The sequence below is a fragment of the Virgibacillus dokdonensis genome, assembly GCF_900166595.1.
Lineage (GTDB): Bacteria > Bacillota > Bacilli > Bacillales > Amphibacillaceae > Virgibacillus > Virgibacillus dokdonensis.
Genome location: NZ_LT745762.1, coordinates 115,343 through 173,013 on the forward strand (window position 1 = coordinate 115,343; position 57,671 = coordinate 173,013).

60 protein-coding genes and 1 pseudogene (2 of these 61 running past the window's edge) are annotated in these 57,671 nt (G+C 33.3%); 16 read left to right on the forward strand and 45 right to left on the reverse strand.

What is annotated here, in order from left to right; translation table 11 throughout:
* The 6 genes from B2C77_RS00925 to B2C77_RS00950 all read right to left on the reverse strand — a co-directional run.
* On the reverse strand, window positions 1-1,500 hold the 5' portion of the coding sequence (locus tag B2C77_RS00925) for a DEAD/DEAH box helicase (RefSeq protein ID WP_077701909.1). The gene continues 1,398 nt to the left of window position 1, outside the view; the window shows 1,500 of its 2,898 coding nt (coding positions 1-1,500); its start codon is at window positions 1,498-1,500; its stop codon lies beyond the left edge, outside the window.
* 29 nt (window positions 1,501-1,529) lie between these two features.
* Window positions 1,530-1,928 carry a (deoxy)nucleoside triphosphate pyrophosphohydrolase gene (locus B2C77_RS00930; protein ID WP_077701910.1) on the reverse strand — a complete coding sequence of 133 codons (399 nt, stop codon included), beginning with the start codon at window positions 1,926-1,928 and terminating at the stop codon, window positions 1,530-1,532.
* Between the two features lie 240 nt (window positions 1,929-2,168).
* Window positions 2,169-2,678, reverse strand: coding sequence for a hypothetical protein (locus B2C77_RS00935; protein WP_077701911.1), 510 nt, complete (start codon window positions 2,676-2,678; stop codon window positions 2,169-2,171).
* A gap of 167 nt (window positions 2,679-2,845) precedes the next feature.
* Window positions 2,846-3,145, reverse strand: coding sequence for a hypothetical protein (locus tag B2C77_RS00940; RefSeq protein WP_077701912.1), 300 nt, complete (start codon window positions 3,143-3,145; stop codon window positions 2,846-2,848).
* Window positions 3,146-3,158: 13 nt separating this feature from the next.
* Entirely contained in the window at window positions 3,159-3,929 is a 771-nt protein-coding gene (locus B2C77_RS00945; protein ID WP_077701913.1) for a hypothetical protein, read from the reverse strand.
* Window positions 3,930-4,094: 165 nt separating this feature from the next.
* Window positions 4,095-4,580, reverse strand: coding sequence for a hypothetical protein (locus tag B2C77_RS00950; RefSeq protein ID WP_077701914.1), 486 nt, complete (start codon window positions 4,578-4,580; stop codon window positions 4,095-4,097).
* Window positions 4,581-4,687: 107 nt separating this feature from the next.
* Here B2C77_RS00950 and B2C77_RS00955 point away from each other — a divergent pair, with 107 nt between their 5' ends.
* Together B2C77_RS00955 and B2C77_RS00960 are read left to right on the forward strand one after the other, a co-directional pair.
* A complete protein-coding gene (locus B2C77_RS00955) occupies window positions 4,688-4,981 on the forward strand; it encodes a DUF1433 domain-containing protein (protein ID WP_164085400.1) in 294 nt (97 codons plus the stop codon).
* A gap of 196 nt (window positions 4,982-5,177) precedes the next feature.
* Window positions 5,178-6,293, forward strand: a complete 1,116-nt coding sequence (locus tag B2C77_RS00960; protein WP_077701916.1) for an IS4 family transposase — start codon at window positions 5,178-5,180, stop codon at window positions 6,291-6,293.
* 310 nt (window positions 6,294-6,603) lie between these two features.
* Here the strand turns inward: B2C77_RS00960 and B2C77_RS00965 are convergent, their stop codons facing one another.
* The 22 genes from B2C77_RS00965 to B2C77_RS01070 form a co-directional block, all read right to left on the reverse strand.
* Window positions 6,604-7,044 (reverse strand): cell wall hydrolase, encoded by a 441-nt coding sequence (locus B2C77_RS00965; protein ID WP_077701917.1) that lies wholly within the window; start codon window positions 7,042-7,044, stop codon window positions 6,604-6,606.
* A gap of 324 nt (window positions 7,045-7,368) precedes the next feature.
* Window positions 7,369-7,662 (reverse strand): hypothetical protein, encoded by a 294-nt coding sequence (locus B2C77_RS00970; RefSeq protein WP_077701918.1) that lies wholly within the window; start codon window positions 7,660-7,662, stop codon window positions 7,369-7,371.
* A gap of 114 nt (window positions 7,663-7,776) precedes the next feature.
* Window positions 7,777-8,178, reverse strand: coding sequence for a cytidine deaminase (locus B2C77_RS00975; protein ID WP_073013478.1), 402 nt, complete (start codon window positions 8,176-8,178; stop codon window positions 7,777-7,779).
* 274 nt (window positions 8,179-8,452) lie between these two features.
* The gene (locus B2C77_RS00980; RefSeq protein ID WP_141130638.1) at window positions 8,453-9,448 is read right to left on the reverse strand and encodes a virulence RhuM family protein; all 996 of its coding nucleotides are present in this window, start codon (window positions 9,446-9,448) and stop codon (window positions 8,453-8,455) included.
* 964 nt (window positions 9,449-10,412) lie between these two features.
* Entirely contained in the window at window positions 10,413-11,003 is a 591-nt protein-coding gene (locus tag B2C77_RS00985) for a hypothetical protein (protein WP_077701920.1), read from the reverse strand.
* Between the two features lie 342 nt (window positions 11,004-11,345).
* Window positions 11,346-11,582 (reverse strand): hypothetical protein, encoded by a 237-nt coding sequence (locus B2C77_RS00990; RefSeq protein ID WP_077701921.1) that lies wholly within the window; start codon window positions 11,580-11,582, stop codon window positions 11,346-11,348.
* 384 nt (window positions 11,583-11,966) lie between these two features.
* Window positions 11,967-12,836, reverse strand: a complete 870-nt coding sequence (locus tag B2C77_RS00995) for a Swt1 family HEPN domain-containing protein (protein ID WP_077701922.1) — start codon at window positions 12,834-12,836, stop codon at window positions 11,967-11,969.
* 348 nt (window positions 12,837-13,184) lie between these two features.
* Window positions 13,185-14,348, reverse strand: a complete 1,164-nt coding sequence (locus B2C77_RS01000) for an AlbA family DNA-binding domain-containing protein (RefSeq protein ID WP_176087250.1) — start codon at window positions 14,346-14,348, stop codon at window positions 13,185-13,187.
* A gap of 80 nt (window positions 14,349-14,428) precedes the next feature.
* The gene (locus B2C77_RS01005; protein WP_254843911.1) at window positions 14,429-15,253 is read right to left on the reverse strand and encodes an abortive infection family protein; all 825 of its coding nucleotides are present in this window, start codon (window positions 15,251-15,253) and stop codon (window positions 14,429-14,431) included.
* 124 nt (window positions 15,254-15,377) lie between these two features.
* Entirely contained in the window at window positions 15,378-16,505 is a 1,128-nt protein-coding gene (locus tag B2C77_RS01010; RefSeq protein ID WP_176087251.1) for an AlbA family DNA-binding domain-containing protein, read from the reverse strand.
* 190 nt (window positions 16,506-16,695) lie between these two features.
* On the reverse strand, window positions 16,696-17,412 hold the full coding sequence (locus B2C77_RS01015; protein ID WP_077701926.1) for a hypothetical protein: 717 nt from the start codon (window positions 17,410-17,412) through the stop codon (window positions 16,696-16,698).
* Between the two features lie 50 nt (window positions 17,413-17,462).
* Complete coding sequence (locus B2C77_RS01020; protein ID WP_254843912.1) at window positions 17,463-18,248, reverse strand: hypothetical protein; 786 nt, start codon at window positions 18,246-18,248, stop codon at window positions 17,463-17,465.
* An 869-nt stretch (window positions 18,249-19,117) separates the two neighbouring features.
* Window positions 19,118-21,832, reverse strand: coding sequence for an ATP-dependent DNA helicase (locus B2C77_RS01025; protein WP_077701928.1), 2,715 nt, complete (start codon window positions 21,830-21,832; stop codon window positions 19,118-19,120).
* A gap of 53 nt (window positions 21,833-21,885) precedes the next feature.
* Entirely contained in the window at window positions 21,886-23,061 is a 1,176-nt protein-coding gene (locus tag B2C77_RS01030) for a protein kinase family protein (protein ID WP_077701929.1), read from the reverse strand.
* A 47-nt stretch (window positions 23,062-23,108) separates the two neighbouring features.
* Window positions 23,109-26,360 carry a type I restriction endonuclease subunit R gene (locus B2C77_RS01035; RefSeq protein ID WP_077701930.1) on the reverse strand — a complete coding sequence of 1,084 codons (3,252 nt, stop codon included), beginning with the start codon at window positions 26,358-26,360 and terminating at the stop codon, window positions 23,109-23,111.
* A gap of 33 nt (window positions 26,361-26,393) precedes the next feature.
* Window positions 26,394-27,671 (reverse strand): restriction endonuclease subunit S, encoded by a 1,278-nt coding sequence (locus B2C77_RS01040; RefSeq protein WP_077701932.1) that lies wholly within the window; start codon window positions 27,669-27,671, stop codon window positions 26,394-26,396.
* A complete protein-coding gene (locus tag B2C77_RS01045) occupies window positions 27,661-29,178 on the reverse strand; it encodes a class I SAM-dependent DNA methyltransferase (RefSeq protein WP_077701935.1) in 1,518 nt (505 codons plus the stop codon). The genes B2C77_RS01040 and B2C77_RS01045 overlap by 11 nt, the downstream gene beginning before the upstream one ends.
* A 16-nt stretch (window positions 29,179-29,194) precedes the next feature.
* On the reverse strand, window positions 29,195-29,788 hold the full coding sequence (locus tag B2C77_RS01050) for a helix-turn-helix domain-containing protein (protein ID WP_077701937.1): 594 nt from the start codon (window positions 29,786-29,788) through the stop codon (window positions 29,195-29,197).
* 233 nt (window positions 29,789-30,021) lie between these two features.
* On the reverse strand, window positions 30,022-30,363 hold the full coding sequence (locus B2C77_RS01055; protein WP_077701939.1) for a recombinase family protein: 342 nt from the start codon (window positions 30,361-30,363) through the stop codon (window positions 30,022-30,024).
* Window positions 30,364-30,504: 141 nt separating this feature from the next.
* Window positions 30,505-30,717, reverse strand: coding sequence for a helix-turn-helix domain-containing protein (locus tag B2C77_RS01060; protein WP_077701941.1), 213 nt, complete (start codon window positions 30,715-30,717; stop codon window positions 30,505-30,507).
* A gap of 210 nt (window positions 30,718-30,927) precedes the next feature.
* Entirely contained in the window at window positions 30,928-31,779 is an 852-nt protein-coding gene (locus B2C77_RS01065) for an ATP-binding protein (protein WP_077701943.1), read from the reverse strand.
* Entirely contained in the window at window positions 31,724-32,635 is a 912-nt protein-coding gene (locus B2C77_RS01070) for a hypothetical protein (RefSeq protein ID WP_077701945.1), read from the reverse strand. Before B2C77_RS01070 ends, B2C77_RS01065 begins: the two co-directional genes overlap by 56 nt.
* Before the next feature lie 574 nt (window positions 32,636-33,209).
* Here B2C77_RS01070 and B2C77_RS01075 point away from each other — a divergent pair.
* Window positions 33,210-34,208, forward strand: a complete 999-nt coding sequence (locus B2C77_RS01075; RefSeq protein ID WP_077701946.1) for a replication-relaxation family protein — start codon at window positions 33,210-33,212, stop codon at window positions 34,206-34,208.
* Between the two features lie 485 nt (window positions 34,209-34,693).
* Here the strand turns inward: B2C77_RS01075 and B2C77_RS01080 are convergent, their stop codons facing one another.
* Window positions 34,694-34,897: a hypothetical protein gene (locus tag B2C77_RS01080; protein WP_077701947.1), complete on the reverse strand. Its 204-nt coding sequence runs from the start codon at window positions 34,895-34,897 to the stop codon at window positions 34,694-34,696.
* Window positions 34,898-35,384: 487 nt separating this feature from the next.
* On the opposite strand from B2C77_RS01080, the gene B2C77_RS01085 reads away from it, so the two are divergent.
* Window positions 35,385-35,927, forward strand: coding sequence for a hypothetical protein (locus B2C77_RS01085; protein ID WP_077701948.1), 543 nt, complete (start codon window positions 35,385-35,387; stop codon window positions 35,925-35,927).
* Window positions 35,928-36,489: 562 nt separating this feature from the next.
* On the opposite strand, the gene B2C77_RS01090 is transcribed toward B2C77_RS01085, so the two are convergent.
* The 4 genes from B2C77_RS01090 to B2C77_RS01105 form a co-directional block, all read right to left on the reverse strand.
* Window positions 36,490-36,705 (reverse strand): DUF7695 domain-containing protein, encoded by a 216-nt coding sequence (locus B2C77_RS01090; protein WP_077701949.1) that lies wholly within the window; start codon window positions 36,703-36,705, stop codon window positions 36,490-36,492.
* A 149-nt stretch (window positions 36,706-36,854) separates the two neighbouring features.
* Window positions 36,855-36,974, reverse strand: a complete 120-nt coding sequence (locus tag B2C77_RS22430; RefSeq protein ID WP_367946627.1) for a hypothetical protein — start codon at window positions 36,972-36,974, stop codon at window positions 36,855-36,857.
* Window positions 36,975-37,184: 210 nt separating this feature from the next.
* Complete coding sequence (locus B2C77_RS21290; RefSeq protein ID WP_141130640.1) at window positions 37,185-37,640, reverse strand: hypothetical protein; 456 nt, start codon at window positions 37,638-37,640, stop codon at window positions 37,185-37,187.
* A 121-nt stretch (window positions 37,641-37,761) separates the two neighbouring features.
* Window positions 37,762-38,343 (reverse strand): HNH endonuclease, encoded by a 582-nt coding sequence (locus B2C77_RS01105; RefSeq protein ID WP_254843913.1) that lies wholly within the window; start codon window positions 38,341-38,343, stop codon window positions 37,762-37,764.
* A gap of 249 nt (window positions 38,344-38,592) precedes the next feature.
* On the opposite strand from B2C77_RS01105, the gene B2C77_RS01110 reads away from it, so the two are divergent.
* Complete coding sequence (locus B2C77_RS01110; protein WP_077701953.1) at window positions 38,593-38,856, forward strand: hypothetical protein; 264 nt, start codon at window positions 38,593-38,595, stop codon at window positions 38,854-38,856.
* A gap of 66 nt (window positions 38,857-38,922) precedes the next feature.
* Here the strand turns inward: B2C77_RS01110 and B2C77_RS01115 are convergent, their stop codons facing one another.
* The 3 genes from B2C77_RS01115 to B2C77_RS01125 are packed head-to-tail and all read right to left on the reverse strand — an operon-like array spanning window position 38,923 to window position 39,977.
* Window positions 38,923-39,345 carry a hypothetical protein gene (locus tag B2C77_RS01115; protein WP_077701954.1) on the reverse strand — a complete coding sequence of 141 codons (423 nt, stop codon included), beginning with the start codon at window positions 39,343-39,345 and terminating at the stop codon, window positions 38,923-38,925.
* Between the two features lie 18 nt (window positions 39,346-39,363).
* Window positions 39,364-39,672 carry a hypothetical protein gene (locus B2C77_RS01120; RefSeq protein ID WP_077701957.1) on the reverse strand — a complete coding sequence of 103 codons (309 nt, stop codon included), beginning with the start codon at window positions 39,670-39,672 and terminating at the stop codon, window positions 39,364-39,366.
* A gap of 14 nt (window positions 39,673-39,686) precedes the next feature.
* Window positions 39,687-39,977 carry a hypothetical protein gene (locus tag B2C77_RS01125; RefSeq protein ID WP_062351146.1) on the reverse strand — a complete coding sequence of 97 codons (291 nt, stop codon included), beginning with the start codon at window positions 39,975-39,977 and terminating at the stop codon, window positions 39,687-39,689.
* 107 nt (window positions 39,978-40,084) lie between these two features.
* On the opposite strand from B2C77_RS01125, the gene B2C77_RS01130 reads away from it, so the two are divergent.
* Window positions 40,085-40,465 carry a helix-turn-helix domain-containing protein gene (locus B2C77_RS01130; RefSeq protein WP_254843914.1) on the forward strand — a complete coding sequence of 127 codons (381 nt, stop codon included), beginning with the start codon at window positions 40,085-40,087 and terminating at the stop codon, window positions 40,463-40,465.
* A 389-nt stretch (window positions 40,466-40,854) separates the two neighbouring features.
* Here B2C77_RS01130 and B2C77_RS01135 read toward each other — a convergent pair whose 3' ends face one another.
* Window positions 40,855-41,832: a DUF4268 domain-containing protein gene (locus B2C77_RS01135; RefSeq protein ID WP_077701962.1), complete on the reverse strand. Its 978-nt coding sequence runs from the start codon at window positions 41,830-41,832 to the stop codon at window positions 40,855-40,857.
* Window positions 41,833-42,185: 353 nt separating this feature from the next.
* On the opposite strand from B2C77_RS01135, the gene B2C77_RS21510 reads away from it, so the two are divergent.
* Window positions 42,186-42,362 (forward strand): hypothetical protein, encoded by a 177-nt coding sequence (locus B2C77_RS21510; protein ID WP_176087252.1) that lies wholly within the window; start codon window positions 42,186-42,188, stop codon window positions 42,360-42,362.
* The gene (locus B2C77_RS01140; protein ID WP_077701965.1) at window positions 42,359-43,894 is read left to right on the forward strand and encodes a recombinase family protein; all 1,536 of its coding nucleotides are present in this window, start codon (window positions 42,359-42,361) and stop codon (window positions 43,892-43,894) included. The genes B2C77_RS21510 and B2C77_RS01140 overlap by 4 nt, the downstream gene beginning before the upstream one ends.
* 94 nt (window positions 43,895-43,988) lie before the next feature.
* Here B2C77_RS01140 and B2C77_RS01145 read toward each other — a convergent pair whose 3' ends face one another.
* The 4 genes from B2C77_RS01145 to B2C77_RS01160 form a co-directional block, all read right to left on the reverse strand.
* Entirely contained in the window at window positions 43,989-44,345 is a 357-nt protein-coding gene (locus B2C77_RS01145) for a nucleotidyltransferase family protein (protein ID WP_367946628.1), read from the reverse strand.
* Window positions 44,346-44,371: 26 nt separating this feature from the next.
* Window positions 44,372-45,145: a hypothetical protein gene (locus B2C77_RS01150; RefSeq protein WP_077701970.1), complete on the reverse strand. Its 774-nt coding sequence runs from the start codon at window positions 45,143-45,145 to the stop codon at window positions 44,372-44,374.
* A 251-nt stretch (window positions 45,146-45,396) separates the two neighbouring features.
* Window positions 45,397-46,710: a hypothetical protein gene (locus B2C77_RS01155; protein ID WP_077701973.1), complete on the reverse strand. Its 1,314-nt coding sequence runs from the start codon at window positions 46,708-46,710 to the stop codon at window positions 45,397-45,399.
* A gap of 195 nt (window positions 46,711-46,905) precedes the next feature.
* Window positions 46,906-47,748 carry a DUF3800 domain-containing protein gene (locus B2C77_RS01160; protein WP_077701975.1) on the reverse strand — a complete coding sequence of 281 codons (843 nt, stop codon included), beginning with the start codon at window positions 47,746-47,748 and terminating at the stop codon, window positions 46,906-46,908.
* A 284-nt stretch (window positions 47,749-48,032) separates the two neighbouring features.
* Between B2C77_RS01160 and B2C77_RS01165 the strand changes: the two genes are divergently transcribed.
* Window positions 48,033-49,784 (forward strand): recombinase family protein, encoded by a 1,752-nt coding sequence (locus tag B2C77_RS01165; RefSeq protein WP_254843915.1) that lies wholly within the window; start codon window positions 48,033-48,035, stop codon window positions 49,782-49,784.
* On the opposite strand, the gene rlmH is transcribed toward B2C77_RS01165, so the two are convergent.
* Both rlmH and B2C77_RS01175 read right to left on the reverse strand, forming a co-directional pair.
* The gene (gene rlmH / locus B2C77_RS01170; RefSeq protein WP_077701978.1) at window positions 49,677-50,156 is read right to left on the reverse strand and encodes a 23S rRNA (pseudouridine(1915)-N(3))-methyltransferase RlmH; all 480 of its coding nucleotides are present in this window, start codon (window positions 50,154-50,156) and stop codon (window positions 49,677-49,679) included. The genes B2C77_RS01165 and rlmH overlap by 108 nt on opposite strands.
* A gap of 81 nt (window positions 50,157-50,237) precedes the next feature.
* Entirely contained in the window at window positions 50,238-50,585 is a 348-nt protein-coding gene (locus B2C77_RS01175) for a hypothetical protein (protein ID WP_077701980.1), read from the reverse strand.
* 144 nt (window positions 50,586-50,729) lie between these two features.
* Between B2C77_RS01175 and B2C77_RS01180 the strand changes: the two genes are divergently transcribed.
* From B2C77_RS01180 to B2C77_RS22440, 6 genes and pseudogenes are all read left to right on the forward strand, one after another.
* The gene (locus B2C77_RS01180) at window positions 50,730-51,272 is read left to right on the forward strand and encodes a PadR family transcriptional regulator (protein ID WP_176087253.1); all 543 of its coding nucleotides are present in this window, start codon (window positions 50,730-50,732) and stop codon (window positions 51,270-51,272) included.
* Window positions 51,273-51,493: 221 nt separating this feature from the next.
* Window positions 51,494-51,649, forward strand: a pseudogene (locus tag B2C77_RS01185) (monooxygenase family protein); the annotation flags it as partial.
* Between the two features lie 140 nt (window positions 51,650-51,789).
* A complete protein-coding gene (locus B2C77_RS01190; RefSeq protein WP_077701984.1) occupies window positions 51,790-52,905 on the forward strand; it encodes an IS4 family transposase in 1,116 nt (371 codons plus the stop codon).
* Between the two features lie 116 nt (window positions 52,906-53,021).
* Window positions 53,022-53,408, forward strand: a complete 387-nt coding sequence (locus tag B2C77_RS01195; RefSeq protein ID WP_303046173.1) for a DUF4188 domain-containing protein — start codon at window positions 53,022-53,024, stop codon at window positions 53,406-53,408.
* Between the two features lie 415 nt (window positions 53,409-53,823).
* On the forward strand, window positions 53,824-54,030 hold the full coding sequence (locus B2C77_RS22435; protein ID WP_367946629.1) for a Rossmann-fold NAD(P)-binding domain-containing protein: 207 nt from the start codon (window positions 53,824-53,826) through the stop codon (window positions 54,028-54,030).
* A gap of 4 nt (window positions 54,031-54,034) precedes the next feature.
* On the forward strand, window positions 54,035-54,529 hold the full coding sequence (locus tag B2C77_RS22440; RefSeq protein ID WP_367946630.1) for an SDR family NAD(P)-dependent oxidoreductase: 495 nt from the start codon (window positions 54,035-54,037) through the stop codon (window positions 54,527-54,529).
* Between the two features lie 372 nt (window positions 54,530-54,901).
* On the opposite strand, the gene B2C77_RS22280 is transcribed toward B2C77_RS22440, so the two are convergent.
* A complete protein-coding gene (locus tag B2C77_RS22280) occupies window positions 54,902-55,030 on the reverse strand; it encodes a hypothetical protein (protein WP_303046172.1) in 129 nt (42 codons plus the stop codon).
* An 11-nt stretch (window positions 55,031-55,041) separates the two neighbouring features.
* Window positions 55,042-56,310 (reverse strand): helix-turn-helix domain-containing protein, encoded by a 1,269-nt coding sequence (locus B2C77_RS01205; RefSeq protein ID WP_077701989.1) that lies wholly within the window; start codon window positions 56,308-56,310, stop codon window positions 55,042-55,044.
* 714 nt (window positions 56,311-57,024) lie between these two features.
* On the opposite strand from B2C77_RS01205, the gene guaC reads away from it, so the two are divergent.
* Window positions 57,025-57,671, forward strand: the 5' portion of a protein-coding gene (guaC, locus tag B2C77_RS01210) for a GMP reductase (protein WP_077701992.1). 340 nt of this gene lie beyond the right edge of the window; 647 of the gene's 987 nt are visible here — the first part of the coding sequence; it begins with the start codon at window positions 57,025-57,027; its stop codon lies beyond the right edge, outside the window.

The window sequence follows — 57,671 nt, forward strand, 5'->3', positions numbered from 1 at the left end:
TTCGAGGCGATTCACTTGATACATGCGTTCTTCCTGCGAGTGATCTCCCGTTAAAGCAACAGTTCGGAAACCTCTTTGATTTAGAGCATCTGATAATTTTGCGGCTTCCTCTTTTCGACTACAGAACATCAACCCTTTTACTGAACTACCTGAGTGCCCATAGTAGTGTAGCTTATCAAGAATATGTTCTACCCTTTCATCTGTGACGAGTTTTGATAGAATTGCTGTATCGTCAATTACCTCTCCATTGTACTCCAAATCTGTAACACCAAAATAATGAAACGGGCAAAGCATATCTTCTTCTAATGCTTCTTGCAACCGAATCTCATAGGCAATATTATAATCAAACAACTCATATATGTTAAAGTCATCCGTACGCTCAGGTGTTGCTGTCATCCCCAATAAGAATGCAGGTTGAAAATAATCCAATACTTTTAAATAAGAATCCGCACCTGCTTTATGAACCTCATCAATTAAAATATAATCAAACTCCTGACAATCAAATTGCTTCAAGGTTTCCGGTTTAGAAATCGTTTGTATCGTTGTGAATAAATACTTTGCATCCATTTGTTTATGCGAGCCAGACAGAATTCCAAAGTCCTTGCTAAGACCTCCCATCACTCGTTGAAAATCTGATTTAGCTTTATGTAAAATTTGCTCTCTATGTACGACAAATAACATTCGTTTTGGGGCAACACGACGTACATCGAACGCAGCCAGGTAAGTTTTCCCTGTTCCTGTTGCTGATATGACAAGCCCTTTATCATGTCCTTCATCTCTTACCCGTTTTATTTCTGCCAATGCCGCGGTCTGCATTTTATTCGGTTTTATATTTGTCGCGGTTTTTAAAGGATTATCCTCATAATCTACGGGAAGTTCTACTACTTTACCAGCAGCTTGATATGCAACAGGTGTATATACCTCTTCATAAGATTTAATCCATTCATTGGTTAAAGGAGTTGCACTATTCCAAACATCCTCAAATTGATTTTTAAAGTGATTAATTATTTCTCCATCTAAATAAGATGTAAGCTTAACATTCCACTCATAATTCACCTTCAACGCTTGAGCAGTAAGATTTGAACTTCCAACAATCAAAGAGAAATACTTATCATGCTCAAATATATAACCCTTAGAATGAAATCCTTCTTTATCGGTTAATCTTACTTCTACGTTCGTTATTTTCATTAATTCCTTAAAAATTTTCGGTTGATTAAAATTCAAAAATGTAGATGTTAAAATTCGACCGTGAATTCCTTTTCTTTTCATATCTAAAAGATGAGATTTTAGCGTTGCCAAGCCACTTTCCGTAATAAAAGCAACGGAGAAAATAAATGAATGACAACTGTTCATCTCCTCGATTATGGAGGACAATACATCTTCATTTTTCTGTGTATTATTCACTAATAACTTTGGTTTATATGTATCTATTTTTCCATAATTTCGATCTATGAATCCCTTATACAAGGAATCTTCTAAATTTCTAAGAAAGTTTTCCATCTTACCACCAACCAAACGAAATGATTACTTTAGATAACTGATTCATTCACCAATTTTTCGACTGCCGGAATATCTGCTGGTGCCCAATCTAACATATGCAGTTCTTGTTTTGGTAACCATTTTATTGTTTTATGTTCAGTTAAAACTGGCTCACTTCCTATAAGCGTACAATAAAACGTAGTCAAGTGTACAATCCCAAATTCGTATTCGTACACCGTGTGATCCAGCTGACTACCAACTTTAATATTGCATTGCATTTCCTCTGCAATTTCTCGTTTTAAGGCATCTTTTGGCGTCTCACTGTTTTCTATCTTACCTCCAGGAAACTCCCATTTGTAAGCCAACGTTTTTGTTGCTCCTCTCTGAGCACATAGAACTTTATTATCATTAATGATGACTGCTCCAACGACATAAATGTTTTTTTTCAACGAATACCTCTCCTATTTGCTATTGTTAGTATCTATTATACTAGAATAACGATCCTTTAAAAGAACTTCAGGTTACGAATACTAGTCAATTTTAGCGAGAGTCCCTGAAACGATAATCTAAACTGTACTTTTAGGATATATTCCCTTGTCTCAAACAGAAAAAATCAGCTTTCCTTGGACTTACTTATGAGTTTTTTCCATGTTAACATTGCCTAAATTGACTGCTTTCTCATGTTTGGGTTAGAATAGACCTTCCAATTGTGTTATCAATCTTTCCCAATTTGATGCATCAAACCATTCAATTTCTTCGGTATGATACCGACCTAATTTTACAGTTATGGGGTTGGATATTTCCTTATGGTATATCCGCCATTCCAAACAGTTGGTATATACAACGGTGTTAAATTTTTTAATATGCTCTTTCAATTGTTCTTGCTCATCAATCGTTTCGCCTAAACCATTTTTAAATGGCAAATATTTAACTTCTACAGTAGCGCAAGGATCTGGCTTATCTTTATGTAAGATGAGCAAATCAGGAAATCCAGCTCCACTAATGTAACGAGGATAATCATCGCCGCTCCATTTTCTTCTACTGGATACATTTATTACATTGTATTCCTCGGAAAGTGTTCCTCGTATCAACAACTCCACTATAAAATAAAGCCCTACTTCTACACTGTTTCTTGCGTTTATAAGCTCCACCTCCGATTGATACTTTGCAAAATCAACTTCATATCTAACTTTCGTCATATGCTTTTCCTCCTAAAGTCTTTGATACAAAAATATTGTAGTTGGTAGTTACCTGTTAGCTGCATAGTCAGCGTGTGTGTAAATGGGGCTTTTATGATATTAAAAACACCTTCAGTAACTTGGAACTTATACGCTTTATTTTTTAACAAACCCATTTAAAAAAATCATTACAACTGAATACTTTCATAAGCAATATTACGTTTAACGTTCATGCTTGATATCCTTAAAGCATTCATTTCAAGGCGTTCTACTAGTGCTCTGTTTGCCTTACCGTCAAATTGTTGAGCTAAAACATCTTTCACTTGGGAATGCTTTTCATAAAGTGACTCATCATAAAAACAATCATCAAAGGATGTTCTAAATTCCTTTGCTTTTTTTTGCAAAACATCTCTTATGTGTGTTCTCAATGCTTCCTTTTGCTTTCGTCTAATTAAGTAATTTTCCCACCATTCTTCCCATTCTTTCAAGCTGCTCACTCCTTTAGTTTTTAATCCCAAACCATTGGGCAAGAATTTGGTCTATACGTTCAAAATCTCGAGCCATCTTTTCCATATGATGGGCTATTTCCCCTGTGTCCTTTTGCAGGTCTTTTAAAGTAGCCAATAAATCCTCAAATTCATCCAAATCAAGCAACATGGGAATGCCGTCTTCCATCTTTACTATTTCGTGAAGCGCATCCTCTACATCTGCAATGGTTAATTTATCATAAGCCCCTAATCCTGCTGTTCCTATAAATGTATTTTTTATTTCGCTCATATCTGCAAAATAATGATCTAAAAATTTTATGAGTGCTTTTCTTGTTATAGCTAGATGTTCTTCACTATTTTTCAGATCCGTAGCTAGTGCATTCATTAGTGCAGATTGTATGACAATCGAAAAATCCTCAACACCGTTATTTTTTAATTCAAGTGGAGATTTGGTTATACCACCCATAGAAAGCGATCCCTGTATGATTTCAACGAATAAATAATCGGAATTAAAATACCCGTCTTTATTGTATAAATCTTTTTCCAAATAATTCTTTATCCCATGAGTAGCAAGTCCAACGCCCTTTGTTTCGACAGGGTCCTTCATATAATATACAGAACCAACGGAATGCTTATAAAAAGTGCCGACGACGTCGTTAGGATACGTATAGGAGATAATATTATCTTTAAACTCGCCATTTAAAGCACGTTCCTGGTCTTCTTTGGATAATAAATGAAACACATCTGCTGCGGCAAAAGTAACCGCATTGGCATCATGTTTCACAGCATAATATTGAGCCAGACCTCCGCCAAGAGAATGGCCTGGCCTGTAAAAACGATGTTGTCCGATCCGTGTTTCTTTACGTATTTTTCTACCACTTGTTCAGCTACTGTAAATTGATTTTTGGTGTCATATGTGAGGGTTTTATCTTTGGAGTCAAACTTAGCTTTACCAGTTAATAAAGCAGCATCTTGAGGGTGTTCCTAAATAAGGTGTTTTTCTATAATCTTTTTTGGTATAATCGGAATCACCAAGAACAATTCCTTGGATGTCTTCTTCCACATCTTTTAGGGTTTCAGAATAGTCTACATCTTTTTGGTTATAAACAATATACCCATTTTTCAATTCTGCTCCACCCCCGGCACCAGCCAACCTAGCATCTTGAGAGGGTGTCCCTAAGTATTTTTCTTTCACTTTGGTTGTGGTTGTTTTAGGAAGTTCCGTTCCCCTAAAACTGATAACGATTTCATCTGTATCATCGTTTTGGAGCACATATCCATGTAAACCTGTATCGGAGTCTTTAATAGTTTCGATGTTTTCCCAAACTTGTATATGATAATCTGTTTCAATGAAAATCTTTCTTGGAATCTGTTTATAAGATTGCCTAGAAATTGTAGAAGCGGTGAGGTCTGTTATATTGTTATAATTTACCAAAATTGCGCCCTCCATACTTTGATAATAGTTAGGAAGTGAAACGAATGAAAAAACTCTTAATTCTAATATTTTTAACTGTTACAATTATACTATTGGGAGGTTGTTTTGTGAAATCAAATGAGGAAGATTTTAATAATAATACAATTCTCAAGGCGGAAAAAACTATAGAAAGTTATTTGAGTAACAATTTTAAAAATATCCATACAATAACTTTTAAAAAGAATGATCATAGTACTCCTATGGGTGGGATGGTAATTAGCGGTACAGTAAATAATAATGAAAAAGCAACTTTCTCCATTGATGTTGATTATGAAAATGATTTTAAAATTATTTCTAGCGCTGTAGGAAAAGAATTCCCTGAGAGAAAAGAGGAGTGCAAAGAAAAAACATGCGATTATTAAATTTGTAAAATTTATTTTTACTAATGTCGCTTTTTTGCACCTATAGTTTATAGTTTTTCACTAGCGTTGCATTAATTAAATCTGATGATTAAAAATACTAAAAATGTTCAAAAATTAGTGTTCATACAACAAAAAAATCCTTTACAATGGAAGTACAGGTGGTTCCTGTCCAAATCCAAAAGTAAAGGATAACTGCATGGACAAGAATACACTAAAATCATCATTTGGTAAATGGGTTTCACCTATAAATACGAAAAAACTATATGAACAAGTAGAAGAAAATAAACAAGATTACTACACAAAAAAACTGACAACGGAAGCGTATATAAAGTTGCTGTTGCTTGCTCAATTACAAGGATTTGAGAGCTTGGAAGAGATGAGCGATGCACTAATAGATGGTGAACTTCAGAAAGTATTGGGGTTTGAATCGATTAGCCCATCGCAACTTTCAAGGAAGAACAATGAAATGAATCCAGCCATCCTTTCCCATTTATTCTTTGATCTTGCATACAAAATCAAAGGTCTCCAATTTAAAAATGGGAAATACATGCCATTAAAAATCATTGATTCTAGCACGCTTCCATTAAACTTAACGAATCATAAGTGGGCGAAATTCCGTAAAACAAAAGCAGGAGTTAAGCTACATTTACGACTTGTATTTATGGATAAGGGCACCGTCTATCCTGAAAAAACTGTGATTACAACAGCCAAAGAACATGACAGAAATCAACTGGAAGTTCTCGTAGATGACAAAGAAGCCATGTATGTGTTTGACCGTGGATATGTTGACTATGAACGATTTGACCGAATGACGGATGAAGGCTACTTTTTCGTGTCCAGACTAAAGAAAAACGCCGTCATTCGTGAAGTAGAATCATTTTCTGTACCTAAAGATGCTACAGCTTTATCCGACAAGATGGTTTACATCGGTTCGACGCAAAATCGCACAGAGAATGTATTCCGTCTACTTGAAGTAGTGGATACAAAGGGGAACATTTTGCGATTAATTACTAACCGTTTCGATCTAAATTCCGAAGAGATTAGTGAAATTTACCGTCAACGGTGGGCCATAGAGCTATTTTTCAAATGGCTCAAACAGCATGTAGAGATCAAACACTTTTATGGTATGAGCGAAACTGCCATTCAAAATCAAATCTTCCTTGCGCTCATTGCTTACTGTTTACATGTACTTATCCAGTTAGCGATGAGGAGTAAGAAGTCCTTACTCCGAATTAGCCGCTGGTTAAATAAAGTGCTGTGGAAACCTGCGTACATCTGGATCCGCAGATTTGACGATAGATCTATTCCGTAAATACATACACTGTCGTTGTTGCTAATAGTTTAATTGTATAATTTTTCCAAATGGACAGCCCACCTTTGCTTAGGTAATGTCTTATTGGCAAAAAATCTTGTGCAAATGATTACTGAATTTTCAAACCAATTTTATGCAACGCTAGTGATAGTTTTTATAACATGATTTTCTCTTATCAAACCTTACAAAAATAGGCCCCGCTCCTCAAAAGGAACAGGGCCATTTCTATGTTTACTAAAAAGAACTCCTTGTATGAGCTCTCGCACAATGCTCATCTTTTCCAAATGTGAACGGCATCCTTTGCCAACACCTAGCCGATATACACACTATCGCATGTATTTGCCTGTGGTTCGTAATAACAATGTAACTTGTATTGACCAGCAAATGGTTGACCGTACCATGTAGACGGGCATGGAGCATATGGATTAAAATACCATAGCGCATACTTGGAAGGATGCTCTCTCCAATGCTCCAATACTCTTCTAGCTAATTTCTTTTCTACACCTCTCGCTCTGTTGTAGAAAACATTACCTTTTTGCACAGCTTCAAAAGAGTAATTGCCTCCCTGTATTTGAAAAATTACGTCGTATATGGATCTTAAATCTTTAAAGTCTAAACAATTAGCAACTAAACGATTTACAATGACGTTACCGACCATCAGCATCCCTAGCTGGCCTTCACCTTCCGCCTCTGCCCGCATCATCCTTGCCACTAAAGCCACATCACTATCTGTATACGCTACCCTTCCCATTTTTATCACCTCTAAAAATTATATGAGGGAATTTGGTAAAAATGATTGCTAATATCATTTTTTACATGGGCTTTGCTTGGTCTACTACATCAAAGTGATTGTATTTATTAGCTCCTTATTGGCATAGTCTTCATTCGGACAATATCAATTTTTCGCGATAGGTTCAGGTTTTCAGACATCTTTGTAAAGCATACGTGTGCATTTCAATATCCGCTACAACCGTCAGCTTCTTGGTATCATACTGGGATATTACCCCACATAAATGGTAGATCGCTTTTTTGTTGTTTATAGAAGCACTTCATCCAACTAACTTAATCATGCAGCTTATTGCTCTTTAATAAAATAAAACCCTAGTCCATTTTCTTGTGATACATACCTTGATAAAGCTAATGAATTCTCTACACTACGTTGTTCTTTTGCTGTGATAACTGTCTCAAGGTCTTTCCCTTCCATACTTTTATTTTCACGTAAATCTTGTCCCTCTACGGTTACAACTCTGGTTTTATCTTCACCACTCACGTCCGTTTGTTCTTTTGCTAATACATTTGTAAATACAATTGATAATACAAGGGCTCCTATTAATCCAAAAACTAAGCCTAATTTTCGTCCTCTAATCAAAAGGATAAAAAAGAAAGAAGGACAATCTCAGAAGATTTTAGACGCACCTTTCCGTAAACCTAGAAGTGAAATTATCAAATACATCGCACAAAACAAACCTGTTTTTCAAGACATTTATTTTTCATAGGCTTTATACCAATGATACGGTTGAATTTCTCCCAACGTTTTATATTCAATTCTTCCATGTGAATTTGTTACTGCCGCTTTTACATCTCTACCCCAATAAAAAAGACGTTCTTGACATACGCCACAAGGAGTTAATATTGTAAATTCAGCATTTTCATCTTCCCTTACCACACAAATTGTATGGGTAACCTTTGTATTACGTTTATGTGCTTCGAGGATAGCTCCCGTTTCTATACATAATTCCGTTGAAGCGTTAATAACATCTGGGGAAACACTGGTTAGTATATTCCCATCCTCCGTTAACATCGCAGCAGCACCTCCCCATCCAGAAGGATATCTATCCTTTATTAACGCAATTGCTGATTGATACAGTTTTTGCTCTATGTTCATATTTACCTCCTTCTATCCATTGAAACATCACTAATATAAGTATTAAAATTACTTAACAAACATGTGTCCATGAAATTATTCTAGCATCACTTTATAATACGAAATATTCTGTGTATTAAAATAAATAACGTCTTTAAACAGTGATACTACATCTAATATTATTACTGCTTGTGGTATTTCCAAAAGTTAATACTTGTTTTACATCAACTTATGATAAGATTCCATTTCGTCACTAAGCAACTCTCCCAGATACATGTAGAACAAAACTGAGGTCTTATCTCTTTAAGTCCTCATTCTCAATAAACTGCTCAAAGTCATCGTGAGTATTTTTATTTAAACGATGCTGGTTAAATGTTTCATACTCTTGAATGGCTAACTTATCAGCTACAGCCTTTGAGATCCTTCCTGCATTTTCAAGAATTTCACGCTCATTAAATTGAAGAAAGGCATTAAGTTTATCAATCCAATCGTTCATATGCATTGGCTGTTGTCTTTCCGCTTGATCTTCGGCATAATCTAAGTACATTGCGACAATACGATTGAGTGATTTAAGTTCCTTTTCCGTTAAGTAATTTTTAGCAACTGTAACATCTGTTTTTCTTACCTTATTCCCTTTCCATGCAGTAAGACCCATATTCTCCTTCTCGGCCTTCGCTCTATCTACTATAAGTTCAGCCGCTGTTTGACCATGAATTGCAAAATGTAGTTTATTTTGAACAGTTGCGAAAAATTCTTGTGTGACTTCTGCTTTTGGATCGTAGTCAATAGACGTCGCATAAATGTCTGTAATTTTTTGATAGAACCTTTTCTCGGAAGCACGGATATCACGAATTCGTTCTAGTAACTCATCGAAATAATCTTGTCCAAAATTACGCATTTCTTTCAAACGGTCATCATCCATTGTAAACCCTTTAACAAGATATTCATTTAACCGCTCTGTTGCCCATTGGCGGAATTGTGTACCTCGGTGAGAACGAACTCGATATCCAATTGCAATAATCATTTCAAGGTTATAGTGTTTTGCTTTTCTTTTCACCTCCCTTGGCCCTTCATTTTGAACTTGTAAGTAATACTTACAAGTTACTTCTTGCTGTAACTCCCCTTCTTCGTAAATATTTTTTACGTGAAGTGTAATATTTTGAGGTGATGTTTGAAACAATTCCGCTATTCCCTTTTGGGTCATCCAAACTGTCTCATTCTCCAATCTAACATCTATTTTTGTGTTACCATCCTCTGTTTGATAGATTAGGATACTAGTTTCCTTTTGCAATGTCATCACTCCTTTTTAAAAGAATCCCCGTTTATTATTTTTTTCTAAACATCTAGTTTGTGTACTATTATACCATTTTAAGTTGGATAACCAAACGAAAAACGAACGCACGTTTTCTTTGTTGTGACTGAATCCAAATGTACAACGCGTTAGTGAGAAATCCATCACTTACACGGATGCTTTCAAGAACAGGTTTATGGATAAGTATCTAAACTCCCACGACATATTTTTATGGAAAGTGGATTTGATGAAGAAGTAATTGAAATAAAACGATCCGGTGGAAGAAAACTTATGAAACGAAAGGGTTAATAGGGCTTACTGATACAAGGAAAACAAAAGCTGGCAGAACCCTGAAACGGGAGCTTAATCCTTCTGAAGTGATCGTGAGGCAAAATGCACGAGGATGAAGTAGATTATAAATCAGCCAAAACATGAAAGGAATTAAAATGAAAAATCAATCATTACATGACTTACTGTAACAATTACCGTTATCAATAGAATCTAAAAAAGATGACCCTATTCCATATAGGAATCATCTTTTATTTGCATAACTCTTTTTTTATAAGTGCCCTTGACACAGATGCCAGTTTAATAGTTACCCACTTAATCTTTCTCAGTAATATTTATTAATTGTTTAAAGAGCTTTACACTCTAATAATTTATGCTCTAGTTCATATTTTATAATTGGCGGGTATGATAGCCTAGGTGGTTGAGCCAGATTTCTTGAACATCTGGCTTCCCGGCTCAGGATCTTGCCCGCAGAAACTCTGAGTCAAGTGACAAAATGCATCTACTAACTTTAAATAGAGAACATACATTTTGTACACTATAACTAAGTTTATGTTCCTTTGAAAATTTGTACAGTTTAGCGTTAACATACCAGATTGCTTGGAATCCTCCAAATACCTTCCCAATTATCAAACTTCAGTTATTCCAATGGTTTACCTCTAATTTATTATTTACTTTATTCTAGCTCTGTATATTTCAAGTATTCTTCTACTAGCTCACGTTCTGCTCCTACAATAAAAATATCTTTCATTATAATGTTTTCAAATCTATTTTTGGTGACATTATTGGCAAGTTTATTAGTTTCTTCCGACTCTAACTGCGCGTAAATTGATGTTAAGCGATCTTTAAATAACTTCAAAAAAGCTAGTTCTGATTGATTGATCTCCTGATCCTCAAAAAACGGCGGAATTTCATGTCCCTCATAGCTTATTCCACGATTCATAACAACTGCAGCGTAACCAATGTAATTTGTTCCTCCTCCCATACCATCGAAATAATAAGGAACTCTTCTCACCATGTAATCCAGATAGTTTAGCCTTTCTACAAGGTAAGAAATCTCACGATAATCAGTCTCTTCGTCTGCGATGATTGATTTTAACGATAATATGGATTCTTGGAGTTCGTTGAAAAAATCTTCAATATAATATACGGTATAATAACTATTTTTTTCTTGGTTCTCGCTATATAGATGATAATTTAAAAAAAGACTAATAAGGAGTAAGCATATTAACGATATATTTAATGCATTTAAATTATTTTTTATCATATTAAAGACTCCCGAGTATGAGGTTTCAATATATCACGCCTAGGTCTAAATAGACCTAGTGTATTTCGCAATTGAAAATTGAGCTATTTCGCAACACAATTTGAGCCACTTGAAATTAACAGATTTCACAAACTTGAGTTAACGATTTTAGTCTAGTGTTGGCTTGACATGGAGCCTCTACGGGCATGACTTCTTTGCGAAAGCAAAGGGATTTCGCAACCCGATCAGGGTATCATGCCCGCCTCTCCATATAAAGCCGATAAAGTTTTGTGTAAGATTAAAATTCACAAAGTAACAATAGCTCAAATTTAAGTTGCTATATACAACCTAGGCGTATAAATACTAATATAAGTTTGATCCTAAATCAGTTTTATAGGCCCCGGTTACTCTTATACTACCATCACCTGAATGAATGTCTCCTTTTAGATTTACGTAAGCTTCTTCATTTCTGATATCGTAATCTTTTAAATTCCCTGAAACTACACGGTATACTTTCCCATGATGGACCTTTTTTTGAGCTTCAAAATCTTTTCCTACAAATTCTTCAGCAGTACCTAAGCCTACGTTTTTAGGAGACATCTTACTTAGCGTATCCCAGACGTTATATACGTTATCCCCATATGGAATTAAACCTGCAACATACTTTATTAAAGGTGAATTACTTCTTTTTGTAAGTCTTTGTCCTTATATAAGTAGATGAAGTAAGCTAGGTGCTCTTAGGGGATTATTGATCTACAGAGTTATTTGGTAGAAAGGACTACGACTTAAAAAATGTATTTCGATAGATTAAGAGATTGAATTTTTTAAAATATTCCGCATCTATTTATGGTAAGGTTCACCATGGTGATTTAAGAGGCAAAAAATGACGAGAGAAAGATGCTCTCGTCATTTTTTATGATGTAAACATTTTACCTCTTCCAAATTGGCATTATAAGGAGGAGACCCAGCTAAGGCCTCTTCTGCTTAATCCTCTAATCCTCTTGTAATTTGCTTTAAGATTACATTATAGTAAGTTTTTATAACACTTCTTTCTGTCTCTTCAACAAGACTGTTATGAGCAATTAAATTTCTACACTCAGCCATTTCATCGATTTTAGGAATTATAAAATCTCTACTTGGAAAGTATTCTTTGAAAATTTCCCAATTGTTATCTATCAATGAACCGAGGTCCTTAAAATCTAAATAAAAGAGCTTAGAATCTCCTCTGATACTTAACCATTTGTTTGCGTTTGCCTTTTCAAGCCTATTAGTTATCGTGTTCCGAAGGGGTTTAGGAACTTTAATTTCATCAAAGTAGTGTTCCCCATGTTCTTTTTTGCAGACTTCTTCAATAAACAGCCTTAAAGAGTTTTCTACTGCATATAGATATGTATAAACTTCCGCCATATAATATCCTTTCTCTTTGATATCATTTGGAAGAATTATGGATAATATTTTACCAGAGATTCTATCTGATTGCTTTTCTAAATCTGTAATAAGGTCATCTTCCATTTCAAAATCTTTTGTTAAATCAATCTCAATTATTACTCTTTTAACATCATATCCGACCTCTGCTGGAATCAGGGTATCTGAAATAGACCTAAGTAGTTCTTTATTTTCTTTAGTATCTAGTCCATCAATATTTACAGGGTTAACATATAAATAGATTGAAGTCGCCATAGCATCTGACCTACCCCAGCCGCCATCATAATAGGAATATCCGCCAGTTTCTATTGATAGACTAGCCCCTCTTAATAACTGAGCTACTTCAATTTCTTTTTTTCTTTTAAGTGTGAAAATAATTCCATCTAATAATTTTTCGTTACTGAATGGCAATCCATATGTAAAAGACATAGATATCCCCCTTTAGATAAATTAATAATCGTTCCACGTTAAATAATCTTTTTATCTTGAATTATATAAACATACTACACATAACCTATTAACATTAATTAAAAAAGTAATTAATATATGACTAAATTCTACAAAATAGTAGTATTGCAAAAGGGAAGTAATTGAATTGATAGAATTTCGAAAAGGCAATAGGGAGCTTCTATTAGATAAGCTTATTTACCCACATCATCCAAACATATCACAAAAACTTTCGAATCTCTGATGAGGTTTACAAGCAGTTCTCAAAGGCCTGCAATGAACAACTCCCACACTTGGAAATCCCAGATATGGGCGGCCTTTAGCTTATTATTAACTTTTAATAACTTTAATAGATAAATTTCCATTAATTACTTCTGGATAATTATCAGCATAAATTTCATATTGAATTGATATATTAGAGTCTATGAATTTTGGAAAAATTACTAATCTTATTTCCTCTTGAAATAACTCTGTTGGTAATTTTTGCTTTATTGTATTGATTTTCTCAGTAATGATGTATAATGATTCTTTTTTCTCAACAATAGGATACCTTGATTGTTGGTAATTATTAATCAATCTAGAATAGTTTTCTGGTTCATCATAAATATCGTTAGCGATATAAAATCCATCTTTTATAGGAATCCTTAATTTGATAGTACAATTTTTTAATGGCTCATTACCCTTATTATGAATGAATAAATTTAAACGATGACCCACTTCTTCAAATAAATAATAATTATTATGATCTCGATATTCTCTGTCTACATTAACCAACATTTGTTGTAATTCATCATCATCTCTAGATGATAGTGGTTTTTCCCGATCTAACCACATCATACTGCTACTCATCAATTGACTAATGTTTCTGTTATAGTATGGCATTTTTCTATGGTGTATTTCATTTTGTATTTCTTTTCTTCTTACTTTGGAGGGAATATTCTTAATTTCCGTCTCACTTAATGCTAGTAATTCAAGTGTAGCATCTATCTTTTCATTAAAACCAACTATAATATCCTTTCGATTTATTTTTTGCCTATTTTGATACATTAAGTCTAATTCTTGTCGTTTTGCGAACCGAGTTGAAGTACCAGTTCTAATGTATATCATGCCTTGCTTTATTTTTCGATAATCTTTCTTAAACATATAAGGTGCATTGTCACAAGGACCTATTTTAAATATAGCTAAGTTTTTATCATTTATCTCTACATACTCAATACTGATTGGTATATTAGGTTCAATATTTTGATCAATAAGCTGTTGATAATTAGCTACATCACCAACATCATCACGTTTTACATCAAAGTATTCTTTGAATCCACTTTGTTCCTTTACTCCTATGATTATATAGCGGTAAGTATCGTTCGATAATGCATTTGCAAGAGCAACGATATCTTTTAAAAACTCATGATTCTTATCTTTATTGTATATTTCTCTCTTGAAATCCAGAGTAACTGATTCATCTTCATTTTCAATACGATATTCAATCGGAATCAAGAACATTATCTCCTCTCAAATATTCCAAAATAAATTTATTTAGGTTGCGGCTTTCATCGTTTTTTATAGTACTCACTTTATTAATTCTCCTGATGTGTTTGCATAAGAAATAAAGCCATTGAACCAGCTAGATTAACAGCTAGCTCTGCATGCCGAGTAGAAGGTCTATAGTACTGTACCTTCCCTTTCCCGTGTGCATCGCCATGTATATTTCTTAGATTACCTAAGCCATTAACAATTGATGAGCATCCACCTAATATTTTTTTGAAAATTTTAACGTCATGTTGTTCGGGAGACAGTTTTAAATCTTCAGCTACCAGTCTATATATTTCATGTAAACTAGCATTACTACTATAATCTATATTTCTTTCATCTAATATATGTTTCAGAACACTTTCCACAAGTGTTCTTGATATAGTTATAGCACCTTCTGGATCATTTTCTTTTCTCTCTAGAGCCTTGTTCCAATAATTAAAAATATGTTCCGAATTAAATATCCGCAAGTTCTCATCAATCGATTCTATTAATGGTACATCTTCCTGATCCTCCAAATAATTTAACAGTTTATTAAAGTCATTCCATATTAATTGCCTTCTTTCAGCATATGTCGGTAACTCATGCTTTATAAATTGCCAAAATTGTTGAAGGTCTCTATATTCTCTTACATAGCTTGGTAATAACTCTTTTATTTTAGTATCTTTTAGGAAGTACCTTCTAAGTTCTACATAATGGTCATTATCAGTTGGCCCATCATTAGTACTCATGTTAATTAATAATCTTTGTAAGTATTCTGCTTTCTCAAAATCACTACCAAAATTATTTAAATTAGGATTGGCGTTTCCCCCTATTAGACCAAATATATCCTTCATTGAATCACCCTTTTTAAATAGTTCATTATTTACCATCGCTATTACAACGTATTAACCAGAATTTTGGGGTCGACCCATTTCCTAATAGTTCTTACTATAGAGCTGATTTAAATTTTAGCTTTTAAAATAAAACTAGCCATTAATTAATACTCTTTTTATATTAAATAGTCCTTTTTGGAATTTCATTTAATCCGGCAGCGTTACACAATAGAAGGATTGTAGATTCCAACTGACTCTCTAAGTTCTCAAAATCATTTATAACAACTTCAGGTAACAGTAAGTCTTCTTTCCTAATCATTCGCCCTCCAAATCCATTGTTATAATAATTAATTTTTATTCCCTTGATGTTTAGTAGCGATATCATTATTACAAAAGGTCCGTTAATTTGTAACTTCTGCATATTTTCTCTAACTCTTTCCAGCACGCCATTTAAATACTTTGATAATAAAACTATGCTTAAACTATTGTCATACGGTATAATTGTAGTATCTATAATTTCCGTTATCCCTTTTCGACTAAGGTGGTGATATCCACCCACTGTTTCTTGGTCTTTATTGTATGTACGGTCATAGCCAGTTACACCATCGATGTCAGTAATTGTTGTAATGCCATTCGATACTAATGCCCATAAACTCAAGTCATCTGGTTTTCCTAAATTATAAAAAGGACTTCCAAAAACTAAGGAATTCATTGGTACAATATGGACACTTATAATCCCTTGATTCTCTACTTTTAAATGACCTTCATTCGCTTTTATTTTAAATATTCGATCCAATCGGTAATCTCTTATTTTATCGCCTAGCTCTGCCAGACCTAAGAATTTTGCTCTTATCTCGTCGATATCTAAGGGATATTTTCCTACAGAGTTTCGCCCGTAAAAACGTCTACCATCAACCACATGAGGACCGTTATATGATTGTGGAACCCGAATTTGAATAATATAATTATTATCGAGTACTGGAATTACTTGTATTTGAAGACCTATTATTCTAGGTGTCACGAGATCTCTAATAGTATTTTCAATTTTTTGCAATAAGTAATCTATATTTTGAACTTCAATACCTACAATACTCTTTATCACACCTTTATCTTCTTTTATACCGAATAAAAGATCACCACCAACTGTATTTGCAAAGGATGTAATGTCTGCAGCTAATTCTTTTCGTGCTGACTTATCATTAATATTGATCTGTTCTTTATAATCAATAGATTTACCCTCTTTCACAGAATTTTGTTGTAATTCTTTGATATCATCAAGGGTAATATCTGTAAATGATTTATTAATCAATGTAAAACTCCCCCTATAATAAACTATTCTTCTTAATAATTTTAACCATAGCTTTGCCTTTTAAAGTACGTCTCATATCATAGATATCTATATTATATCTGAAGACAACTGAAGCCGTTTTACCGAAGAGTGGAGACAGTTCATCTGCATCGCTTAGAGAAGGTATTGCTATAAATCCGTTGCAAGTAATTCACTCCCAAAACCAAATTTCCCTCTTATCTTCTTGATATGGGGAAATAAGATCCCAAAGTGCGATTATTCTATTCCTTTTAGATTTATCTTTCTCATATTGCGCCTGTAAATAATGGAAAACAGTTCTAATTTGCTTAGATGAAACTTCATCTTTATAGTCACTCAAAAACAATAAATGCTCCGGTATAGTATCTTTTTTAAATAGTATATTCATTATATCAACATACTTTTTGTCAGGTGTTGCAAATTCCGTAAATGCCTCCTCAATACCTATTACCCTACAAGCCTTCAATAAATTTCTATATAGTCTTGAACCCACATTATTGGATAGATATTTTTCCCTTTCTATATAATCAGTAATAATTTCGATAGATCGTTTCTCAATTAAAAAAGGGGCGGAAAGCAGGTATTGTTTTCGCTTCGGAAAACTATCGAAGCCAAATGCGAATTTTATATATGCAGCTTCAATTTCTATTATTGAATTAAAAAAACTTAAAGCTACAAACCCTTTTCTTTGGTATTCTTCAATGAGTTCCATGTGGTCTATATAATTTTGGCGATGAGTACCGTCCTTTGCTTCAGATGCTAATTCTTTTATAATATCTATAACTTTCCTTTCCATATATACAGAATTATTAAGCTCGCTATAACGTTCCTCTGGGCTTTTCAAGTTACAAAAGCGAATAACTTGACTCTTTAATTCATAATTGTTCATACTTTATATCCCCTCATCAATACAATGTACTACCTCTTTTGACTAGAAAGTTATAAAAATGCCCCTAGTCTCCATTGATTCCACTGATTTTTCTTTTCTGCTCTTCCGGGCGCAACACAATAGTCCGAAATAACTGTATTCATTCCATCATTAGGTATAGGAAGAGTTTCCTTATTCTGATTTATGTACTTTGCAATCCATCTTCTAGCCTCTTGTATGCCACTTAGATTATTATTGATAATAGTTTTTTTGCCATCACACACGTATTCTACTATATAGGGTTTTACCTTTTGACTTCCAGTGATGACAAAGTGAGGTTCCTTATCTTTATTTATGTGGCTAATAATTTGTTTTGGCATTCCTGAAGATTTCCTTTTTGACTTAAAATTATTAGTCACTAATAGAAATTGCTCCACTAAAAACCTTTCAGTACTATCTGCATTTTTATTAACTTCCTTTAAGGAATTAATAATATCTATCCACCTCAACCGGATTACTTTTTTACAATTCTTCAATAACCTTTTATGAGCAGATATCTGAGCCTCATCCAAAACTCCTCTTATTTTGAATTCGAATAGCAAATTAAAGTTTCCCCCACATATCCAAGCATCAGGGATAGAACCTGAATTATCCTCATATTCATTGTGATTATTTATCGCTTTCTGGTATGGAGATATGCCGATAATATATTCATATTCTTTATGTTCTTGGGGACAATACCTAGTTCTAGTAATTATGTGTAATCCACTATAATCAAACATCTCTACTTCATGGGGTATTAAATTCTCTAGGAAACTTTTTGTTAGACTATAATTATTTAACTCCAGAATTCTCATAAGAATATTTGTATAATGATCTTCTTCTTGACCTTGGTACTGAAAGATATTAATTTTACTCCCCCTCCTCTCCCTTCATCTTTAGCAAAAACACTTTTACTAATCAAAAATGCCAGTCATCCCCAAAAAGTTTCTTCACCAAACTTTTACTAAAAATGACTGACATTCGCTGTTATAATCTATATTCTTTTGTTAGTTCCACTAGTCAATCTATTACTGTATCTGGTGCTTCTATGTTCCAAAGATAATAACTCTTTATCTTTGCCGATATGTATAACTATTTTAAATCCCGATTCTATACTAATAATATCACTTTGAAACTTTTCTTACAAAAAAGCATATCCTATTTAGCTAGTAATATAGTGTATAAATCAAAGTTTAATTTGGCATTGAACTCACCTTTTGTGGGTATAGGTGTTTTGATACTAGAGATTTTAAATCTAAATGCTTCTGAACACGAAATGTAGAATTATTTTTATATTAAGTTTATAATATATTTAATCGTTAATAAGTTGTCTTATGAATTGCGACAACCCAGCATTTCACAATGCTGGATTGTTGCTTTTCCTACACAATAATCCACAATATACCGAGGAAGAGGAAATTGTGAGACTTTTTGTTAAGGCTGCAAAAAAGAGTACAAGAGAAACTGGTGCGATATTCATTGGTATTAGAAAAGCAGATTAATTAAGAATGCACAACAGGACCCTAGATTTGTCAATATTTCTAGGGTCTTATTGTGCCAATTACAATTATTTCATATATAGGAAAAACTATACTATTCTTATTAAAGTACTTATGAACAATACGTATAATTTTAAAGAGAACAGGACTTTTAAGGGAAGTTAATAAGTGTTAAAGTCACAACTTTATACAACTGGCTCACTAATCTTTGATGATAATAGAGAAACATCTCTTTTGCTATTTTTTCTTTCCAGATTACTCAAAACTTTATTCTCCGTTTCTGGTGTCCAGTATATTTTTAATTCTTCCTTAGCACGAGTTATTGCTGTATAGAATATGTTGTGAGTAATCATTTCTTCAATTTCATCTGTTATAACAATTTTAACAGATTTGTATTCCAGCCCCTGTGCTTTGTGAATAGAAACAGCATAGGCAACCTGAAATGGAACCACAGCATCAGATGATAAATCGTCATCTTCATCAGTGCTTCTATACTTATTAACAAAAAAGCGTATAATCGAATTTCCATTATCAGAACTACCTATCAGCTGAAAATCATATCCCGCTGCATCCAACTGATTTATTACTTTATCTAGTTCAATATCGAATTGTATTTTATTATTAAATATTTCTATACCTACTATTTTCCCTTTTAAGTTGTTATAAATTAAAGGAGCAAATCTTTCTGACTCATTAAACAAAATAGGATCATTGACCTTATAGGTCTGGATACCCCAGTAATAAGCATAGTTTTCATTGCTACTTTGCAAAAATCGATTAATATTGTTTATTCCATAAAGACCATCATAATTTAAACATAGTATTATTTCATCTTCTCCAGAATGTTCAAATATCGATTCATTTAGGCTGATAGAATAATTGTTTTTGGTAATGTGTTCCAATAAATCCTCATCCATGTTCCTAACCTTATTCCACAAAGTAAGCAACTTAGAATTACTAGTTCGATAAGGCTTTGTTAACTCAAATACTGATGTCTCAGGAACAAAGGAACGAGCAATCTCAAACCAATTTCCGAAGACTATTGAGTCGATTTGATAAACATCTCCAACTAAAACTAATAATTTGAAGGATGCCTTTCTTATGACTTTAAGCATATCTAAATTACTAACTGTACTACACTCGTCAATAATCAATAAATCAAAATCTGTTTCACAATTCCTTTGTGCTATGAATTTTGCAATAGTTTTAAAAGTACAATTAGCAGCATTAACTCTCCTTTTTAAGTTATCTACTGCTGGATTAGTGTTTGCCAAATAGAGCTTCTTTTTATCATTAAAAAAATTAGAGATATGATTTATCATAGTAGATTTTCCTGTTCCAGCAGAACCGTATATAAAAGCTACTTTGGAGTTCTCAAACATTTTATTTATATAAGATTTCTTCTCATCACAATCAATATCATAGGCGGAAGATTGCAACCAAAATTGAACAGAGTTTGAGTAATTATCTATACCAGATGAAGCTAACCCTTTAAGCTTTTGAATTATACTTTGAGTGTCCTTTTCATAACCATTTATATAAATATAATTTTTGTAATTCTCTAATTTCCTATGTTGATGCTTATAATACAATTTACTGTTATAGGTCTCCATAAAACCTTCGATATTATCAAAACCTATAATATCGTTCTTAGGGGTATATAATAGACCATTTATTTCTGTATTATTTTTGATAAATCTTGCAAAAATTTCATGGCCTCGATTATTTGTATCAATGCAGTCGAGTAAATCCGACAGTTTAGGATTATGATTTTTTAATGATGTATTAAACGGCATTTTATCAAACGGTATACACCTATAATCTAGATTTAGATTTGATAATATTTCGCAATCTCCAGATTCATATTGCTGCTTTATAACTTTGTTATTTAGTCTGTAAAGTAAATATCTAATTACATTACTTCCTAAACTATTATTTTTTGCCAATTCACGGCATTTATCTAGGGTTTCAAAAAAAAGTGCGGCTTTAGATTTTTGAGTTATACGGCTTTTGGTACTCATATATTCAGTTTCTGGGGAGTCAATGACTTCAACTAAATTCAGTCCAGTTTCAGTTAGATATCTCATTAACTCGCGATACTCAGTATGTCCACCTTGTATTTTGGGATTAATTCCAAATATTTTCGCAAAATTATTAAGTTCACAAGGGCGAATTGAAACTTCCCACCCCTCAATAATTAGAATCGGCATTTTTTTTCCTAAAATATTTACAGTATCATCCTTTATTGAAAGTTTAACAGCATAGTTATGTGAAAGATCTAGTTTTGTAAATGCAATAATTCTATCAAACTTACTTGCTTTATCACTTGCAACAGTTAGTGTAACTTCATAATAAACATTATAATCTACGAAAAATGGCTTTATTCTTTGGATATAGTAGCGTTCTTTATAAATGCTATTGGTTTTCTGCAAGGGTGATCGATTTATTTTCTCCGATATTTTTCCATAATACTCTTTAAGATTTGAATCTACATTAATTGGATACTTATCTATGTTAGTTAAAACATCAAGATTGAATTCACTTTTTAGATAGTTTTTTATTTTAAGTAGATACTCATAGTACTTCAACATTAGTCTTTCTGAGTTTTCCTCATTAAGAGTATAATGAGAGGCTGTAATCTGTAAAAGCTTATGAAATTTATTCAAAAACTTTAAATTACCTTTAGATTTAACAAATTTATTTGCCTTCCCTATATTTTCATAGCTGTTCTCAAGATCTTGTCCATTGGCGTATGCTTTTAATGAAATATGTTCAACGAAATTTCTTAGCTGCGATAGAATATTTTGTGATAGTAACCCTCTTTCATACGAGTCAAATCTAGAAATATTTCTGCATATAACTTTATCGATATTTAAGATTTCATAATCAATACTATTCAAAAAAATCCCCCTAATTTATTATCATATATTGTGATAAACTAAAATAGCGATTACTAGAACGGCAAATCATCATCATCAAATGTATAATTTATCTTAACTGTATTTAATCTCGATTTGATATTGTTGATTACAACCTTCCGTTGATAAGGCGTAAACCTACTTAACATTTCAATGAAATCGGTTATAACCTCTACATTAATAGTCGGCCTTATAGAATAATTAAAACTATTATTAACGAAAGACCGTATTAGAGGTGCGTTGTCTTGTATAATATATTCCAAGGCATTTGCTTCAACGATTTTCAAGAGTTCTCTCATTATTTTATCTTCATCATCTACGGGATTAAAATCTGAAGTGAAGTGATTTATAATATTCATCAGATTATCTGCGAATGCATTATAAGTTTGTTTGTCCTCATCTAAAAACATTTCAGTAATTAATTGACTTCCATAAACTTCTCTTAATATGGAACTAAAGTCGTTATATCTCTCTGTCCTAGAAACCTTCATCATGTTCATTATAATAGTCTTATACTTAAAGCTTTCAATCTCATCACCTAATAATTGTTCGAAAAGGCTTCCAATATAAAAAATTTCTGTTTGATGATCGTACTTTGAACCTGTTTGTATTTCTTCAGGGTGAATACTATATGGCCAGTTTAAAACTATACTATTCCCCTCAGTTTCATTAGCCTCTAACTTCTTACCAAAGCCGAAGTCAATCACTTTCACATTATTATTTTCATCTATTAATATATTTGACGATTTTATATCTCGATGTAATACTTTTATCTTTTCCAAATAAGCGAAGGCTTCTACCACTTCCAGAAATATCTTTTCCCAAGGTTTATGAGAACCAACTGGAACATATTCATTAATTGGAATTCCATCAATATATTCCATTTCAATATATCCAGTTTTATGTTCAGGGTATAAATAATAATTATAAATCCTCACAATGTTGGGATGTGAAACTTTAAAAAGTATTTTTATTTCATTAATAAATCTTTCAAATCCATCATCTGTATCATTTTCAAGAACTGGATTATACTTCTTTATAGCAAATAGAGTATCCGTTAATTTCTCTTTAAATAATTCTGTCTGTCCTGTACCCCCTTTTCCTAAGTTTCTTACATATTCCAATGACTTACTTTTATCAAATTCAATCACTTTTCCTTCCTTTAGCAACATAAACTCCACCCTTTCTAATATAAAAATGCCAGCCATCATAAAAGTTCTTTTGCTTAACTTTTATTAGAAATGACTGACATTCGCTGTTATAATCTATATTCACCTTTTGATTCTGCAGCTTGCTGTATATCCCAATCCCTTACTTCCGTATTTTCCGCCATCAATTCTGCTTGATGCATAACAGTATCCAAAGCTTTTTTCGCCTGTTCTGGTGGATAATCATACTTTTTCAAGAGCCTCTTAATAATTCGTCGCATTCCAGCTCGTGCGCTCTTTCGAACATGCCAATCAATAGTCATGTTACGTCTTACTGCCTGTGTAAGTTCGTTTGCTATTTTTAGTAATACTTCATCTTCCATTAACTCTTTTACAATGGATTCAGATGTTAAAGCATCATAGAAGGCAATTTCATCATCGTTTAAGCCTAAGTCTTCTTCCTCTTGTCGTGCCTTTTTCATATCATTTGCCATTTGGATTAATTCTTCCATTACTTCAGCATTTGTAATTGCTTGGTTTTTGTATTTATTTAAGGACTGTTTTAGTTTTTCCGAGTATTTCTTAGATTTAACGAGGTTGCGTTTCTCCATCGTTTTGATGTTGCCTTCTAATAGCTTTTTAAGCATTTCAACTGCTAAGTTTTTATGCTCGTATGTTCGAACCTCTTCTAAGAACTCTTCCGATAAAATGGATACATCTGGATGTTTCAGTCCCATTACTTCAAATACATCTACCGCTTCTTCAGAAATAATAGAGCGCTCCAGTAACTGACTAACTCGTGCTTCTACTTCCTTTTTCGATTTACGTTTCGGTTGTTTTTCTTGAAGTTTATTAAGACTTGCTTTAACTGCTTTAAAATAGCTAACTTCCAGTGCTACAGCTTTACCTTCATCAGTCGCAGCACATAACGAATGGGCCTTGGCTAATTCTGTTGCTGTCTGTTTAAATTCCTTTTGTTCCTTGTCATTCTTACCGAAGATGACGTTCATACCACCAGTAATGGCACGAATTCGTCCTGATTGTGATGTACTCATATAAGCCGAGTAATCATAACCGTGCATCATATTTTGCAAGATTTCCAATTTCTCTTTCATTACAGCAACAGCAGCTGAAGTATCAATACCTGTAGTTTCCTTATCACTGTCTGTATATTCATTTAACGCCTTTTTCAAGCTTTCTAATATTCCTATATAGTCAACAACTACCCCACCAGATTTATCTTTGAATACACGGTTAACCCTTGCAATCGCCTGCATTAAATTGTGGCCTTGCATTGGTTTATCGATATACATCGTATGCATGGAAGGAACATCGAATCCGGTTAGCCACATATCACGAACAATAACGATTTTTAATTCATCACTGTTATCTTTCATTCGTTTAGCTAATAAGTCTCGTCGTTTTTTTCCGCCAATGTGCGCTTGTAAAGCGTCCTCATCTCCTGCGCTACCAGTCATAACTACTTTTATTTTCCCTTTGTCTTCGTCATCAGAATGCCAATCTGGTCGAAGTTTAACAATTTCATCGTATAGTGCAACACAAATACGGCGACTCATACAGACAACCATCGCTTTCCCATCAATCGTTTTAGCTTTTTCTTCGTAATGGTTGACGATATCTTTTGCTAACTTCTGAATTCGACTAGGAGAACCAACAATTGCTTCAAGCCTAGACCATTTAGATTTATATTTTTCACGGGTCGATTCTTCTTGATCTTCCGTAATCTCTTCAAATTCTTCATCAATTCTGGCTAATTCCTCTTCATTGGCTTCTAAACGAATTATCCGATTTTCATAATAAATTCGAACTGTCGCTTCATCTTCCACTGCTCGTGTCATATCATATATATCAATATAATTACCAAAAACAGCTGGTGTTGATTTATCCTCTAGTTCAATCGGTGTTCCAGTAAAACCAATAAAGGAAGCGTTCGGAAGTGCATCACGCAAATATTTTGCATAACCATATTTCACATCGCCTGTTTTTGTATTTGTCTTGGCTGAAAATCCATATTGACTACGGTGGGCCTCATCCGCAATAATAATGACATTTTTACGATCAGTTAGGACAGGCACTTCTCCTTCTTCTTCCGGCTTAAACTTTTGGATAGTCGTAAAAATGATCCCACCTGATTGTCGTTCGTTTAGAAGATCGTACAATCCGTTTATCTCTTTAGATTTTTCATTAGCTTGTTGTTTTTTCTGCTCGTCAGTTAGCTTCCGAATATCTGCTTGTTTCGGAGCTTGTCTTAATATATCCTGTGACTTAGAGAAAGTAGAAAACAGCTGATCATCTAAATCATTTCGGTCTGTAATTACGACAATGGTTGGATTATTTAGTTGATTGATAAGCTGTCCTGTATAGAAAACCATTGAAAAACTTTTACCGGATCCTTGAGTATGCCAAATAACACCGATTTTACGATCTCCATTTTCACTTGTTGCTGTTTTTGTATGTTCCACAGCCTTTTTCACAGCAAAATATTGGTGGTAGGCAGCCATAATTTTTGCAATCGTCTTCTTATCCCCGATTTTCTTCCCATTTTCATCTCGTTCCTCTTCGTGCGATTCTTGGAAAAGAATAAAGTTTTGGATAATATCAATTAATCGTTCTTTTGAGAGCATCCCTCGCAACATGACCTCATATTGCGGAACTTCTAAAGGTTCAATCGTTTCGCCATCCACAGAACGCCAATTCATAAAACGTTCCTGATTAGCTGTAATGGTTCCAGCTTTAGCATTTATCCCATCCGATAAAATGCAAAATGCATTGTAGTAGAATAAGGAAGGGATATCTCGCTTATACGTTTGAATCTGTGCATAGGCATTATCAATACTTACGTTTTCATCAGAAGCGGATTTTAGCTCGATGACAACAAAAGGAATACCATTAATGAATAGGATTAAATCTGGGCGACGCTCTTCTTTTTCAACAATAGTAAATTGATTGACTACAAGAAATTCATTATTAGATGGTTTTTCAAAGTCTATTAAGAAAGCTTTCATTGAGCGATTTTGACCATCTTTGTGGAATGATACATCAATTCCCTCTGTTATCAATTTGTGAAAATAGCGGTTATTTTCTTCTAGGCTTGGACTGTTAAACGCAATAATTTGGCGAAACGCTTCTTCTAAAGCCTCATGTGGTAAATGCCTATTATTTTTAAATAATGCATCTTTAACACGGTTTTCTAAGATAACAGTTCTATAATCTTTCCGTTCCGGTCTTTCCCCATCAGAACTAATTTCGGGTCCAAAGATGTATTCATAGTCAAGCTCTTGAAGAATCTCAATGGCTGCTTCTTCTAGCTTATCTTCCGTAAAATTTTCTAGGAAACTCATTTACCTCACTCCTTTCACAATAAGATAATATTTTTAACTCTTACTTTCTAAAACCTCACCCTCTAATAAGACACGAATTTCCCCAGACATTAATTTTGGAAGAAGAATATCTCTTACTGATGTTAAATGCTTACTTTCTAATATATTGTTATAGATTAATCCTGAGATATTATCAATAAACTTTATAAAGTCTCGTTCTATATTCTTATTTGGCACTAATATTTTATGTTTTTTTACATGGGTGATTTTTATGCTAGGTTGGACAGATCCAATATTATAAGAAACCAATTCATTCTTGATATTTTGCAAATACTGATACAAGTAAAGATAAGAAATATTTTTCGTTCTTAAAGCTACTACATTCTGTGCAATACACCCTATATCTCCATAAAAAAGCTTCAATTCCCCAATGCTACCAACCGTAGACAATAGAATATCCCCTTCTTTTGGATGTCCATTTCTAAACCACGAATCATAGGTCTTCTTATCTACGAATTTAGTACAATTATCATAGTTTACGATTCGATTTTTTCCAGACAAAGCCCTTACATCAATAATAGGGTAACAAGTTACATCTTTGCTTAAAGGTGGCGTTTTACCTCTATTATCAATTACATCCACTAATTCACCTAGTTGACTTACATCCCAATCCTTTGGAATCATCCCTAACTCACTTTTGATCATTTCTCCACCACTGGATTTATATGGCTCACCATTCTCATTCGGAAACTCAAAATCCACAAACCAATGTTTAAATAAAGATTGCGCCATTTCTTCCAACTTTTCGTTGATTTTATTATTTGTTTTTGTTTTTTCGTCTAAGGTTGAGAGAATGTTTGCTATCACTCTTTGTTCTTTATCACTAGGAAAAGGTAACTTAATTGTCTCTAAACCCTTTTTGTTAATAGATGCAAAAACAGTACCTGTTTCTCTACTAGTTATTTCTCCAACATAGCTTTTTAATAAATAGTATAAAAACTCATTATTACCATTAAGCATTTTAAGACTTGCTAATCCACGGCCTATACATAAGTCAGTAGTTGCTACATTCACGTCTCCAACCGGAGCGCGAACACTCATTAAAATATCACCTTTATCGGCAAGCCTCTTTGGATCAGTACACCAAGTATCTATATCATGATATTTATCACCGAATGTTTTTCGTCCCTGCATAAAAGGTATTCCTAAACCTTCATTGTTATATGAATCTGACTTCGGAGATTGTCCCATTGTAATACTGGCTTTTAACTTTAACTCAACCACATCCCAATTTTCAGGGATTAAACCTACCTCAGATTTTTTAAAACTCATAGCCAATCCCCCCTAGATTCTTCTTAATCTCTTCTTCCAATCGGTGGGATTTATCAAATAACTCTCTTAATTCTCCAGTAAGAGTCTCCATTTTTTCTTCAAACGGAATACCATCATCTTCTATATCACCCAATCCAACATAACGGCCGGGAGTCAAAACATATTCATTCTCACGAACATCTGCTAAAGTTGCTGATTTACAGAAACCTTTAATATCCTTATATTTTCCATCTGGTCTTCGCCAATTCCGATAGGTTCCTGCGATTTTTTTAATATCCTCTTCCGTTAATTCACGTAAACGACGGTCAACCATTTGTCCCATGTTCCGAGCATCAATAAATAAAATTTCCTTTTCACGGCTTTGGTACGTAGGATGATTTTTTTTATTGCGGTTCAATATCCATAAAGAAACTGGAATTCCTGTAGAGTAAAATAATTTCTCAGGCAATGCAACAATGGCATCAACTAAATCGGCTTCCAATAAGTTCTTACGTATTTCTCCTTCATTAGATGTATTGGAACTTAACGAACCATTTGCTAAGACAATTCCAGCTGTACCATTTGGGGCAAGGTGATAAATCATATGTTGTAACCATGCATAGTTGGCGTTACCATTTGGTGGTGTTCCATATTTCCATCTCACATCATCAACTAATTCATTTCCTCCCCAGTCACTGATATTGAAAGGAGGATTTGCTAAGATGTAGTCAGCCTTTAGCGTTTTATGCAAGTCATTATGGAATGTATCCGCATGATGTTCACCGATATTCCCTTCAAGGCCACGAATAGCAAGATTCATCTTAGCAAGTTTCCAAGTAGTTGAGTTCAACTCTTGACCATATATAGACAAGTTTTCGATTTTTCCTTGTCGGCGTTCTACGAATTTTTCACTTTGTACAAACATACCGCCACTACCACAGCAAGGGTCATATATACGACCTTCATATGGCTCAATCATTTCAACCAATGTTTTTACAACACTTTGTGGTGTATAGAACTCTCCACCACCTTTACCCTCTGCACTTGCAAATTTACCTAAGAAATATTCATAAATACGACCAAGCAAATCCTTTTCTTCTTTACTGTGTAGTTTAATCGTTGAAATTAAATCAATGAGTTCACCTAAACGACGTTTATCAAGTTCTGGTCGTGCATAGCGCTTATCTAATACCCCTCGTAATGATGGGTTTTCTTTCTCAATTGCAATCATCGCTTCATCAATATATTGTCCAATTTTGGGATCCTTTGCACGGTCTTTAATGAAGTCCCAACGCGCTTCTTTTGGAACCCAGAAGATATTTTCGTATGTATATTCATCACGATCTTCTTCAAAGCCATCTCCTTCTTCAACTAACTCGTTATATTTTGTTTCAAATTTATCTGAAATATATTTCAGGAAAATTAATCCTAATGCAACGTGTTTATACTCAGATGCATCCATACTTCCACGTAATTTATCCGCTGCTTTCCAAAGTGTTTCCTCAAATCCAATCTTTGCTGTTTCCATGTCCTAAAACTCCTTTTTAGTAGTTGTGGTCATCTAATACTTCAAATAATTCACTCTCAAATTCATCCTGTTCAGGGCCTGTGGACACCCAATCAGGTAACACTCCTAAGTAATGCGCCAATCCTTCAATTGTCTTATGGAAAGTTGGTTCATGTTGTGCTTTATCTAAAAGCTCCAGAACTAACTTAAATGTATCTAAATAAGGCTGATGTTCCGTTTTATTTATCATGTTCCGGAACTTTTCAATAAGCTTTGCCCTTTCAATATCATGCTCAATTTGATTTATTTCCTCTCTATCATAAACAGGAACCTCAATGAGATCGTTTTCTTCACCAATTAGAAATTGTTCTTCATGTTTCATTATAACAGGTTGAAGATCTCGTTTTAGCTTCTCCTTTTGGATTTCCAGTTTTTCCAATTCGGATAATTCCTTAGAAAAGTATCTGGCCTCTATACCAAATATAGTTTCTAAAGTAGGTAGATGCTTTTTAGAGATATTCTGCTTTCCTTTAATCCATAGGTTAATATTTTGCTTTTTGATGCCAAGTTTCTCAGCTAATTCGATGTGCTGCATCCCATAAAGGTCTAAGATGTATTCTAAACCTATCAATTGATCACCTACCTTTAAATATTGTCTGAGTCAATATATAGTTATATTGTAATAGGAAATTTGTATACAGTCAAATGTTGAGTAGAACTAAAATCCGTAGTGATTATCTAGCTTTGACTAAATAATTACTACGGACTGTTTATTTTTTTATTCGTCAATTATTTTAAATTAATACTTTAATTCTTTTACTTTACAACTGATATCCCATACTGATTAATCAACCATTAAGTCCTTTAAATTAACCCCCAATTCCCTTCAACAGTATTAATACTGTTATCCAATGTAATAATATCAACTTTATGTTGTCGGCAAAGTTCTTGCAAGTGGGTTACTTGATCATAAAATCTGAAAAATCGAGTAGCTGTAGCGGCAATGATTACATCAATTTTTCCATCTTGAGCTTCTTTTATCACTTCTTTTAGCCCAACATTTAATCCTGACGCTATTTCTTGATATACCTTGCTTAACTGCCAATCTTGATTATCGATATACTCCTCTATCGCTTCCATCTGCATTCCTAAATAATATTCACTATGTTCCTCGTTTGATGTTCTTACATATGCTACACATTTCATAATATAAATCTCTCCTTAAAATTTTATAATGTCGTGTAAATCAAATTCTTTAATCTTGTTAGTAACATTTTTCCTAATAATAAACATCACTAGCTTAATTTCGTATTTTAAATAATCGAGAAATGTCACTCTCCACTCTGTTTATTTTTTAATCTGAAAAACGTCATTAAATTCTAGACCTAATTGCTGTGATATTTTCTTTGCAACTGCTGGACTAGGGTTTTTCTTATGGTTAATAATTTGGTTAAAATAATTTTCACTTAGCCCAGTAAGCCTCGAAAACTCACGTTGAGAATACCCTTCTTCTATTAATATAGCTCTTAGTTCCTCAGAATCTTTAACGATAATTTTCATGTTTTATCATTCACCCCTTTCATTAATACCAAGCAAATAAAAAAGAGAAAACCACCTTTAATAGACCGCAGCTTACACATACATCGCTGTCACTCTATAAATTGGGGTTCTCCCTTTTTAGTCCTATATTCAATTCTTTCTTTTGACTACTACAATAATATTTTAACAAAGTTTTTCTATATTCTAAGAGTTTATACACATTAAACCACTTCATTCGGAAAATATTTTTGCAATCTTTTCGTTTTCCTTCTTAGCCATTATCTCCCTTACACTCTCTTCTGGCATAACAACTGGGAATGTCATTTTTTCGATACGACTTTTTATTCTCCCAGCAGGGTACTTCTTTTGGAGTAACCGTATTGGCATATTCGAAGTAATAATAGTTGGTCTTTTATAACTCATTCGTTCGTCTAAAATTTGTGTTAATACTTCCTCCGACCAATCTGTTGTTTTCTCAACACCTAAATCATCCATTACCAATACTGGAGCTTGCTTAAATGATTCCATTAAATTATAAAAGTTTCTGTTAGGATCTTTCATAGAAAATGAATGCTTCATCTCATTTAGCATATTTACTACCGAAATATACATTGGCTTGATCTGATACTTGATGATGAGTTCGTTGGTGATTGCAATTGACAGAAGCGTTTTACCAGATCCTTTTACATTACTATAAAAGTATAATCCTTTGCCCATGTCCTCCAACTCTGGATATTGTTCTACATAGCGTGTTGCAATTTTCTTAGCATATTGCGCTACTCTACCATTATCGTTTATCTGATAGATTTTTGTATCGAAATCTTGGATTCTTTTATTTAAATATTCATCTGGTATTCTAGCAGTCTTAATTTTACGCAACAGTTCTTTGTATTCTCTGCATTTACACATCATCATATATTCAAATCCATTTTCCTTAATAACATGAATCAGTCCAGATCCATCACATTCTCTGTACATACAATCATCTGTTGCTTTTGTTAATCTACCCGGCATCTTGTATAATGGCTCAGCCGTATCGTTGGAAGTATTCGTCTTGGGCAATATATCCTGTAGCTTGTTCATCCTCTAAAACCTCCTGTTGATATTTATATGCTTGATCAAAAATGTAATTTGCTACATATCGAAATGTCCGAATATTATCTAGCTTGTGTTTCGGTTTAAAGTTATTGAAGCAATCTTTTATCCAACCAATAACTCGATGAGTCTCCCAGTTTTCGTCTACAACATCCTTAATCGCTGTTTGGTCATTAAACGATAACTGCTTGTTTTTGCTAAGACTCAAGTAGGTTTTACTAAATAATTCAAATTGATTTGAATCGTAAATATTAATGTCATCTTCAATCCGTTCATTTGATGAAGAAGACTCTGAATTAATTTTTGGAGTAATCTCTGTAGTAATCTCTGTAGTAATCTCTGGTATTGCAGCGCAATCACTTAGCTTCGAATCACTTTTTTCCACATTCGGAGAAACAGTTTGTTTACTCGAAGTATCATTTTCTTCCATTCGTAATAACTGTTTGTAATCATCTATTGGATATCCTAAATTACCTAAATCTAGGATGACTTTCACTAAGTTCACACGATATTGTAATGTCTTATCCCACTTATACCGAGGGTTATTTCGTCTTTTAACATAATTTTTTTCTACTATTTTACCTAGATACTTTCGAATCGTATTAGCTGATACACCGAGCATTACTTCCTCAGCCAACTCCTCAGCTTTTTTATAAATCCAACCGTGTTTATAAGAATTTGCTGAATCATTTTCTAAGCGCACTCTTTCCTCAAATTTATATTTTTCGGCATCTTTCATACGATCTATCCAGTAAATTAATTGACCTAAGATTACAGCTTCTTCCATACTTCCTGTTAATCCTACCAAGTCTTCTCTGATGACAGCCTTTTTTATTTTCCGCAATTGAATCTCTCACCTCTTACTTAATATGTTTTTAATGTAGGTAGAATTTTATTTCCTGATTATCATCTCCTCGTCTACGTCTGCCAATTGGATAAAAAAGAGAAAAACCCATGACAGACGTAGCAAAATATATACACGCAATTATGTGTATATTTCACTACTTCCTCATGGGTTTTTCCCTTGTTTGTTGAGAAAGTCGATCAATTTATTTATTTGACTATCATTATACAACTATCATTTTATTTTGCAAGTCTTTTTTACATTTGTTTTATAAATAACCACTCAGCATTGAATTTATTTATATTTCCTTACAAGTCTAGAAATATCAAAATTTGAAAGTAAACTGTTTATAGAACACATCCCTTTCACCATTAACCACACTTGTAATAAGGTTAGAGATAAAAATTAGCTGCAACTAAGTTAATTACTCAGGAGAAGTGTATTATTCATGTGGCCCACCCCTGTGTAATTCACTTTTTATAAAGCTGACAATAATAGTGAAAGATAAAAATCCAAAAGTGTTCTGATAAGCAAATACCATTCACCCAAAGAGAAAGGAGAAAGAAGAAAACACATGCAAGATAAAATCATCTTAAAGAAAAATGCGAGACAACGATTAGAACTGAAAAAGGTAGATATAGAGCTATTGGCTTTCTTAGAGCAACAACGACTATTAACCTTGCAGCAATTTTATCAAGCAGCTAAACACCTATTTGAATTGAGAATAGAAGAATATAGTTTTAAGAATCGAATCAGAAAATTTGAGGACTATCACCTAATACGTTCTGAATATTATTCTGAGGGTTTTGATGGAGAACGCTTTAAATATCTTAGTATTGGAAGTAAAGCGGTAGATTTGTTAATAGAAAATGAATTACTAGACCAATCCTACAACAAATCTAAAATCTATAAATTTAACCAGAAGAAGAACTTAATGCATTTTCTAGCAACACAGCAAGCAGTAATTAATATATTAATCAACTTAAATGCTAAATCAATAAGAGATGTAACGACGGATGAAATAAAGTACCCTATTTTATACAATTTGACATCATTCTCTCATTCGCCAGCCGTTTTTCCTTATACTGAGTGGAAAAGGAAGGAAAAAAACTTGAATCGACAAAATAGCGGAGCATACCATGCTAAGATTGCCAAACATATGACTGCTGAAAAGTCCAGTACAGGGCCAAATGGAACAACAATGACGATTGTTAAACCAGACTGGATTATTCAGGTAAAAGGAAGAAGAAAAATAAAGGATGCAATCATTAATATTGAATTGGATATGGCTACTGAACCTATCGAAACATTAGTGCAGAAAGTATTTAAATATGCCCTTCTAGCAGAAAAGAACAAGGATGCAATCCATATTATGGATATTGTTATTGCAGATGATAGCTTCTCAAACCGTTCTACACTTAGTAACGGAATTAAAAGATCGAATAACATAGCTAAACAATTTGAATTAGATTCTGCAGTTGCAAGTAGAGCTAAACTATCTGGTTTGAAAATAATCGTTTCTTCTTTGAAGCAAAACGATAAAATAGTATATGAAGCTTTAAGTAGATACTAATCAATACTACTCACCTCACGCTAGTCATTCATTTCGAATGACTGCATACATACTATTCTACAAAATATTGATTAGAATACATTATTCGTCACCATTAATAGATACCATAATGAAACTCCAAAATATCAACACTTTCCATACTTTAACCTTCATTATTTTTTTAACCTTTTACTATTCGTTACGATTATTAGTAACCATTAGACAAAGTAATGTATTTATACGATAATTATTCACTCTAAATTGCTATTATTATTATATTGGTAACCAATAATAGATACCATACCGAACATTGCCTGTTCCTGTATTTCACTGACTTGTTTGCTCTATTCTTCCACCTAGTATCTATTAATAGTTACCTTTAATCGTTACCATATCTTATTTGACAAGTGTTAAGGGAATAAAATTCATAACAGTGCTGCTGGATGTTTAGGACATTTGTTCCTAGACATATCATTACAATTATTGTTTAGCTTACTACGTAATGTTCAGTCCGACTCTGTTATTAGGATGAAAACGAAAAAGATGACTCCTGTAAATAAGTAACAGAAGCCATCTTTTGCATTTTTCTCCCTCATGACGTACAAGGAAAATGCATCTGCTTTATCGAGTGACATTGCATCAGTCAGTGTAAATTGTTCGTCTTTTCCTGTTGTTCTTTTTATTACATAATATATTTCCATTTGGTTCATCACTTTTCCTCCCTTCCTTGATTTATATAAAAAACATTGATGGATTAATAACGATTGTTATCGCCAAGCACCCTACCGATGAATTCTAACTTATTCCTCGATCCAGAAGGTCTCTTATTTTGTTGTTTGTTGAAACAAAGGTAAATGAAAATATTCTTGCACAATTATTCTATCTTACGTTCAGCCACTTTCTAACCTTTTCATAAAGAATCTTGTTAATAATAACTATCGGACGTTTGATTAGATTTCCCTAATTTCCAAGAAAACTTTACAACTACTACTGTAGTAAATAGAAGCTATGCCTAGCCCTGTTGATGATAACAACAAAGAATTTACTATCTTCTTTCTTCCTCTTCGAATTAGAAACTAGTAAAAGTATAATATTTCAAATTATAAGAAGGGAAGATATATAAATTAACCTAATGCAAATTTGTCATTCACATTAAAACCACTGCATCAAATATACAACTGGAAAGGAAGCTTTGTAATGGAACTAAGTCACAATGAACAAAAGGAACTTTATGAAGAAATGCTCAATGTTAACGAGGAAAATATAGAAGGTGCATTCTTTGTCTCATCAATAGAGGAATTGAAAAGAAAAGCAATCGAGTTCTTGATGATAGAGTTGGAATATGACCAAATGGATCTGGAAGATATAGATTTGGAAATCCGCTGGAAAGGAAAAGGGTTATACTCTTTCTGGGGGCGTTATTTTACCAACAATCATTCATTAGTCCACATTTCTGAAATATTTGAAGATGAAACTGAGGTACTTACATCCATTTTCCTCGGAAACCTTACAGCAATAGAAAGAGAGCGTAGCAAATGGTATGAATATGGTGATTTTATATATGCTATTTGGAACAACTGTTTTGATCTAGTGGAAGTTGTCTATAGCGATGAAGAAGAAAAAATGCTTGAAAGAAGACGTGGTGGCTATCTTATTTCTGAATTACGTGAGTTAGATAACTATGGTTTTTATGATTTTCTAAGACAGTATGCAGAAAAAACAAGGATGGGTGTACTATAACATTACATCACTTGTATTATTTGAACCCACTTCGTGATCAAGAGACAGAGTGGATTGAAACCAAAAGTCTTACAAAAGGAATGCCCATCCCCTAAACATCAACCTATGCTGAATAAAATCACTTTAAGTTTCAGATGGGGTTTTAGTCATAATTAATAAGCATTTACAGGAATAGTAAGGGTTGCTCCTGTTTCTTCTAATAGGAGTAACCCTTTATTTATTTTTTTAAACACCATATGAAGCAATTAATTGGTAAGGGAGAGTCTATTATGTGGCAAATCAGAAAGTCATTAGATTAACCCTCTTCATTCCTTTCTTACGAGTAACAAGACCACTTGATAACCTTTTACATAAGTTTCCGTACTGCTATTACTTTTTACATAAAAGCCGTACCAAGTGCCTGACCTACATAAATCCCGTACCGGTATTACCAATTACATAATACATACCTCTAGAATTAAGATTATAAAAATTCCTCACCTATTGTTAATTACTTGTGCTGCTAAACAAGGTGTTAAGAATCATTTCCAATGGGTGTCAAAAAATTTTCCCAAACCTATCTTCAATTGTCCTCATAAACTGAATAACTAAAATCAATAAAATCCTCTAGTTTTCCATCTCCAGATTGATTCATCCCCCAGCCGTACCGCTGGTAATCCTTCCCTCCGTCTAGAAATATAGCCCCACATTTACATCTTTTAAAATCATAACTATCTTTTGATTCAATAATATCGTCACACTTTTTACAACGAACCTTGTTTACTAATACTCTTTTCACTAAATACCATTCCCTTCTAACCACTGTGTACGTTCGAGTGATAATGTAATTACAATAAAATTTGAAGATACAAAGCGTATTAAAAGGTGTAGGATTTTTGAATAACGATTTTAGGTATTATGATATGCTTTGTAATTTAGTGCATTATTTTATAGTTTAACGGCTTTAGCTAATACATCTTTCTTTATGCTCCAATGAAGGGAATTTTCTGTGACGACATCTACTTTTACACCCAGCAGATCTTCAACCTCATGTTTAAAATGAATCAAATCAAGTAAACTTCATGCCTTTTTCAATTTCGACAAGTAAGTCTAGGTCACTTTTTGGTCCGTCCTCAGATCTTGCTACCGAACTAAATACCCGTATATTACCAATTCCGTGCTTATACCCAATCTTTTTTTTAAGAACATCACACAACACGGTACATCCCTCTGATCCGTATTTTATCTTCTAATGAGAATGGATTAGGATAATGATCACTAATTATCCTTTTTTTGATCATCAACTATCTTTTGCAAGAATGCTTCCCACTCTTTATCTTCTAAGTAGAAAAAGTCCAAATATGAGGATTCAGTTTCATCTCCAGATGACCCCTTTTCTATCATCATTCTTTGACCATATCCTTCGTTTTGCGAAGAATACATATATTGCAAGTTAGAGATTAATTGGTTAAATCGTATGTCCGGTTCCTCTTCCCAAATCCTTTGTATGAGTGACATAATCCTATTTATTCGTTCTATCTCTCGGATTTTTTCACCTCTATTTTCTTCGGTATTAATTCTTTCAATTCTACCATCGTAATGTTCTTTAACCCATCCCTGTTCCGTTCTATATACAATAGCAGTCTTATGGACTTTTGCATCAATCCTTGCGCGTTCACCTGTCATCTTTGCCCACTTATCTACCCATTCAAACTTTCTCTTATTTTCTGTCATAAGATAACTCTATCCCTTCCCACTTTAATCTTAAAACAACTACGTCATATCTCATTTCATTATCGACTTTCCTTATTTGTTAGCAAGCAGAAAGTTAATATTTAACGTTTAAGAAACTGAATTAAACCGTTTCACATTGTTCAACTAATTTCACTTTATTTATATATTCGCCATATCCAATATCACCCTTATATAGATTACACTCAAGACAAGCACAAACACAGTTAAAAGGTGTACTAGCTCCATCTTTTGATTTAGGAACTTTGTGATCAATTGTATCACCGTAAAAACCGCAGTAATGACAAGTATATCTATCCCGTTCTAATACAAATTCCCTTAATGACTTCCAATTGAAGAAATTGTGGATTAATGTACTATGTACTATACCAGCCGCTCCCTCTTCCACTAGTTTCTTTGCTCTGTTATAGTTTATTATATTCTCATATCTATAATTACTTGCACTACGCCCACGTATGGTGATTTCCTTAGACGCATCTAGAATAGATGTATCGAAACTATATTCTAATCTTGGACCTAAAATTACTTCATGCCTACGATCTTTACAATCCCGACAAAATGATTTTCTTTTTGTTGGATTAGCCTTTCTTCCACCCTTAGCTTGAAATTCCTTTACATATTTAGTTTCCCTACATATTTTACATTTCTTATAGATCCTGCAAGCATCACCTACACTGACACCCAATATAAACACCTCCATTAAAGATACAATCAAACGGATATACCAAGATTAACAATTTCTAATGTCTTTAAATTAATCTTTTGACCATTAACTGACCTGATAGTGTATAAATCTTGTAAATTATTAGTTATAATAGTAGTAAATAAAGTTAGAGAAAAATGAACGCATGAGACAAGGACAATAGTTTAGGGAACAATTATAAACGGGGTATTCTATATTTTCGGTATGTAGATAGGAATGGGGACGAAAGTAATGAAAAGACACGTTGTAATTGGCTTTGATGCTAGAGATCATGTTGCTATAGGTATAGTATTTGAGGATTTCAAAGAAGCAAAGGAATATCTTAATTATTTAAACACGGAAAAGATTGGACAAATAATTGGACAGGAAAATCGTCTTCTCGAATACACAGATTTATTCGAAATGGATTATATTCCTTTAAAAAAGAAACTGGAGGATAATAGTAATCTTTCACAACAAGGCTTTTTACATAAATTCCGTACCGATAATATGTAAAAATCCATATACGTACATGAACCATATCTCACAAAAAGAAGCTTCCAGTTGGAAACTTCTATATAACTAATACTTTACAGAGTATTTGCTATTATGTTCATGTTGTTTGATCCATCTTTTGTATCTGTCCATATTAGATAATGTAAAGTTGAAACGCAGGGCAGTGTTACGCGTTCGAAATTCATCCCAATTCCTCGTTATACATTCAAAAACCTTATCCATTTGTATACTTTTATTTTTATTAGTAGAGGCAACATAGTAACACGCAAAAAGAAATGTCAAATCTACAAGAGGCATTGTTCCCTTTTTTGCTTCCACCATAATACTTTGGGGAATTACAAAATACCCATATTGATGAACCAATCTTCTTGGAACTTCTTTGCCATCATCAATCATGTAACGGATTATATATTCACCACGATTGGTGCTTACTTCCTCATCTTCAAATAAAGCTTTTGGTATTTCAATCATTCCTGCTTTTTTAACCATTATTTTCTCAAAAGCCCCTTAGTCAAATTTAATCGTTATTCGATTTGCCTTGTTATAAACTGATTCTGCCCTTCTTATGCATTCCAATCTATTCTTTTCAATTACTTCTAATTCAACGTCATACGCTACGCCCTTATTTTCCAATGTGGCCCCAATCGACTGGGTGATATAGCCTTTTGCACCCAAAAGAGCCATTATTTCATCAAATAATTCTGTTGCAAATCCTTGATGTGCCTGATCCGTCATAACCTTCTCTACATCATTTGTTTCCACAGCTGTTACAAGATCCACAACCAATTTCCCTCTATAAAGATTCTTAGATGACAATAAAAACATCTCCTTTATTTTTTAGGTATTAATAATGTATCTACAAAAAATGAAAATGCATCTTTAAATGCCACGCGATATGTTAACTTACTCTGCTGGAATACCTGTTGAAATATATTTGATTTAAGATCTTCAATAAGATTATTCTTAGCCTCTTCATCAAGATCGTTAATGCTTGACGATAGCTTCTGCTCTAAATCCTGATAAATGCCCTCCATAAACATTTCGTATTCCTCACTAGTAATAATATTTTCCAAACGATTTTCGATTAGTTGATTAACCAATCTTGGGAAACCATCAATCATTTAAACACTCCTCTATTCGTATTATGAATATATTTATATTACGAATATAACATAGTATCTATTGATTGTAAAACCAGAAAATAATACGATTAAGTAAATAGAAGAATGTGAAGGGAAATAAATTAATGGATGATACTCAGGCAGGAAAGTTAATACGTAGATTAAGAAGAGAAAATAAATTAACAATGGTTAATTTTGCAAAGAAAATTGGTCTTTCTCAACCTTCTTTATCGCGGATAGAAAGTGGTAACCAAGAGATCACCTTCTCCTTATTAGAAAAAATATGTAAGGCACTTAAAATATCAATGGGTGATTTTCTGTATGCACTTGAAGGGGAAAGTAAGCTACAAAACATTGAATTAAGTGAAGAAGATGATGTAGATACAGAAGAGGAACTAGATGCTATATTAAGTAAGATGATTTCAGCTTTATCGTTTGAACAGAAGAAAGGGTTATATACGCTGTTGCTTCCATATACTAAGGACTAGTGATGACAGATCTTTATATGACTATAAAAAGGAAGTGCCGTAAAAGTACTTCCTTTTATAGTGCTTCATTATATATCTTAAAGCTTCATTCAAAATAAAGTGCCTTACTAAATTATTAAGCACTCTTATTCTTTACACAATATACTAAAAAAAAGATAGCCATGATCAACCATAAAAATTTCACATGCTACAAACGCGTTTACTTATGGAAGGAAATCAAGGCTTTGAAAATAATAAAGCCTAATTCCTACTCATTTTTACTGAGGAATTAAGCTTCTGCTCATCAGCGTAATATTATCCAATTATTTAGCATTACTTTTTTTATAGTCTGGGAGGGATTAGGCCTCCTATTATTTATCACACTATTTTTACATAGGAAAAACTATTATCTATTCTATTTCTGAATCATATATATCCGTACCAAACTCCATAGTTTTTATACGTTTACTAAAAGCCCTTCTAAATTTCACCGTCATATCTACAAGCCAATCCAAATATTCATTCCATTTATCTTTGTCTTCAATATTGGCACTCCTTTTTAAACTTATTATCTTATCTCTATTTTCAGGGTTTGGATTCCACTGTAACTCTTCTCCAATTTCAGACTCAATATCATCTTTATACATTTTTAATTGGCTTAAAGCACTATCGGCAATTTTATTATTAATATAAACTCTGACTCCTATTTGATTAGATGAAGTAGACGCAATATTTGATAAGTTGATTCCTGATCTACCTAGTGACACATCATACCAATACTGTGGACGAGCAGTTTGAACTGAGGGAATATCTGGATGATTTTTTAATTTCTCCCTAAAATTAGACCAGAACTCCAGCTGCAGTTTTTTTGCTGGCGTTAGACTTTCGGTTGATTTTGAAATTGCTGTCTGTTTAACTATTTCTGTTGGTTGACTTACAACATTAAATCTAACAGCAGGCTTTGAGTCGTCAATTGACCATAATTCTAGTGAAACACCATAAAAGGAAATATTATTTGAAATATGGTCATTTAGCCAATCTAGTGCTTTTTTGTGTTCTTCAGTAAAGTTTGTAGCAATCCATATAATCGCTGAGGCATCTAATACAGAAGCATAAGTAATAGCCTTACCTAAATGATCATGATCAGTTTTTTCTAATTGATTTTCAATAACAATATAATCGTTGCTTCCAGCATCCTTTGCTAATATGTCAGCAGAATATGGTCCTACAGCTACTTCAGTACCCTCTACTTCAAGTTCGAGTCCCAGAGCTTTTCCTAATTCAGCAATATTCTCTTCATTTGCTAACCACGGTGTAAATTCTAAAGCTTCATGTGACCAGATATTTCTAACATTAACCTTTTTTAAATTCCCCAAGTTATCTGACACTCTATCACCTCATAACACAAAATGTTCATTTCCTAAAATTACTTATTATAAAGCTTAATAAATTTAATTATGTTAACGTTTATTATACTTATACAATATGAATTATAAAAGCCATTTTCCTACCAACTAACTTCTTTTGTTCACACCCCTCTCTAAAAATGATGATGTTTAATTCACAATATTTGTCTATTGATATTCATTATGAATTTATTCCAATTTCCAAATAAAATAAAAATATTTCTAATTTCCTCTTAAAATATCATTTTCCCGCGGTTATCATGTTTCAGCAAATGACAAGCCGGCTGTTATTTGTGTCTTAAAATCACAAATAGATAAGGGGAGTTCATTAAATTATGATGAAAAACGAAATTATAGATTACGATAAAGATTTCAGAATTAGACTTGCGACAAATAAAGAGTTAACAAAAATAAAAGGCTATGACTTTCTAAATTACCTAACTGACCTAATGGTTAAATATTCGGATTCTATAGGAGAAGGGCTTCCTATTGATTTGGAGGGTGAAGTATGACAGCGAAGATTGAAATGTCAGAAATGCAAGTTAACATGCCAGTAAAATATATAAGAGCATATGCTTATGTTCGTATTAGTACAAATAAACAATTAGATAACACGTCTATTGAACAACAAATTGAAGCTATTGAAAAATATTGTAAGGAAAATAATATTATTCTTGTGAAAATATTTATAGAGGAACCCGCATCCGGAGAAAGCTTTTCAAATAGACCTGAGTTTAAAGAGATGTTTTATAACGTTTTCCAAAAGGAGAATAACATTGATTCCATCATCGTATTTAAACAAGATCGTATATCTCGTAATTCTTTAGATTCCCAATATATCTTTAGTCGTCTAAAAAAGGCTAACAAGAACTTAATTTCTATCGCTGATAATATCGACACAAATGATCCTAATTCAAAGCTAATCTATCAGATATTAGGTATTATTGCAGAAGTCGAAAAAGATCTAATCGCCTTCCGTACATCACTTGGTATGGAGAAGACATTTGAAAATGGCGACTTTAACGGTGGAATGGTATTTGGGTACAATTTAATAAATAAGAAATTAGTAATTGACGAAGATGAAGCAAGAGTAGTTAAATATATTTTTGATTGTTACTCTAACAAAATGTGGGGTTATCGAAAAATAGCTAGTAGCTTAAATATGCAAGGTATCAAAACCAAAAAGGATAACCATTGGTCTATTACTGCTGTTAGAACTATTCTCAACAATAAAATTTACAATGGTTACGTTAAATGGAAAGGTAAATATAAAAAAGGTAACCATTATCCTATCATCAGTAACGAGCTTTGGGAAAGAACCCAAAAACTTTTATCACTACGTAGTTATACCCAAGATAAAATACACAACGGCTCCTTTCCATTATCAGGTCTATTAAAGTGTCCTACTTGTGGAGGCGCAATGGTACAAGGGAATGCAAACAAAAAATACAAATACTACGTGTGTGGCCGTTTCAAAAACGGTGGTTCCAAAGCATGTAATTCTAATCTTGTAAGAAAGGAATATGCCGAACAACTAGTTTTATCACAAGTTATGAAACACCTTAACAATCTAAACCTCTCTGTACCATTGCAAACAGTTGTTAATAATAATCTTAAAAGTGAACTTGAACCAATTGAAGAAGAACTTAAATTACTAGAAAAAAGTTTAAGAGGACTGAAAAGAGAGAAACAGGAACTCTTGCAACTTTATACGAAGAAAATAATCGATATTGACACACTTAGTGATGAAATGAAGAGAATTCAGAATCAAGAAAGTGAACAAAAGGAATTTATAACAAAACTAACAAGGCAGATAGAACTAAAAAACAACAATGACCTATTACCGGTAATTAACAGCATTGCTAATGATTTTAATTCACTTTTTAACCTATTAGATGACTATGATAAAAAAGAATTACTCCGGTTTCTTATCAAGGAAATTCAAGTAAATAGTGGAGAGAAACCTAAAGATCGAACAATCAAGAATATAGTTTACGAGTTTGATCAAGAGTTATTTGAGGAGATAAGTCGTGAACTTGTTTAACAACTTGTTTGGGATTTTACTGTATATGTGTATTTTTTCTTAGTCTGAAGCTAATTAGCAGTCTATTATTACAAATAGACTGCTAATTTTAATCTCATTGGTTGTCCTCGGTTACATATGTAATGGTTGACAGAATATCTGACTTTAAAGCAGGTTTAATATCATTTAATATGACTAAATCAATTTGCTTTTGAAAAAGATCCTCAAGGATAATTTTTAAGTCCATATAATTATCAAAAGATATATCTGAGGCATTAAATTCTACTAATACATCAATATCGCTTAATTCTTCTTGTTTATCACGATTATACGAACCGAACAAGCCGATTCGCTTAACACCGTATTCCACTCTCCATGTATTTAGGTTCTTAGACAATTCATCAATGATTTCTTGTTTCGATAACATAACATCAGCACCATTTCCCGATATTTCAATTGTTTTGAAGTTCAATGAAAGACAGAAAACGAGTAGGCTTTCTACTCGTTCGACTCTTCTAACAATATAGTAAAAATCAAATCATTTTCTAGTAGTTGTTTCGTTTTAATAATTGAAAGATGTTCGCTAATATCTCCAAGTTCGAGTTGAAGTGGCCCAGATGGATCTCCTCCAAAGGCAACTAAACGATATTCATTCTGATATTTAAAGAAGTTGTCTTTTTCAAAGAAGAGATCCAAACTTCCTTTATTAAAAGCACTAATTCTATCTGAACGGTTAATGGATTGGTCTTCATATCTTACAATATTCGTTACCACATTAACTCCTTTTTTCTTTGCAGCTTCATCTACTCGTTCTAAAAACTCACCCACATTTATGAGTGCCACGTGGTCACCAAAATCTTTTTCTGCTCTTTCTACCATTTCATTTGGTAGAACAAGTTTTACTTTTGCAATCCCTGTTTCTTTATCGAGACTTACTACTTCTAAGACATCAGGTGTAATTGCTGTCGCACAATACAAGTGATTTTGAAGATCATCATCGCTTCTTAATACAGATTCAGAAGCCTTTCCTTGAAGAATGACATTATCGCTCTCCATCGGCGTTAACTTCCAATCAACATCATTTAAAATTAGTGCCAATTCATTCTTATCTCCTTGCCCTTGATTTCCCTCTTTTTCTTCTTGTTCTTTAAAAAATTTAAACTGATTCATGTAAAGCAAGCCATTCGACAAATCCTCTAAATATTTCTTACTTGAAAATTTGAGCAGCCCGATTAATTTATTATCATTAGGAACAAGTTCTCTTAACTTCATAGTATCATTTTCCTTTCTAGTTTAGTTTCATATTTTTTGAATGCCTATAAAATTATCGGCCTAAAAAGAAACGTAGGGATAGTGATTCTGAATCACTTAAAGAAAATGATTCAAGAAAACCCTTCACTTTATTATTATAATGTTCAAAAGACTGCCGACACTAAATCATATAGATGTCATTTTTTAGGTAAATGAATTTTAGGGAATAAATTGACATACTTTTTTAATTAATGGCCAAAAATAATACCAACCTATTTATCAGTAAATAAAATCTTCCACTCACTATCAGAAAGTAATCTTTCTCGATACTTTAATGCATTTGGTATATTTCTATTAATTAAGCATTTATTTTCCAAGCAGTCCAAATATAAGGCTAATTGAACCAAAGCATAAAGCTCAAAATCAGACTCAACACCTTTAAATGAAACATACTTTTCTAGAAATGGACGTAACTCTTGTAATTGAATGTAAGCCCATTGTTTATTATTATAACCTGAGTCATAACCTAAATAACTAATTTTCTCTAAATTATAACTGTATCTTTTTTGTTCATCGCTTCCACTATAAGGTGAATATAATTCACAATATAAAGTTGTTTCTTTATTCTCTTCGTGATATAGCAATCCGTTATTTTCAAACCCACCTTCACTCATATTTTGTATACTATTATGTTCAAATTCAATTGCATATTTAAGTGCATTTAGATATAAATCCATCTTATTTTGATTTTTATTATTTGTTAACTTTAGTTCAAATAAATTTATAATAGGATCAAAGGGATACCAGATTTCTGAACCGTATCGCTCAATTTGTTCAGTGTTTAAATTTCTAAGATAATCAATATAATTACTAAACTCATTTTCTTTCTTTATAATTTTTTGCTTGAAATTAGATATAACCTGTTTTTGATACTCGTCAATTGAATTTATTATTTCTAGAAGAAACTCTAATCTTGTTTTTACGAAAGCAAATATTTGTGAAATGAATATCCTAACCCTTTTGAAATTGTCTTCATCCTTACTTGTATACACTACTGCGTAGATATCACAATCATCATCAATCCATACTCTTCCGTTATTCCATGTTACAAATGGGCTACATTCAAAGTCATTATCCTGATAAGATTTGTGTCTACTTGTTTCTACCGGATGAACAGAACATAAAGAACGCAAGTATGCAAAATATTTCTCATCTGTCCCTGCCCCATCTTTGCCAACTTGATTAAAAATTGCGATTGACTTCTTAATTCTATCATCCGGTACATCAAATATTTTTGCCAGTTCTTTTACACAATCCACAACAACAGACGCATTATTCATAAAATCAAAGAAGTCAAAAGCACTTCTATTGTACTTACCTGTATTTAATTCAAGTCCATTTAAGTAATCGACAGTATCGTCAAGCCTGTCCATAATTGCACAAATTTTATCCCATGCACGGTGGACTTTATCTTTTTTGAAATAAATCTTTTTGTTAAAGGTTATATTTTGCTCCTCGTTCACTTTCTCTCTTAATAATTTTAGAATTTTAGTATCCAGATTTATCTGAAATGTAACCTTTTTCATTTTAAGCTCCCTTCTTTAATTAGTTTTCACGATTTTACTCGTATCTCTTATCTTAAAATAGACTGTTAGTATTTAATTTCAAGTTTTATTTTACTTTTTATCCATTTATCGTTATAATAATAGTAGAATATAAAGAGCTTGACTTTTCTGAAGACTTACGTTCCACGTGAGTTACTAATGTAGGAAAAGTGGGGCTCATTTTTTATTTTTTGCTAAATATTGTTTATTAAGATGTCTGTCAACTGGTGTAAACTTCCAATGCCTATATGGATGATCCCATTTATTTTCAGGGTTACCTTTAATACCTGTACTCTCTCCAACATTAAAATTAGGATATACCTCCCTTATCCTCTTATTAATTAACTTATATAGTTCATGTTTAGCGACTGTTCTCTTTCCTCTTCTTTTTTTCCCATCGGGAATTACCTTATGTTTTTCATTTAATCTAAATTCTATAGAACCCAATACTACGTCTAAACACTGAAGTATTACATGGTTGTGTGACTTAGCTTCAGCTATATCATCTTTACTATGAATAAATAAATTTGCTTCTATAAATTCTTCCTGATATTGGAGATTATAAATAAAGTCCTTAAATTTCTCGTTCTTTTCTTTTGTATCAGGTAATTGATCAAAAAAAGGGTAAATTGAAATTGGATTATTACTCTTATTAGAATATCGAAATCCAAAGGCATGTTTAAAAAATTGATAATAAAGTAAAAAGTACTCATTATCTCTTTGTTCCTTAGAAAGCTGGGCAGGATTAAACATATTATGTGTAAACATAATCCTTATCTTTACCTTATCTTGTTGAATGAAATTAAAAAATTCCTCCATTAACAACATATATTTATCCAAATAATGTGGTGTTACCTTTTGCCATTTTACTTCACCAAATAAATTTAACTCTTGTTTCTTACTTTCCAACTTTGTTCTTACTTCTTGAAAATGTATTGACCTAACTAATGCTCCACCGTAGAAGTTACCGAAGTAGGCACCGTTTTTCTCAGATTCATCACAGTAGACAATATATTGCAAGTTAACGTCCTCCTAATACTCTATCATCGCAATCTTGTGACTATATTATAACACCTTAATCTATCAATATGAATGAACCTAAAAATAGTAGATTAGTTATTCATGAGTTCTTATCAACACTACTCTACGATTTACATTTATGTTATAATAATAGTTTTGCATCCTATTTAGTAATAATTTCCAAGATAAACATTATAAATTAGCTGAATTGTTACTGATTTTTAAAACTTCCATTTCTACTTTCTTTATTTTCATTGTAATATCAACTTATAGGAGGATTAGATATGGAGATATCAAAAGTAGCAATCTACGCTCGCGTAAGTACAGAAGAACAAGCAAAAGAAGGTTTCAGTATAGCCGCACAGCTTCAAACACTACGGCAATATGCACAAATTTATAACTGGGAAGTGATTGATGAATACGTCGATGAAGGAATTAGCGGTAAATCCGTAAAAGGACGTCCGGAAATGAAAAGACTTATAAAAGATGTAGAAAATGAAAGATTCGATGCGGTAATAGTATGGAAAATTTCTCGACTTTCAAGAAATATGTTAGACACACTCACGATTCTAGATAAGTTTGAAAAATACGATGTGAAGTTTATATCTTACTCTGAGAACTTTGATACCAGTAGTCCTATAGGTCGCCTAGTACTTCAAATTATGGCTTCTATTGCTGAAATGGAACGTAATACTTTAGCAGAAAACGTTAAACTAGGAATGAAACAACGAGCATTGGAGGGACGTTGGAACGGTGGCATTGTATTTGGATACGACACTGTAAAAAAGGAACTTGTTATTAATGAAAAGGAAGCAGAAGTAGTACAGCTCATCTATCATATGTACGCAGATGGGAAAGGGCTACGAGCAATTTCTAACCATTTAAATAAATCAGGCTATAAGACGAAACGTAACCGATATTTTTCCATCAATGGTGTAGCCCAAATTCTAGACAATGTTGTATATAACGGTAAAATCAGTTGGCTAAAAGTTGAGAACTGGGACACCAAACGTAGGAAAGGGAAAAATCCCAACCCCATCCTTGTTGAAGGAAAGCATGAGGGTATTATTTCGGATGAATTATGGAACATTGTACAAGCAAGGAGAAAAAGCAAATCATTTAAGCAGCGCCAATCAAATGAGCCATTTTTACTAAGTAAGCTGTTGCGTTGTCCAGATTGTGGCCAAGGGATGGTTCCTTCTATTACAACATACACCCTAAAAGATGGGACAAAACGAAAACATCGCTATTACGTTTGTAGTGATTTTCATAATAAAGGGTCTGCTGCTTGTAAAGCTAATTCCATTAAAGCATATGATGCAGAAGATACGGTTATCAAGAAAATTGAACAATTTAGTTCTAATAAAAAGAGGCTATATAAAACACTCACAGACATTAGTTCTAGTTCTGCCCATTCGATAAGTCAGCTTAATAAGGAACTAGAAGAGATTGAAACGCAACTAAAAGAAATAGAACAATTACAAGCTAAGTATATGGAAGCCTTTGAAAAGAACACACTCCCTGTAGATATTCTACAAGAAAGACTACAAAAAGTTTCCAATGATAAGAGGGGGTTAGAACAAAAGAAAAATGAGGTTATAATACAATTAGGCTCTGTCGATTCCAAAGTAATCCAACCAGAGTTGATCGAAAAACTACTAAAGAAATTCTTATCGGTTTACAAAGAGACGTCTAGGGACAACCAAAAACAATTGCTACAGTTGTTAATTGATAATATTACAATCAAACAAAATGACAAATCAAGATGCATAAATAACGTAGAACTTGAATTTGATTTTTCTGAACTACACATATCGAAAACTTTTACATTAATCCACTTGTTATATCGTGAAACGGATAATGAACTCACCTTTTCAATACCCGCTTCCGATAAAGAATTACCACCTTATCTACAACAATTTTTGCCTCTATTTATGGTACGGTTCTCCCCGATTAATCCGAAATGCCCTATACACCTGCTCCAACAGAATAAACCGCATCACCTGATGTGGAAAAGTCATTTTCGAAAAGGATAGAGCAAAATTACTTCTATGTTGTACCTCTGCACTGATTCCAAGTGATCCGCCAATGACAAAGGCTATTTTGCTTTTCCCATAGGTGGCGAGTTCATCCAATTTGCTGGCAAATTGCTCTGAAGTAAGCATGTTGCCGTTAATTTCTAACGTGACAACAAATGTGTCTGGATGAATATGGCTTAAAATGCGCTCCCCTTCTTTTTGTTTCACATGTAACATTTGCGCTTCACTTAAGTTTTCCGGGGCTTTTTCATCAGCTACTTCCACGGTATCTACTTTTGCGTACGTGCTTAAACGTTTTAAATATTCTTGTATGCCTTGCTTTAAATATTTTTCTTTTAATTTTCCTACTGATACAATGGTAATTTTCATAATGCGTAACGTCCTCATAGATTTTTTCTTTAGTTTACCATAACTGACCGTGCTTTTTGCTAAAATTTCTTCTCTTCACTCCTACAAACTAAAACCCACTGCAATATACAGAGCTATAATAGCAATTACGCTAATGACTACAAGCACTCGGGTTGTTGTTTGAGGCAGCGGCTTTACTCGCTTTCCTTTGAACCATCCAGTGAATTGGAACTTATTTCGGTATAGGACAAAAATAAGGATGGCAATGCCTATGGCTTGTAGCGCTAAAAAGTACATCAAATATGGATATACTTCCGTCAACTGAGCGATCGGCCTGTTCGTGAATATTTCTAAAAAGTAATTACTTATCGCTCCAAATACGAAATAAAGTACTACAAAGATGAACAGCGCACGAACCGCTTCAAGCAATCCTGTAGAAAATAAACGCATGCTAACCCTCCATCCCACACTTTTCTTCCATTATAACAAAGATGCATTCAAACAAATTGTTTTTTCAGAAAACACTTTCCGTTTTTAAGTAATTCGTGTATTATATATCTAAATGATATATATCAAATGGATAGGAAGATTTCTTTGAAAACGTATAACAATAGTACCTATGCGCTGCTTGGAATTTTGACTTTAGATTGTCGCACAGGTTATGAAATCAAACAACGGATGGATCAGAGCTTAAATCATTTTTGGAAAATTAGTTATGGGCAAATTTACCCGAATCTAAAAACGTTAGTTACCGATGGCTTAGCAACCGTTAAGGTCATGTCACAGGATGGGAAACCAGATCGAAAGGAATATTTCCTTACTACCAAGGGGGAAGAGGTGTTAAAGAACTGGTTGAAAGAACCATTGCAGCATATTGCTAATGAGCGTAACGAAGTGCTTTTGAAATTGTTTTTTAGTAGACATCAGCCTGCAGACCAGACGCAATCGTTGATACGTCATTATAAAGAAGAATTACAGAAGAAAATAGACACCTACGAAGCGATTGAAGAAATGATAGGCACTAATTATTCTCAAAACCCTGATGCTACTTATTGGCTGTATACACTAGACTATGGAAAGCGGACAACCAAGGCTGCTATAGAATGGTGTGAAGCTACCATAGAAAAAATAAAGTAAACTGGCTTTAGTTATAACTTCTTTTCTGGGCTCTTTCGAAAAGCTTAATTTCTTATTCAGCACAAAGATGACTTGAAAAGCAAGATGCGATTGCTTCGAGAAAAGCGTGATCACTGGGGGCGGGGTGCGAGTAAAGAGGCTTCATTTAACCTATAGAAAAGTTAGAAGCAATAGGCAATATCATAACGCCTCCATATACTGTAGAGGGGAGAGAGGATATCATGATAAAACAGGTCTACTCTGGTCGTTATACCACAGAAAATGAAGAAGATATTGTTGTGTTTTTAATAGGGATGCGGGTTAACCGTAGATTAGCTGTACATAAATGGCTTCCCGTCTTTTTAGCAATGCCGCGGATGATTAAAGAACTTTACACATCACTAGCATTGCATTAATTAAACCTGATGATTCAAAATACTAAAAATGTTCAATAATTACGTGTTCATGATACAAAAAATCCTTTACAATGGAAGTACAGGTGGTTCCTGTCCAAATCCAAAAGTAAAGGATAATCCGTATGAACAAGAATACACTAAAATCATCATTTGGTAAATGGGTTTCACCTATAAATACGAAAAAACTATTTGAACAAGTAGAAGAAAATAAACAAGATTACTACACAAAAAAGCTAACAACTGCAGGGTATATAAAGCCCATGTTACTTGCCCAACTGCAAGGATTCGAGAGCTTGGAAGAAATGAGCGATGCCCTAATAGATGATGGACTTCAGAAAGCACTGGGGTTTGAATCGATTAGTACATCTCAGCTATCAAGGAAGAATAATGAAATGAATCCAATGATCCTTTCCCATTTATTCTTGGACCTTGTTTACAAAATAAAAGGTATCCAATTTAAAAACGGGAAATACATGCCATTGAAAATCATTGATTCTAGCACGCTTCCATTAAACTTAACGAATCATAAGTGGGCAAAGTTCCGTAAAACAAAAGCAGGAGTTAAGCTACATTTACGACTTATATTTATGAATAAAGATACCGTCTATCCTGAAAAAGCAGTGATTACAACAGCCAAAGAACATGACAGAAATCAACTGGAAGTTCTCGTAGACGACAAAGAAGCCATGTATGTGTTTGACCGTGGATACGTTGATTATGAACGATTTGATCGAATGACAGATGAAGGCTATTTTTTCGTATCAAGACTGAAGAAAAACGCCATCACTCGTGAAGTAGAATCATTTTCTATACCTAAAGATTCTACGGTTTTATCCGACAAGATGGTTTACATCGGTTCGACGCAAAATCGTACAGAGAATGTATTCCGCCTACTTGAAGTAGTGGATACAAAGGGAAACATTCTACGATTAATTACTAACCGTTTCGATCTAGACTCCGAAGAGATTAGTGAAATTTACCGTCAACGGTGGGCCATAGAGCTATTTTTCAAATGGCTCAAACAGCATGTAGAGATCAAACACTTTTATGGCATGAGCGAAACTGCCATTCAAAATCAAATCTTCCTTGCGCTCATTGCTTACTGTTTACATGTACTTATCCAGTTAGAGATGAGGAGTAAGAAGTCCTTACTCCGAATTAGCCGCTGGTTAAATAAAGCGCTGTGGAAACCTGCGTACATCTGGATTCGCAGATTTGACGATAGATCTATTCCGTAAATACATACAGTGTCGCTGTTGCTAATAGTTTAATTGTATAATTTTTCTAAATGGGCAGACCACCTTTGTTTAGCCTTTGTCTTTTTGGCAAAAAATCCTGCAAAGATGTTTACTGAATTTTCAAACCATATTTATGCAATGCTAGTGTTTACACATATAAAGATACGTTAGGCTTTTTATCTATGGAAAGTTATTTTGGCCTGCGCACGACGTTGATGGTGCAATATTGGCGGTCTACCGAAGATTTGCTTGCCTATGCAAAGGGTAAACAACATCTAGCTGCATGGAAACGGTTTAACCAAAAAGCAAGCCATACAAATGCGGTTGGTATCTATCATGAGACGTACATCGTACCAAAAGGTAATTATGAAGCGATTTATGCGAATACGCCGTTATACGGTTTAGCAAAGGCAAACGAACATATACCTGTTTCTCCTAAACGTACAACGGCTAAGCAGCGTTTGACACAGGATGCAGTTAACCAAATAAATGCTTGGAAGTAAAGTGGAACAGCTTGCTGATGTACTAAATCAAAGCTTGCGAGTTGTTCCTACAGGAATATCACATCTTTTCCTCCGGTAGGTTGCGGGTATGCTTACATCAATCTGTTTACGAGACTTTTATTTGCTCATATGGTTAAGCGCCACAAAGGTTTGGCTTGAAAACCTCTTTATGACATACGAGAGTGAGGTTCTATTTTCTCCCCCTAGATTTTATTCCACACATAATACTGTGTCTTACATGATACAATCAACCATAACGTAGCAATTTCTAGAAAAACTTTTAAATGAAGTGAAAAATTTCACATCTAGATGGCAACTACCTTCCATAATCCACCTAAAATTTTACATGCTAAGTCGTACAACATGTTTCCTAAAAGCACCTCCTATGTACATACCTATCAATTGGAGGAGAAGGATGAAAATATTAACTGGCAAAATTGCTATTGTAACTGGAGTTCGTAATTCGAAAGGTATTGGAGCTGCAACATGTTTGTCTCTTGCAAAAGCAGGAGCTGACATCTTTTTCACGTACTGGTCTCCATTTGATGAAGCGGAAGGAAGATTGGAAAGAGATTTCCCTAGTAAGCTTTGTGAAAAAATAAATAGCTTTGGAGTGCGCTGATCACATGGCGTTAGACTTAAGCCTAGAAGAGTCCCCAAACAACTTGCTAAATACAGTCCAGAATAAATTAGGTACTGCTTCCATTTTAGTCAATAACGCAACCTACGAAGCTCCAACGAATTTCCATACGTTAACTTCAGAAAATCTAGATAACCATTATCAAGTAAATAATCGCGGAACCCTTTTATTAGCGGTTGAATTTGCTAAAAGATATGAACAGCAATTTCCCAACGAGAAAAAAGGCTGGATTATCAATCTCGTCTCTAGAGGGCCAGACCCAAATAATATAGCTTATATTGCTACAAAAGGGATGACTATTCCTACTACAGAGCCATTATCCGTTGCTCTAGCTCCCATTGGCATAACGGTTAATTCTATTGATCCAGGTCCAACGGATACAGGTTGGATAAATAAAGAAATAAAAAACATTTTATTACCTTTATTCCCAACTGGTCGGATCGGCCGTCCAGAAGATGCCGCTAAACTGATCACCTTCTAGCAAGTGAAGATTCCTATTGGATAACGGGGCAAACCATTCACTCTGAAGGCGGGTTTTCAGGGAAATAACAATACACTAAAAGGACTGTTGCACCATACATTTCTGACCGTGCAACAGCACCTTTTTCTATGATTTTACAATATATCATCATATACTTTTGTCGCTTCAGCAATGCTTCATAAAATCTCAATGACTAGTTTCAAAGTACTTTCCATTATAAAGTTGCATTTTGTAAACATGAAGCCTGTAAAATAATATAGGAAAAATTCTAAGGTTGGAGTAGTTTATAATAGTAAAATGAGATAGGTCTTTTGTTTATGAAAACTATAACCAATGGGCATTGAATACATGTATGATTTATAGCTTATTTGTTTAGCTTGTTTCATAGTCTGTTAATGGCTTAGGTTCATATGCTGATGCTGTTTGAAAATCATCATTTGAAAACAAAATCCCGCAAACAACAATTGCTCCACATATAAATGAGACGATAAACTTCTTCATATTCTCCCTCCTTACAATTTTATTAATTGGTCATAACTACTAGTTGCTAATTTATAGTACTGCATAGATTCCCTGTGCTTGCCCATTTTTTCTAAATGGGAAGCTAACAACTTTGAATAAAACACTAAATATTGGTAGTCTTTCCTTTGCTTTAAATACGGAATAAATTTCTCTTCTAGTATGGACTCAAAATCTTTTAGTTTTCCGTTCAATAAGTATGTGTACACTAGAGTTGTGTATTTATAAAAATCGTAATATTCCTTTTCTTCGGATAGCCTAAGCGTATCCTCCGCGAGGATTAAATACTCCTTTGCTTTCGTGTTCTCATTATTCTGGTGAAAATTTTGTATTAAAGAGGTAATGGCTTCTAACTTGGCTTCATATTCTAAGCTTTCAGAATCTAATACACGCAAATAGTTTTTGATAGACTGTTTTAAATCTCCTATTAATCCATAAAAGCGACCTAAATTAAGATAAGCTAACTGAATAATTTGTTCTTCGCTATTTATTTTACTTAAAGAAATTGCTTGTTCAAAGTTTTCTAATGCGTTATCATTCATTTTAATTCGTTGATAAGAAATTCCTAGTAAGATATGACATTGGGCGCAACGTATAAAGTTGTACTCCTGTTGAAACACAGTCATTGCTTTTTTCGCATAATTAATAGCCTCAAGTCCATTTAGCAAATTACTATACTGAATAGAAATTGCGTAACACAAATCAGCAATCTCTTCTTCTTCAATTTCAGCTGATCGATGCACTTTCTCGGCTTTTTTATAGCATTGTAAAGATTGCTGATGTTCTCCTTTAAAAGAGTAATAATTCCCTTGAAATTTATTCCAAAAATATTTATGTGGGGAGTTAAAAGAGTCTGCCATCTCATGGAGTTCATTAATTTTATGTAAGGCTTTTTGGAAATCACGTAAAATCATATAGTAACGAATTTTATGAATCTCAAACATAATTGTTTGATTGTTAATACTTTTATCCATTACGTTTTGCAATTCTTCATATCTTGTTATAATTTCCTGTTTATCAAAACGGTCATATAGCATGTCGTACCATTTCTTACATTTGTCTTCAAAATTTGAATCAGGAATATTTGTAAGCTCAATTCCTAGACGATTACATAATGCTTGAATAATCTCAGAATTGGCTTTTGCTTTCTGATTTTCTATTTTTGATAAATAGGACAAAGAAACAATACCTTCTGATAATGCTTCTTGTGTCATATTTTGCTTGGTTCTATGTAATTTTATAATATAGCCTATATCTATCAAATCCTAGTCCCCCCTTTAATGCGTTATATTATGTAATATTATACCACAAGTCTAAATAGTTAGTGTTTGAGAAAAAATATGATTAATCTAAAATTTTACACCTAAATTAGGGTTACTAATCAACAAATTTTCTTTTAACAGGAAAATGTACATGGTGTAGTAGAATTACGCATTATTAACTGTCAATTTTTGTGATCTACTCTTTTTTGTTTAAAACAATACACATTTGCTACGAAGATAAAAAATTATTTTTTTAGTATTATCATAAATGAAATAAGCAACCTTAAATGAACAACCTTTATAAAACCCCCTCCACAACTTAAATTTTCCCCTTCCATTATCATATTACTAGATATCCCTCTTAGATAAGCTGCTTGTCACCGAGTCTTTATGCACATTTATCGTTTTTCTTACCCTATAAAGTAAAGCTTAAAATATATATAGAACAAAAAAGATTGCTGCCGCACGTTTTTTCTAACATCTTTATATCCCTTTTCCCAAACGTATAAAAACCCCTCTCAGAATAATTTAGCTTCCTACAAATCTTTATGACGTTAAAACGCCGTCGTTGCAAAAACTATAAACTCTAATATGACATGCTTCCCTGTCGCGGATATAAAATTTTGACTTCTCATTCAAAATCATGTACATTACTAATAGACGAACATTAAATATAAACGAATAATTTTTATTCGGATTTTAGAGGTGTTAGGTATGGATAATGTGTTTGATTACGAAGATATTCAATTAATTCCCGCAAAATGTATTGTACGCAGCCGTTCAGAATGTGATACGAATGTCACATTAGGCAAGCATACATTTAAATTACCTGTTGTACCTGCAAATATGCAGACGATTATTGATGAAAAAATTGCGTTGATGTTAGCTGAAAATGGCTATTTTTATATTATGCACCGCTTTGAACCAGAAAAACGTACCGATTTTATTAAAGATATGCATGAACGTGGACTTATTGCCTCCATTAGCGTTGGTGTAAAGGACGAAGAATATGATTTTGTAGAGCAACTAGTAGCAGATAAACTGATCCCAGATTATATTACAATCGATATTGCACATGGACATTCGGAGTCTGTGATAAAAATGATTCAACATATTAAAAAACATGTACCTGAGAGCTTCTTGATTGCTGGAAACGTTGGTACTCCAGAAGCTGTTCGTGAATTGGAAAATGCGGGCGCGGATGCTACGAAGGTTGGAATTGGACCAGGGAAAGTATGTATTACGAAAATTAAAACGGGCTTTGGCACTGGTGGCTGGCAATTAGCAGCGCTTCGCTGGTGTTCAAGAGCTGCAAGCAAGCCGATTATTGCTGACGGTGGTATTCGTACGCATGGAGATAT

Excerpts from the sequence above, each read along its gene's own strand:
- B2C77_RS01045 (WP_077701935.1), bottom strand. The coding sequence starts at position 29,178 with ATGGAAACAGCAAAGATTGGATTTGAGGAAACACTTTGGAAAGCAGCG.
- B2C77_RS01040 (WP_077701932.1), bottom strand. The coding sequence starts at position 27,671 with ATGAGTTTTAAAAAATCTGAGGTAGGTTTAATCCCTGAAAATTGGGAT.
- B2C77_RS22280 (WP_303046172.1), bottom strand. The coding sequence starts at position 55,030 with ATGAAGAAGTTTATCGTCTCATTTATATGTGGAGCAATTGTTGTTTGC.
- B2C77_RS01175 (WP_077701980.1), bottom strand. The coding sequence starts at position 50,585 with ATGCGTTTATTTTCTACAGGATTGCTTGAAGCGGTTCGTGCGCTGTTC.
- B2C77_RS00965 (WP_077701917.1), bottom strand. The coding sequence starts at position 7,044 with ATGGGAAGGGTAGCGTATACAGATAGTGATGTGGCTTTAGTGGCAAGG.
- B2C77_RS01190 (WP_077701984.1), top strand. The coding sequence starts at position 51,790 with ATGAACAAGAATACACTAAAATCATCATTTGGTAAATGGGTTTCACCT.
- B2C77_RS00985 (WP_077701920.1), bottom strand. The coding sequence starts at position 11,003 with ATGATAAAAAATAATTTAAATGCATTAAATATATCGTTAATATGCTTA.
- B2C77_RS22435 (WP_367946629.1), top strand. The coding sequence starts at position 53,824 with ATGAAAATATTAACTGGCAAAATTGCTATTGTAACTGGAGTTCGTAAT.
- B2C77_RS22440 (WP_367946630.1), top strand. The coding sequence starts at position 54,035 with ATGGCGTTAGACTTAAGCCTAGAAGAGTCCCCAAACAACTTGCTAAAT.
- B2C77_RS01140 (WP_077701965.1), top strand. The coding sequence starts at position 42,359 with ATGACAGCGAAGATTGAAATGTCAGAAATGCAAGTTAACATGCCAGTA.
- B2C77_RS01030 (WP_077701929.1), bottom strand. The coding sequence starts at position 23,061 with ATGATGGCTGGCATTTTTATATTAGAAAGGGTGGAGTTTATGTTGCTA.
- B2C77_RS01165 (WP_254843915.1), top strand. The coding sequence starts at position 48,033 with ATGGAGATATCAAAAGTAGCAATCTACGCTCGCGTAAGTACAGAAGAA.
- B2C77_RS21510 (WP_176087252.1), top strand. The coding sequence starts at position 42,186 with ATGATGAAAAACGAAATTATAGATTACGATAAAGATTTCAGAATTAGA.
- B2C77_RS00990 (WP_077701921.1), bottom strand. The coding sequence starts at position 11,582 with ATGTCTCCTAAAAACGTAGGCTTAGGTACTGCTGAAGAATTTGTAGGA.
- B2C77_RS01065 (WP_077701943.1), bottom strand. The coding sequence starts at position 31,779 with ATGAACAAGCTACAGGATATATTGCCCAAGACGAATACTTCCAACGAT.
- B2C77_RS00935 (WP_077701911.1), bottom strand. The coding sequence starts at position 2,678 with ATGACGAAAGTTAGATATGAAGTTGATTTTGCAAAGTATCAATCGGAG.
- B2C77_RS01115 (WP_077701954.1), bottom strand. The coding sequence starts at position 39,345 with ATGGTTAAAAAAGCAGGAATGATTGAAATACCAAAAGCTTTATTTGAA.
- B2C77_RS01155 (WP_077701973.1), bottom strand. The coding sequence starts at position 46,710 with ATGAAAAAGGTTACATTTCAGATAAATCTGGATACTAAAATTCTAAAA.
- B2C77_RS01020 (WP_254843912.1), bottom strand. The coding sequence starts at position 18,248 with ATGAGAATTCTGGAGTTAAATAATTATAGTCTAACAAAAAGTTTCCTA.
- B2C77_RS00975 (WP_073013478.1), bottom strand. The coding sequence starts at position 8,178 with ATGAACATAGAGCAAAAACTGTATCAATCAGCAATTGCGTTAATAAAG.
- B2C77_RS01055 (WP_077701939.1), bottom strand. The coding sequence starts at position 30,363 with ATGAAATGTGTAGCATATGTAAGAACATCAAACGAGGAACATAGTGAA.
- B2C77_RS01005 (WP_254843911.1), bottom strand. The coding sequence starts at position 15,253 with ATGGTAAATAATGAACTATTTAAAAAGGGTGATTCAATGAAGGATATA.
- B2C77_RS01015 (WP_077701926.1), bottom strand. The coding sequence starts at position 17,412 with ATGAACAATTATGAATTAAAGAGTCAAGTTATTCGCTTTTGTAACTTG.
- B2C77_RS01150 (WP_077701970.1), bottom strand. The coding sequence starts at position 45,145 with ATGAAGTTAAGAGAACTTGTTCCTAATGATAATAAATTAATCGGGCTG.
- B2C77_RS01110 (WP_077701953.1), top strand. The coding sequence starts at position 38,593 with ATGAAAAGACACGTTGTAATTGGCTTTGATGCTAGAGATCATGTTGCT.
- B2C77_RS00960 (WP_077701916.1), top strand. The coding sequence starts at position 5,178 with ATGGACAAGAATACACTAAAATCATCATTTGGTAAATGGGTTTCACCT.
- rlmH (WP_077701978.1), bottom strand. The coding sequence starts at position 50,156 with ATGAAAATTACCATTGTATCAGTAGGAAAATTAAAAGAAAAATATTTA.
- B2C77_RS01085 (WP_077701948.1), top strand. The coding sequence starts at position 35,385 with ATGGAACTAAGTCACAATGAACAAAAGGAACTTTATGAAGAAATGCTC.
- B2C77_RS01075 (WP_077701946.1), top strand. The coding sequence starts at position 33,210 with ATGCAAGATAAAATCATCTTAAAGAAAAATGCGAGACAACGATTAGAA.
- B2C77_RS01060 (WP_077701941.1), bottom strand. The coding sequence starts at position 30,717 with ATGAAAATTATCGTTAAAGATTCTGAGGAACTAAGAGCTATATTAATA.
- B2C77_RS01125 (WP_062351146.1), bottom strand. The coding sequence starts at position 39,977 with ATGATTGATGGTTTCCCAAGATTGGTTAATCAACTAATCGAAAATCGT.
- B2C77_RS01080 (WP_077701947.1), bottom strand. The coding sequence starts at position 34,897 with ATGAACCAAATGGAAATATATTATGTAATAAAAAGAACAACAGGAAAA.
- B2C77_RS01035 (WP_077701930.1), bottom strand. The coding sequence starts at position 26,360 with ATGAGTTTCCTAGAAAATTTTACGGAAGATAAGCTAGAAGAAGCAGCC.
- B2C77_RS00995 (WP_077701922.1), bottom strand. The coding sequence starts at position 12,836 with ATGTCTTTTACATATGGATTGCCATTCAGTAACGAAAAATTATTAGAT.
- B2C77_RS21290 (WP_141130640.1), bottom strand. The coding sequence starts at position 37,640 with ATGACAGAAAATAAGAGAAAGTTTGAATGGGTAGATAAGTGGGCAAAG.